The sequence below is a fragment of the Streptomyces sp. NPDC051576 genome, assembly GCF_040681835.1.
GTDB lineage: Bacteria > Actinomycetota > Actinomycetes > Streptomycetales > Streptomycetaceae > Streptomyces.
In genome coordinates this window covers 395,630-451,688 of the sequence record NZ_JBFAZO010000006.1, presented here as the reverse complement: position 1 = coordinate 451,688, position 56,059 = coordinate 395,630, and the positions used below count along the sequence as shown (strand labels likewise).

Annotated in this window: 52 protein-coding genes (2 of these 52 cut by a window edge); 28 read left to right on the top strand and 24 right to left on the bottom strand. The window is 71.1% G+C overall.

Annotated features, from left to right (window positions below; all coding sequences use genetic code 11):
* Positions 1 to 934 carry the 3' portion of an ATP-binding cassette domain-containing protein gene (locus AB0M63_RS22790; RefSeq protein WP_355909399.1) on the top strand. The gene continues 86 nt to the left of window position 1, outside the view, so only the last 934 of its 1,020 coding nucleotides appear in the window; its start codon lies beyond the left edge, outside the window; it ends in the stop codon at positions 932 to 934.
* A complete protein-coding gene (locus AB0M63_RS22785) occupies positions 931 to 1,752 on the top strand; it encodes an ABC transporter permease (RefSeq protein WP_355909396.1) in 822 nt (273 codons plus the stop codon). Before AB0M63_RS22790 ends, AB0M63_RS22785 begins: the two co-directional genes overlap by 4 nt.
* 34 nt (positions 1,753 to 1,786) lie before the next feature.
* Here the strand turns inward: AB0M63_RS22785 and AB0M63_RS22780 are convergent, their stop codons facing one another.
* Entirely contained in the window at positions 1,787 to 5,491 is a 3,705-nt protein-coding gene (locus AB0M63_RS22780) for a BTAD domain-containing putative transcriptional regulator (protein ID WP_366020627.1), read from the bottom strand.
* A gap of 236 nt (positions 5,492 to 5,727) precedes the next feature.
* Here AB0M63_RS22780 and AB0M63_RS22775 point away from each other — a divergent pair, with 236 nt between their 5' ends.
* Positions 5,728 to 6,528 carry a site-2 protease family protein gene (locus AB0M63_RS22775; protein ID WP_366020626.1) on the top strand — a complete coding sequence of 267 codons (801 nt, stop codon included), beginning with the start codon at positions 5,728 to 5,730 and terminating at the stop codon, positions 6,526 to 6,528.
* On the opposite strand, the gene AB0M63_RS22770 is transcribed toward AB0M63_RS22775, so the two are convergent.
* The 3 genes from AB0M63_RS22770 to AB0M63_RS22760 form a co-directional block, all read right to left on the bottom strand.
* Positions 6,518 to 6,688: a hypothetical protein gene (locus tag AB0M63_RS22770; protein ID WP_266768013.1), complete on the bottom strand. Its 171-nt coding sequence runs from the start codon at positions 6,686 to 6,688 to the stop codon at positions 6,518 to 6,520. The two genes, AB0M63_RS22775 and AB0M63_RS22770, sit on opposite strands and share 11 nt — an antisense overlap.
* 70 nt (positions 6,689 to 6,758) lie before the next feature.
* Complete coding sequence (npdG, locus tag AB0M63_RS22765; RefSeq protein ID WP_366020625.1) at positions 6,759 to 7,487, bottom strand: NADPH-dependent F420 reductase; 729 nt, start codon at positions 7,485 to 7,487, stop codon at positions 6,759 to 6,761.
* Between the two features lie 37 nt (positions 7,488 to 7,524).
* The gene (locus AB0M63_RS22760; RefSeq protein WP_366020624.1) at positions 7,525 to 8,607 is read right to left on the bottom strand and encodes a sialidase family protein; all 1,083 of its coding nucleotides are present in this window, start codon (positions 8,605 to 8,607) and stop codon (positions 7,525 to 7,527) included.
* A gap of 123 nt (positions 8,608 to 8,730) precedes the next feature.
* Here AB0M63_RS22760 and AB0M63_RS22755 point away from each other — a divergent pair, with 123 nt between their 5' ends.
* Complete coding sequence (locus tag AB0M63_RS22755) at positions 8,731 to 9,333, top strand: hypothetical protein (RefSeq protein ID WP_366020623.1); 603 nt, start codon at positions 8,731 to 8,733, stop codon at positions 9,331 to 9,333.
* A 55-nt stretch (positions 9,334 to 9,388) separates the two neighbouring features.
* Positions 9,389 to 10,699: an MFS transporter gene (locus tag AB0M63_RS22750; protein ID WP_366020622.1), complete on the top strand. Its 1,311-nt coding sequence runs from the start codon at positions 9,389 to 9,391 to the stop codon at positions 10,697 to 10,699.
* On the opposite strand, the gene AB0M63_RS22745 is transcribed toward AB0M63_RS22750, so the two are convergent.
* Positions 10,700 to 10,933: a hypothetical protein gene (locus tag AB0M63_RS22745; RefSeq protein WP_355909374.1), complete on the bottom strand. Its 234-nt coding sequence runs from the start codon at positions 10,931 to 10,933 to the stop codon at positions 10,700 to 10,702. It abuts the gene before it with no gap.
* A gap of 59 nt (positions 10,934 to 10,992) precedes the next feature.
* Here AB0M63_RS22745 and map point away from each other — a divergent pair, with 59 nt between their 5' ends.
* Positions 10,993 to 11,850 (top strand): type I methionyl aminopeptidase, encoded by an 858-nt coding sequence (gene map, locus AB0M63_RS22740; protein WP_355909371.1) that lies wholly within the window; start codon positions 10,993 to 10,995, stop codon positions 11,848 to 11,850.
* Positions 11,851 to 11,983: 133 nt separating this feature from the next.
* Positions 11,984 to 12,631, top strand: coding sequence for a biliverdin-producing heme oxygenase (locus tag AB0M63_RS22735; protein WP_355909735.1), 648 nt, complete (start codon positions 11,984 to 11,986; stop codon positions 12,629 to 12,631).
* 23 nt (positions 12,632 to 12,654) lie between these two features.
* Here AB0M63_RS22735 and AB0M63_RS22730 read toward each other — a convergent pair whose 3' ends face one another.
* From AB0M63_RS22730 to AB0M63_RS22720, 3 genes are all read right to left on the bottom strand, one after another.
* Positions 12,655 to 13,299, bottom strand: a complete 645-nt coding sequence (locus tag AB0M63_RS22730) for a PhzF family phenazine biosynthesis protein (RefSeq protein WP_366020621.1) — start codon at positions 13,297 to 13,299, stop codon at positions 12,655 to 12,657.
* 65 nt (positions 13,300 to 13,364) lie between these two features.
* On the bottom strand, positions 13,365 to 14,828 hold the full coding sequence (locus AB0M63_RS22725) for an HtaA domain-containing protein (protein WP_366020620.1): 1,464 nt from the start codon (positions 14,826 to 14,828) through the stop codon (positions 13,365 to 13,367).
* Positions 14,829 to 14,898: 70 nt separating this feature from the next.
* A complete protein-coding gene (locus AB0M63_RS22720; protein WP_366020619.1) occupies positions 14,899 to 16,284 on the bottom strand; it encodes an HtaA domain-containing protein in 1,386 nt (461 codons plus the stop codon).
* Between the two features lie 130 nt (positions 16,285 to 16,414).
* Between AB0M63_RS22720 and AB0M63_RS22715 the strand changes: the two genes are divergently transcribed.
* The 7 genes from AB0M63_RS22715 (at position 16,415) to AB0M63_RS22685 (ending at position 23,734) form a co-directional block, all read left to right on the top strand.
* A complete protein-coding gene (locus AB0M63_RS22715; protein WP_366020618.1) occupies positions 16,415 to 17,404 on the top strand; it encodes a hemin ABC transporter substrate-binding protein in 990 nt (329 codons plus the stop codon).
* Complete coding sequence (locus AB0M63_RS22710) at positions 17,401 to 18,486, top strand: iron ABC transporter permease (RefSeq protein ID WP_366020617.1); 1,086 nt, start codon at positions 17,401 to 17,403, stop codon at positions 18,484 to 18,486. The genes AB0M63_RS22715 and AB0M63_RS22710 overlap by 4 nt, the downstream gene beginning before the upstream one ends.
* A gap of 14 nt (positions 18,487 to 18,500) precedes the next feature.
* Positions 18,501 to 19,319, top strand: a complete 819-nt coding sequence (locus AB0M63_RS22705) for a heme ABC transporter ATP-binding protein (protein WP_366020710.1) — start codon at positions 18,501 to 18,503, stop codon at positions 19,317 to 19,319.
* Positions 19,320 to 19,481: 162 nt separating this feature from the next.
* Positions 19,482 to 20,621: an iron uptake system protein EfeO gene (efeO, locus tag AB0M63_RS22700; RefSeq protein ID WP_355909353.1), complete on the top strand. Its 1,140-nt coding sequence runs from the start codon at positions 19,482 to 19,484 to the stop codon at positions 20,619 to 20,621.
* A gap of 31 nt (positions 20,622 to 20,652) precedes the next feature.
* Positions 20,653 to 21,906 (top strand): iron uptake transporter deferrochelatase/peroxidase subunit, encoded by a 1,254-nt coding sequence (gene efeB, locus AB0M63_RS22695; protein WP_355909350.1) that lies wholly within the window; start codon positions 20,653 to 20,655, stop codon positions 21,904 to 21,906.
* A gap of 3 nt (positions 21,907 to 21,909) precedes the next feature.
* Positions 21,910 to 22,782, top strand: coding sequence for an iron uptake transporter permease EfeU (gene efeU / locus AB0M63_RS22690; RefSeq protein WP_355909347.1), 873 nt, complete (start codon positions 21,910 to 21,912; stop codon positions 22,780 to 22,782).
* Entirely contained in the window at positions 22,742 to 23,734 is a 993-nt protein-coding gene (locus AB0M63_RS22685; protein ID WP_355909345.1) for a hypothetical protein, read from the top strand. Before efeU ends, AB0M63_RS22685 begins: the two co-directional genes overlap by 41 nt.
* A gap of 4 nt (positions 23,735 to 23,738) precedes the next feature.
* Here the strand turns inward: AB0M63_RS22685 and AB0M63_RS22680 are convergent, their stop codons facing one another.
* The 4 genes from AB0M63_RS22680 to AB0M63_RS22665 form a co-directional block, all read right to left on the bottom strand.
* A complete protein-coding gene (locus tag AB0M63_RS22680; protein WP_355909342.1) occupies positions 23,739 to 24,473 on the bottom strand; it encodes a bifunctional DNA primase/polymerase in 735 nt (244 codons plus the stop codon).
* A gap of 125 nt (positions 24,474 to 24,598) precedes the next feature.
* Positions 24,599 to 25,585, bottom strand: coding sequence for a small ribosomal subunit Rsm22 family protein (locus AB0M63_RS22675; protein ID WP_366020616.1), 987 nt, complete (start codon positions 25,583 to 25,585; stop codon positions 24,599 to 24,601).
* A gap of 111 nt (positions 25,586 to 25,696) precedes the next feature.
* Positions 25,697 to 26,863, bottom strand: coding sequence for a serine hydrolase domain-containing protein (locus AB0M63_RS22670; protein ID WP_366020615.1), 1,167 nt, complete (start codon positions 26,861 to 26,863; stop codon positions 25,697 to 25,699).
* Positions 26,824 to 28,119: a multidrug effflux MFS transporter gene (locus AB0M63_RS22665; RefSeq protein ID WP_366020614.1), complete on the bottom strand. Its 1,296-nt coding sequence runs from the start codon at positions 28,117 to 28,119 to the stop codon at positions 26,824 to 26,826. Before AB0M63_RS22665 ends, AB0M63_RS22670 begins: the two co-directional genes overlap by 40 nt.
* 105 nt (positions 28,120 to 28,224) lie before the next feature.
* Here AB0M63_RS22665 and AB0M63_RS22660 point away from each other — a divergent pair, with 105 nt between their 5' ends.
* Positions 28,225 to 29,223, top strand: a complete 999-nt coding sequence (locus AB0M63_RS22660) for a Gfo/Idh/MocA family oxidoreductase (RefSeq protein WP_366020613.1) — start codon at positions 28,225 to 28,227, stop codon at positions 29,221 to 29,223.
* A 17-nt stretch (positions 29,224 to 29,240) separates the two neighbouring features.
* On the top strand, positions 29,241 to 29,999 hold the full coding sequence (locus AB0M63_RS22655) for an SDR family oxidoreductase (protein WP_366020612.1): 759 nt from the start codon (positions 29,241 to 29,243) through the stop codon (positions 29,997 to 29,999).
* Between the two features lie 219 nt (positions 30,000 to 30,218).
* On the opposite strand, the gene AB0M63_RS22650 is transcribed toward AB0M63_RS22655, so the two are convergent.
* Complete coding sequence (locus AB0M63_RS22650; RefSeq protein WP_355909325.1) at positions 30,219 to 31,400, bottom strand: D-alanyl-D-alanine carboxypeptidase; 1,182 nt, start codon at positions 31,398 to 31,400, stop codon at positions 30,219 to 30,221.
* A gap of 274 nt (positions 31,401 to 31,674) precedes the next feature.
* Here AB0M63_RS22650 and AB0M63_RS22645 point away from each other — a divergent pair, with 274 nt between their 5' ends.
* Together AB0M63_RS22645 and AB0M63_RS22640 are read left to right on the top strand one after the other, a co-directional pair.
* Positions 31,675 to 33,150: an FtsX-like permease family protein gene (locus AB0M63_RS22645; protein WP_355909324.1), complete on the top strand. Its 1,476-nt coding sequence runs from the start codon at positions 31,675 to 31,677 to the stop codon at positions 33,148 to 33,150.
* Between the two features lie 92 nt (positions 33,151 to 33,242).
* Positions 33,243 to 33,959, top strand: coding sequence for an ABC transporter ATP-binding protein (locus tag AB0M63_RS22640; RefSeq protein WP_355909322.1), 717 nt, complete (start codon positions 33,243 to 33,245; stop codon positions 33,957 to 33,959).
* A gap of 148 nt (positions 33,960 to 34,107) precedes the next feature.
* Here AB0M63_RS22640 and AB0M63_RS22635 read toward each other — a convergent pair whose 3' ends face one another.
* Together AB0M63_RS22635 and AB0M63_RS22630 are read right to left on the bottom strand one after the other, a co-directional pair.
* Complete coding sequence (locus AB0M63_RS22635) at positions 34,108 to 35,100, bottom strand: aldo/keto reductase (protein ID WP_366020611.1); 993 nt, start codon at positions 35,098 to 35,100, stop codon at positions 34,108 to 34,110.
* Between the two features lie 80 nt (positions 35,101 to 35,180).
* On the bottom strand, positions 35,181 to 35,507 hold the full coding sequence (locus tag AB0M63_RS22630) for a nuclear transport factor 2 family protein (protein ID WP_355909318.1): 327 nt from the start codon (positions 35,505 to 35,507) through the stop codon (positions 35,181 to 35,183).
* A gap of 133 nt (positions 35,508 to 35,640) precedes the next feature.
* Between AB0M63_RS22630 and AB0M63_RS22625 the strand changes: the two genes are divergently transcribed.
* From AB0M63_RS22625 to AB0M63_RS22605, 5 genes are all read left to right on the top strand, one after another.
* Positions 35,641 to 36,207: a DoxX family membrane protein gene (locus tag AB0M63_RS22625; RefSeq protein ID WP_366020610.1), complete on the top strand. Its 567-nt coding sequence runs from the start codon at positions 35,641 to 35,643 to the stop codon at positions 36,205 to 36,207.
* A gap of 40 nt (positions 36,208 to 36,247) precedes the next feature.
* Positions 36,248 to 36,640 (top strand): MazG-like family protein, encoded by a 393-nt coding sequence (locus AB0M63_RS22620; protein WP_355909312.1) that lies wholly within the window; start codon positions 36,248 to 36,250, stop codon positions 36,638 to 36,640.
* 37 nt (positions 36,641 to 36,677) lie between these two features.
* Positions 36,678 to 38,102 carry a hypothetical protein gene (locus tag AB0M63_RS22615; RefSeq protein ID WP_366020609.1) on the top strand — a complete coding sequence of 475 codons (1,425 nt, stop codon included), beginning with the start codon at positions 36,678 to 36,680 and terminating at the stop codon, positions 38,100 to 38,102.
* Positions 38,103 to 38,168: 66 nt separating this feature from the next.
* On the top strand, positions 38,169 to 39,098 hold the full coding sequence (locus AB0M63_RS22610) for an NAD(P)-dependent oxidoreductase (protein ID WP_366020709.1): 930 nt from the start codon (positions 38,169 to 38,171) through the stop codon (positions 39,096 to 39,098).
* 166 nt (positions 39,099 to 39,264) lie between these two features.
* On the top strand, positions 39,265 to 39,867 hold the full coding sequence (locus AB0M63_RS22605; protein WP_366020608.1) for a DUF4232 domain-containing protein: 603 nt from the start codon (positions 39,265 to 39,267) through the stop codon (positions 39,865 to 39,867).
* A 16-nt stretch (positions 39,868 to 39,883) separates the two neighbouring features.
* On the opposite strand, the gene AB0M63_RS22600 is transcribed toward AB0M63_RS22605, so the two are convergent.
* The 9 genes from AB0M63_RS22600 to AB0M63_RS22560 all read right to left on the bottom strand — a co-directional run bounded on the left by AB0M63_RS22600 (position 39,884) and on the right by AB0M63_RS22560 (position 50,914).
* Positions 39,884 to 40,501, bottom strand: a complete 618-nt coding sequence (locus AB0M63_RS22600) for an ATP/GTP-binding protein (protein ID WP_355909306.1) — start codon at positions 40,499 to 40,501, stop codon at positions 39,884 to 39,886.
* The gene (locus AB0M63_RS22595; RefSeq protein ID WP_355909303.1) at positions 40,482 to 40,856 is read right to left on the bottom strand and encodes a DUF742 domain-containing protein; all 375 of its coding nucleotides are present in this window, start codon (positions 40,854 to 40,856) and stop codon (positions 40,482 to 40,484) included. Before AB0M63_RS22595 ends, AB0M63_RS22600 begins: the two co-directional genes overlap by 20 nt.
* Positions 40,853 to 41,296, bottom strand: a complete 444-nt coding sequence (locus AB0M63_RS22590) for a roadblock/LC7 domain-containing protein (RefSeq protein ID WP_355909300.1) — start codon at positions 41,294 to 41,296, stop codon at positions 40,853 to 40,855. Before AB0M63_RS22590 ends, AB0M63_RS22595 begins: the two co-directional genes overlap by 4 nt.
* A complete protein-coding gene (locus tag AB0M63_RS22585; protein ID WP_366020607.1) occupies positions 41,293 to 44,460 on the bottom strand; it encodes a nitrate- and nitrite sensing domain-containing protein in 3,168 nt (1,055 codons plus the stop codon). Before AB0M63_RS22585 ends, AB0M63_RS22590 begins: the two co-directional genes overlap by 4 nt.
* Before the next feature lie 593 nt (positions 44,461 to 45,053).
* Positions 45,054 to 46,814, bottom strand: a complete 1,761-nt coding sequence (locus AB0M63_RS22580; RefSeq protein WP_366020606.1) for a helix-turn-helix transcriptional regulator — start codon at positions 46,812 to 46,814, stop codon at positions 45,054 to 45,056.
* 417 nt (positions 46,815 to 47,231) lie between these two features.
* Positions 47,232 to 48,251, bottom strand: coding sequence for a DNA-directed RNA polymerase subunit alpha (locus AB0M63_RS22575; protein ID WP_355909291.1), 1,020 nt, complete (start codon positions 48,249 to 48,251; stop codon positions 47,232 to 47,234).
* Between the two features lie 225 nt (positions 48,252 to 48,476).
* Positions 48,477 to 49,409 carry an LLM class F420-dependent oxidoreductase gene (locus AB0M63_RS22570; protein WP_366020605.1) on the bottom strand — a complete coding sequence of 311 codons (933 nt, stop codon included), beginning with the start codon at positions 49,407 to 49,409 and terminating at the stop codon, positions 48,477 to 48,479.
* A gap of 37 nt (positions 49,410 to 49,446) precedes the next feature.
* Positions 49,447 to 50,190 (bottom strand): SDR family NAD(P)-dependent oxidoreductase, encoded by a 744-nt coding sequence (locus AB0M63_RS22565; RefSeq protein WP_355909285.1) that lies wholly within the window; start codon positions 50,188 to 50,190, stop codon positions 49,447 to 49,449.
* An 88-nt stretch (positions 50,191 to 50,278) separates the two neighbouring features.
* Positions 50,279 to 50,914 carry a nuclear transport factor 2 family protein gene (locus tag AB0M63_RS22560; RefSeq protein WP_366020604.1) on the bottom strand — a complete coding sequence of 212 codons (636 nt, stop codon included), beginning with the start codon at positions 50,912 to 50,914 and terminating at the stop codon, positions 50,279 to 50,281.
* A gap of 218 nt (positions 50,915 to 51,132) precedes the next feature.
* Here AB0M63_RS22560 and AB0M63_RS22555 point away from each other — a divergent pair, with 218 nt between their 5' ends.
* From AB0M63_RS22555 to AB0M63_RS22535, 5 genes are all read left to right on the top strand, one after another.
* On the top strand, positions 51,133 to 51,762 hold the full coding sequence (locus tag AB0M63_RS22555; RefSeq protein WP_355909279.1) for a TetR family transcriptional regulator: 630 nt from the start codon (positions 51,133 to 51,135) through the stop codon (positions 51,760 to 51,762).
* Between the two features lie 72 nt (positions 51,763 to 51,834).
* Positions 51,835 to 52,506 carry a response regulator transcription factor gene (locus tag AB0M63_RS22550; protein ID WP_355909276.1) on the top strand — a complete coding sequence of 224 codons (672 nt, stop codon included), beginning with the start codon at positions 51,835 to 51,837 and terminating at the stop codon, positions 52,504 to 52,506.
* Complete coding sequence (locus AB0M63_RS22545; RefSeq protein ID WP_366020603.1) at positions 52,503 to 53,837, top strand: HAMP domain-containing sensor histidine kinase; 1,335 nt, start codon at positions 52,503 to 52,505, stop codon at positions 53,835 to 53,837. The genes AB0M63_RS22550 and AB0M63_RS22545 overlap by 4 nt, the downstream gene beginning before the upstream one ends.
* Positions 53,834 to 55,753, top strand: a complete 1,920-nt coding sequence (locus AB0M63_RS22540) for a glycoside hydrolase family 9 protein (protein WP_366020602.1) — start codon at positions 53,834 to 53,836, stop codon at positions 55,751 to 55,753. Before AB0M63_RS22545 ends, AB0M63_RS22540 begins: the two co-directional genes overlap by 4 nt.
* A gap of 80 nt (positions 55,754 to 55,833) precedes the next feature.
* On the top strand, positions 55,834 to 56,059 hold the 5' portion of the coding sequence (locus AB0M63_RS22535) for a hypothetical protein (protein WP_355909267.1). It continues 110 nt past the right edge of the window; only the first 226 of its 336 coding nucleotides appear in the window; its start codon is at positions 55,834 to 55,836; the stop codon falls past the right edge of the window.

Sequence of the window (56,059 nt, the reverse complement as noted above, 5' to 3'; positions counted from 1 at the left end):
CGGCGTCGACCTGGACGTCCGGGAGGGCACCGTGATGGGTGTGCTCGGACCGAACGGTGCCGGCAAGACCACCCTCGTACGCATCCTGTCCACGCTGCTCGCCCCGACCGCCGGCGAGGCCACCGTCGCCGGCTACGACGTCCTGCGCCAGCCCCGCCAACTGCGCCGGGTGATAGGCCTCACCGGCCAGTACGCCTCCGTGGACGAGAAGCTCCCCGGCTGGGAGAACCTCTACATGATCGGGCGGCTGCTCGACCTCTCCCGCAAGGACTCCCGCGCCCGCGCCGACGAACTGCTGGAGCGGTTCTCGCTGACGGAGGCCGCCAAGCGGCCCGCGAGCACCTACTCCGGCGGTATGCGGCGCCGGCTCGACCTGGCCGCCTCGATGATCGGGCACCCGCAGGTGCTCTTCCTCGACGAGCCGACCACCGGCCTCGACCCGCGCACCCGCATGGAGGTGTGGGACGAGGTGAAGTCCATGGTCGGCGGAGGCGTGACCGTGCTGCTCACCACCCAGTACATGGAGGAGGCCGAGGCGCTCGCCTCGGAGCTGACCGTCGTGGACCACGGCAAGGTCATCGCGAACGGCGGGATCGACGAGCTGAAGGCGAAGGTCGGCGGCCGCGCGCTGCGCATCCGCCCGGCCGACCCGCTCCAACTACGGCCGTTGGCACAGGAGTTGGACGAGCTGGGCATCACCGGCCTGGCCACCACCACCGTCGACGTGGAGAGCGGCACGGTCCTGGTGCCGATCCTCAGCGACGAGCAACTGACCGCCGTGGTCGGCGCGGTGAGCGCGCGCGGCCTCACCATCGCCTCCATCACCACCGAACTGCCCAGCCTGGACGAGGTGTTCCTGTCCCTCACCGGCCACCGCGCCAGTGCCCCGCAGGACACCGTGCCCACCCAAGACCGCGAGGAGGTCGCCGTATGAGCGCCGTCACCGTGAATTCCGCCGGCGTCGCGGCGGATCCCCGTATCCCGCTGCGCAACCATCTGCGTCACACCGGCGCCCTGATCCGCCGCAACCTGCTGTGGATCCGCCAGGACCCGGAGTCGATGTTCGACGCCATCCTGTTCCCGGTCATCTTCACGCTGCTGTTCGTGTACGTCTTCGGCGGCTCGATCGGGCAGTCGCTCGGCGGCGGACAGCAGGCCTACGTGCAGTACGTGGTGCCCGGACTGCTGGCCATGATGGGCATGAACATGGCGCAGGGGGTGGGCACCGGCTTCAACACCGACTTCCACTCCGGGGTCATGGACCGGTTCCGGTCGCTGCCCATCGGACGCGGCTCGGTGCTGGTCGCCAAGATCGTGGTCGAGATCATGCGGATGCTGGTCGCCTGCGCCATCCTGATGGTCGTCGGTGTCCTCGTCGGCTTCGACATCCACCACTGGGGCGGCATGTTCGCCGCGGTCGGGCTGTCCGCGCTGTTCGGCTCGGCCCTGATGTGGGTGTTCCTCACCCTCGGCGTGACCATGAAGAGCGCGCAGTCCGTGCAGGCCATGGGCTTCCTGGTGCTGATGCCGCTCCAGTTCGGCTCGTCGATCTTCGCGCCGACGGGGTCGATGCCGGGCTGGCTGCAGAACTTCACCGACTACAACCCGCTGTCCGGGCTCGCGGACGCGGCCCGCGGGCTGATGGTGGGCGGCCCGATCGCCCACGGCGTGTGGCTGACCCTCGCCTGGACGGTGGGGCTCACCGCGGTGATGGCCCCGATCGCCATCCACAAGTTCCGCACCAAGGCCTGAACCGGCCGCCCGGCTCACCGGGTTCGCGTCGGCGTCACACCAGGGCGGCGGCCTCCTTCAGGGAGAGGCCGCCGCTTTCGGCGTACTCGGCCGCGCACGCCTCGTAGGCCGTGTCGCCGAGCGCGCCGCGCGCGTGCGCCTCGGCCTGGCGGTCGACCTCGCGTTCCATGGACGTCGCGACATGACCGGGCGGCACCAGCGCCCGCGCCGCGACGACGAGCTGGACGCCGTCGCGGGCCCGGGCGCCGCCGTCGGTGCTGGCGAGGGCGATCGCGGCGATCTTCAGATACAGCGGGCTCATGTGCGGGGCGATGGCCTCGGACAGCGGGTCGCCCGCCTGTTCCAGCGCCCGCCGGGCCTTGTCCAGCGACTCCTCGTACTCGCCTTCGAGTGCCGCCACCCACGCCTCCGCGCCGTAGATGAACGCGTCGAAGACGGCGAAGTGGGAGATCGCGAACTGCTCGCGCAGCAGCCGCAGTTGCTCGCGCGCCTCGGGGAGGCGGCCGGTCAGCGCGAAGTGGCCGGAGAGGAACATACGGGCGGCGGGCATCGCCTCGTTGGCCGTGCCGTGGGTGGATTTGAGCACCTCGGTCAGCATGCGCTCGCCGCGCTCGGGCTCGCCGCCCTCGATGAGCGCGCTGCCCAGCCGGGCGCCGAGCACGGCCACCTGCCCGTGGGCGCCGATCAGCTCGGCGTGTTCGATCGCGGCCTCGTAGTCGAGGGCGGCGCGCCGGTAGTCGCCGGTGCGCTCCAGGGCCTCGCCGCGGGCGGAGAGCGCCTCGGCGACACCCCAGACGTCGCCGAGGCGGCGGAAGATCTCCAGCGACTCGTCGGCGTCCCGGGCCGCGTCGCCCGCCCAGTCGCTGCGGTTGGCGAGCAGGTTGGCGCGCATCTGGAGGGTGGAGGCCAGCTCCCACTCCATGCCGGGGGTGGAGCGGCAGGTGTGGACGTCGGCGTCGAGGATCGCGGGCAGCCGCTCCACGTTGCCGCTCAGCATCACCGCGAAGAACCAGAAAAGGCCGGGTGTACGACAGGTCTGCGGCAGGCCCGGTTCGTAGACCTCGGCGATCAGGCGCAGCTTCTCCTTCGCCTCCGGTGACTCCCAGGCCTCCAACTCCGTGTCCATCCACGACAGATGGGTGAGGTGGACACCGCGCCGGGCCTCGGCGAGGAGTTCCCCGGAGAGCGGGGGCGGGACGTCGGTGCAACGCTGCCAGACCGGGGCGGCGCGCTGAAGTGGGGCGGCGAAGGGGTCGGGGCTCAGGGCCATGACCTCGACGCACCAGTTGCGGGCCTCGATGCGGATGTCCCGCATCTGCCAGTACCAGACCAGGGACAGCACAAGGCAGATGGCCTCCTGCTCGTCGCGTTCGGCGACGGCGTGCCGCAGGGCGGTGCGGATGTTCTCGTACTCGCGCTCCAGCCGTCCCACGGCGGCGAGTTGGCCGGGGCCGCGCAGCAACGCGTCGGTGGTGCGGGCGAGTTCGCGGTAGTACGTCAGATGGGCACGCTCGGCCCGCGGTCGCCGGCCGGCCTCGTCGAGCCGTTCGCCCGCGTACTCGGCGACGGTCTCCAGGAGCCGGTAGCGCATCTCCCCGTCGCCCGAAGGGGCGGCCACGACAAGGGACTTGTCTACGAGGGAGCCGAGTGCCTCGAACGCGGCCGGCCCGCACACGGCCTCGGCGGCGGCGAGCTCGCAGCCGCCGGCGAACACGGACAGGGTGCGCAGCACGTCCCGTTCCTCCTCGTCGAGCAGGTCCCAGGACCAGTCGACGACGGCCCGCAGGGTCTGCTGGCGGGGCAGCAGCGTGCGGCTGCCGGAGGTGAGGAGACGGAAGCGGTCGTCGAGCCGGTCGGCTATCTGACGCGGCGTCAACATCCTTAGCCGGGCGGCCGCCAGCTCGATGGCGAGGGGCAGTCCGTCGAGCCGACGGCAGATCTCGGCACAGGCCTCGGGATCGTCCTCCACCGTGAACCCGGGCCGGGCGGCGGCTCCCCGGTCGGCGAGCAGCCGCAGCGCGACGGGGTCGGGCAGCGGCTCCACCGGGCGCAGCAACTCCCCCGGTACGCCCAGGGGTTCACGGCTGGTGGCGAGCACGGTCAGCTCGGGGCAGCGCTCCAGCAGCGCCTCCACCAGCCGGGCGGCGGCACCGACGACATGCTCGCAGTTGTCGAGGACGATCAGCATCCGGCGCCTGCCGCAGTGTTCGGCCAGCCGCTCCACGGGGTCGTCGTGCCGATCACCGCCGGCGGCCCGGATCGCCTCGGCACCGGCGCCGTACATCACGGTCTCGCGCGCCCCCACGGCGGTGAGCACGGCCTCCGGTACGGCGTCCGGGTCGTCCACCGGGGCGAGTTCGGCCAGCCACACCCCGTCCCGCGCCACGTCCCGCACCCCTTCGGCGGCCTCCTGCGACAGCCGCGTCTTCCCGGCCCCACCGGGCCCGAGCAGCGTCACGAGCCGGGCCGAGGCGAGGTCACCCCGAATGACGTCGATGTCGGCCTCCCGGCCGACGAAGGAGGTGAGGCGGGCTCGGAGGTTGCCGGGGGGTGAGGTGGGGTGGTTGGTGGGGAGGGGGGCGAGGGTGCCGGCGTCGGTGCGGGGGCGGGCCGGAGCGGTGTCGGTGCCGGACCAGGCTTGAGCGGCATCGGTGCCGGGCGAGGCCTGAGCGGCGTCGCCGCCGGACCTGAGGTGACCGCTGGTCGCGCGGTCGTCACCGGGTCCGCCGGAGCCCTGGCGACCGGGCACTCCGCCGGGGCTATCGTGACCGCCCGATTCATCGGAGCCGTCATGGCCGCGCCATCCGCCGGAATCCTCGCGACCGCCCGGCCCGCCCGGGCCCTGCAAGCTGCCCCGTCCGCCGGAGCCCTCTCGGCCACCCGGCCCGCCGGAACCCTCGTAACCACTCCGCCCACCGGAACTCTCATAGCCGCTGGGCCCGCCGGGGCCCCGGTAGCCGCCCCGCGCACCCCGGCCCGCACCGCCAGCGGCCCCGCCATAGCCATCCTCCCCAGGACTCAACAACTCCCCATGCAACGCCCGCAGCTCAGGCCCCGGGTCAGACCCCAGGCGGTCTGCCAACAGCTGGCGTACGTCCTCGTACGCGGCCAGGGCCTCCGCTGTGCGGCCGGTGGCGCGGAGGGCCTGGAGGCGTAGGGACTGGAGGGGTTCGTCGAGGGGGTGGGTGTCGCAGAGGGCGGTCAGTTCGGGAAGGGCGGTGTCCGCTTCGCCGAGGGCCAGGGCCGCCGTCAAGCGGGCGCGGCGGGCGTCCAGGTGGCGGGTCTCCCAGCGGGCCGCCTCCGCCGTACGGTCGGGGAGGTCGGCGAGGGCCGGGCCGGCCCAGAGGATCAGCGCGTCGTCCAGGGCCTCCGCCGCCTTCGCGGGGTTGCCGTCGGCCAGCGCCCGCAGCCCCTCGCCGGTGAGCCGCTCGAAACGGTGCAGGTCGATGTCGTCGGGGGCGGCGGCGAGCCGGTACCCGCTCTCCGCCGAGGTGATCGCGTCGGCGCCGAGCACCCGGCGCAACCTGCCCACCAGCGCCTGGAGCGCACCCGTCGCGTCCGCGGGCGGGTCACCGGCCCACACCTCGTCCACCAGGAGGCTCGCGGGCACGGCCTTGCCGGGCCGCAGGGCGAGCACCGTGAGCAGGGCACGCAGCCGCGCCCCGCCGACCGGGACGGGGGTGCCGTCGGGGCGCAGTACCTGGGTGGTGCCGAGAATGCGATAGCGCACGGGGTCCATTGTCTCTGGTGGCGTGGGAAGCGGTCACGGGGTGGGGGCGGCGTGGCGCCGGGCACGGCCTACGAGGGCCGCCGCCCCCGAGGGATGCCAGGGTCGTAGAACGCGTGCCAGAGTCCCATGTCCAGTCCCATGTCCCCACCTTCCCCGGAACCGACAGCGGACCGCGAGACGTTTTCCTCCTGTGCCCGGTACCGTCGGGCTTCGCGTCCACCGACCCCAGCAGGGAGCCCGCCCCCATGACCGCCACCACCACCCGCCCGAGCGACCGGCGGATCAGTCCCGTGTTCGTCGGGATCCTGGCCGTCACGGCGGTGACCGGCTGGGCCACCTGGACCGGGTTCGCCGAGCAGCCGGGCGTCGCCGTGTTCCTGTTCGTGACGGCGGCCTGGATCGTCTCCCTGTGCCTGCACGAGTACGCGCACGCGCGCACCGCACTGCACAGCGGTGACATCTCGGTCGGCTCGAAGGGCTATCTCACCCTCAACCCGCTGAAGTACACGCACGCGCTGCTCAGCATCGTGCTCCCCGTGATCTTCGTCATCATGGGCGGGATCGGTCTGCCCGGCGGCGCCGTCTTCATCGAGCGGGGCCGCATCCACGGCCGGTGGAAGCACAGCCTGATCTCGGCGGCGGGCCCGCTGACGAACGTGCTGTTCGCGGCGGTCTGCACGGCCGCGTTCTGGCTGCACGCCCTGGACGGGGTGCCGGTCGGCTTCCAGTACGCGCTGGCCTTCCTGGCCCTGCTCCAGGTGACCGCGGCGATCCTGAACTTCCTGCCGGTGCCGGGCCTCGACGGCTACGGCGTGATCGAGCCCTGGCTGTCGTACAACATCAAGCGCCAGGTGGAGCCGTTCGCGCCGTTCGGCCTGCTGTTCGTGTTCGCGCTGCTGTGGCTGGGGCCGGTCAACGCGCACTTCTTCGACGCGATCCACGCGATCCTGCGCGGCCTCGGCATCAGCGAGGACCAGACCTACTGCGGCCAGAACCTGTACCGCTTCTGGCAGGGCACCGACGACTACTGCTCGGTCAGCCCGTGACGGACCGGCCCCGCTTGAGGTAGTACCAGCACATGTTGGACGAGAGCCCCGCGAGCAGTACCCACACGATCCCGATCCAACTGCCCTGCACGAAGGAGACGACCGCGGCGGCCACGGCCAGCAGGCAGACGACGAGGGCGTAGAGGGCGAGGCGGGGCATGGGGTCGGCTCCTGTCGGGGGACATCGGGGGGACACGGGTAGGTGCTGCCCACCAGTGTCCCCCACGCGCTCACACGTCCGTGACGCGCAGCCCGGCGTGTGCCTTGTAGCGGCGGTTGACCGAGATCAGGTTCGCGACCAGGGACTCCACCTGGTGGGCGTTGCGCAGCCGGCCCGCGAAGACGCCCCGCATGCCGGGGATGCGGCCGGCCAGCGCCTGCACGATCTCGACATCCGCCCGCTCCTCGCCGAGGACCATGACGTCGGTGTCGATCTCGGCGATCTCCGCGTCCATGAGCAGCACCGCCGACAGGTGGTGGAAGGCGGCGGCGACCCGTGAGTCCGGCAGCAGGGCGGCGGCCTGTTCGGCGGCGCTGCCCTCCTCCGGCTTCAGGGCGTAGGCGCCCTTCTTGTCGAAACCGAGCGGGTTGACGCAGTCGACGACGAGCTTCCCGGCCAGTTCCTCGCGCAGCGACTCCAGGGTCTTGCCGTGGCCGTCCCAGGGCACGGCGACGATCACGATGTCGCTGCGGCGCGCGGTCTCGGCGTTGTCGGCGCCCTCGACACCGTGACCGAGTTCGTCGGCGGCGGCCTGTGCGCGCTCGGCGGCGCGGGAGCCGATGATCACCTTCTGGCCGGCCTTGGCGAGCCGGTAGGCGAGTCCCTTGCCCTGCGGCCCGGTCCCGCCGAGCACGCCGACGACGAGTCCGGAGACGTCGGGGAGGTCCCACGGGTCCTTGGCGGGAGCCTTCGCAGCGGCCGGCGCGGGGCTCTGTGCAGCACTGTCGGTAGAGGTCATGGGCCGACTTTACGTCCGGCTCGGCGCCCGGATCGGCTCAGGTGAGGTCCGTCACGGGCACCCGGCGAAACGTGATCATTTCGTACGGTCCGAAGTCCCCTGTCTCGTAGAGGAGTCCGACCGTGTCGTCGTCGATCCGGACGAGGTCGGAGTAGGCGGCGGGCAGACCGTCGACCGTGAACACCGGGCGCCAGGTGGTGCCGTCGTCGGTGGAGGCGCGGATCGTCATCAGGGCACGGGAGGCGGGGTCCGCGGGACCGGAGTACAAGAGGACGTCCGGGTCGCGGAGTTGGAGGACGCTTGCCTCGCAGACGGGGGCGGCGAGCCCGGCCTGCGGACGGAAGGGCTTGACGAGCGACTTCCCGCCGTCCTGCGAGTACGCGTCGGCTCGGTTGCCGGGAGACGTGGAGTCGTTGCGGGTGTTGAAGTAGACCCGCCCGTCGGGGAGTTCGGCGGCGGTGGTCTCGTTGCAGTTGATGTAGCCGTCGGGGTTCTCGTCGACGTAGCCGAGGTACCAGGTCTCGCCGCGGTCGTCGCTGAGCAGGCAGTGGCCGCTGTTGTACCTGGCCTCGTTGCCGACGTCGGTGCCGGTGGGCGGGACGGTGTGGTTGGCGGCGACGACCACGCGGCCGGTGCTCAACTGGATCGCGTGCCCCGGAGTGGTGGCGTACCAACGCCAGTCGGGCTTCTTCACCTGCTCGGTGATCTCCTTCGAACTCGACCAGGTGACACCGTCGTCGTCGCTGTACCGCACCCAGATCCGCCGCCCGTCCGCCGCCGACACCTTGCCGCGCAGGATGTCGTCCTCGGTGACGGTGCCGACCGCGCGGACGTAGACGAGCAGGATGCGGCCGGTGTCGAGGACGACGGGGGCGGGGTTGCCCGCGAGGTGGTCGCCGTTGGTGGCGGCGGTGGTGAGCGGGCCCCAGGTGCGGCCGCCGTCCGTGGAACGACGTAGCACGATGTCGATGTTGCCGTGGTCGCTCGCGGAGTCAACCCGGCCCTCGCAGAACGCGAGGACGGTACCGGCGGAGGTCACCACCACCGCCGGGATGCGGTAACTCGCGTAGCCCCCCTGCCCGGCGCTGAAGGGAACGGTGACTTCCGCGGTGTCTGTCATGAGTTGACTCCGTGTGCGACGTGTGCGACGTGTGGGACCGATGAGCCCGCACCATCCCCAAGTCGGGCGAATTCGCGGTGAACTCCACGTCACGAGTGGCTGGTTGCGGCAGGATGCGCGGACATGGACGCCGTACGGGTCGCGCTGCTGCGTGAAGTGCTCGCCGGGACCGAGTGGTTGGGGGCCACGCGACGGTTCGCGGGGGTGTTGCGTGGCTCGGTCGTGTCGCACGGCGGCGGCCTGCTCCTGGTGGGCACACCCGCGTACGAGCCGTGGCATCTCGCGGCCCACCTGGTCGACGAGGCCGCCTGGTCCGGCACACCGGAACTCTCCCCGACTCTCGTACGGCACGACGCCCGCCCCTCCGACCCGGCCCACCTGGCCGTCGGCCTCGGCCGGATCGAGGCGGCCCGACGCGGCGAGACGCTGCTGCTCGTCTCCCCCGAGACCCCCGGCGACCCGCTCCTGGAACGGGTCCACGACGCCCGCCGGGCCGGCGCCACGGTCCTCTCCCTCGGTTCCGAGAATCCCGAACTGACGTCCCTGGCCCACGAATCACTCCCCGTACCGGAGGCCACGGACCTCGACCTGGACACCGTGCAGCACCTGGTGAGCGCGGCGGCAGGAGAGAACGTGCTGCCCGCGACGCGAGGGCGGCGACGCTTCCGGGACCGTCTGTCACGCCTGACGGAACAGCTCACGGCACCACCGCCGGCCCGCTGGTAGGGCATGGCGGAAATCCGGTTGCCAGGGGTGTGTCCGGCGCCGACCATTGCCCCTCGTGACCGACAGCCCCGCTCCCTCCACCGGGCTCCGTGCCCTGCTCCCCGATCTCGCCCCCTGGCATGCGTCCGCCGACTTCCGCAGGCTCTGGGTCGCGGGGCTGGTGTCGAACTTCGGGAGTTTTCTGACGTTCGTAGCGCTGCCGGTGCAGATCAAGGAACTCACCGGATCCGCGGCGGCGGTGGGCGCGATCGGGGCCGTGGAACTCGTGCCGTTGATCGTGTTCGGGCTCTATGGCGGTGCGCTCGCCGACGCGTGGGACAAGCGGAAGCTGATCGTGTGGACGGAGGTCGGGCTGGGGGTGCTGTGCGGGGCGCTGCTGCTCAACTCGCTGCTGCCCGAGCCCGCCGTCTGGCCGCTGTATGTGATCGCCGCCCTGACCTCGGTGCTCGGTTCGATCCAGCGGCCCGCGCTGGACTCGCTGTGGCCGCGGATCGTGGCCCACGAGCACATGACGGCCGCGTCCGCGCTCAACTCCCTGCGCTGGACGGTCGGCGGGGTCACCGGACCGGCCGTGGCGGGCGTGGTGGTGGCGTTCGCGGGGCTGCCCTACGCGTTCGCGGCGGACACGGTGACGTACGTCGTGTCCGTCGTCCTGATCTTCCGTATCGCCGCCTCGCCCGGCGCGCACGAGGCGGGCAGGCCCTCGCTGCGCTCGATCGCGGAGGGCGCCCGGTACGCGTGGAGCCGCAAGGAACTCCTCGGGACGTACGCGATCGACCTCGCGGCGATGTTCCTCGCGATGCCGCTGGCGGTGCTGCCGTTCCTCGCGGACGACCTGCACGCCAAGTGGTCGCTGGGGCTGATGTACTCGACCGTTCCGGCCGGGGCGCTGCTGGTGAGTGTGACCAGCGGCTGGACCTCGCGGATCCACCGGCACGGGCGGATGGTGGTGCTGTCGGCCGCGCTGTGGGGCGCGGCGATCGCCTGCGCCGGCGCGGTGGGCAACGTCTGGCTGGTGCTGCTGTTCCTGACCCTCGCGGGCGGCTGCGACATGGTCAGCGGTATCTTCCGCGCGTCCATGTGGAACCAGACGATCCCGGACGAGCTGCGCGGCCGGCTCGCCGGGATCGAGCTGCTGTCCTACTCGGTGGGCCCGCAGTTGGGGCAGGTCCGGTCGGGCGGGATGGCCGCGTGGACCGGGGTGCGGACGTCGGTGTGGGCGGGCGGGCTGATGTGCGTGGGCGCGGTGGGGCTGCTGGCCGTGGGCCTGCCGAAGCTGATGTCGTACGACGCGCGGACCGACGAGCACGCCGTACGACTGAAGGCACAGCGCGAGGCGACCGCCGGGGCTGCGGCCGGTGCGTGATCAGCTGTCGTCGTCGGCGCTCCCCTTCGTGGCGTCGTGCCACTTGGGGTCGTTCTCCCACTCCAGGTTGCGCTCGCGGGCCGTCTCCATCGCGTGTTCGGCCTCCGCGCGGGTGGCGTACGGCCCGAACCGGTCCTTGGCGGGGCACTCCGGCCCCTCCTCGACCTTCTTGTGTTCGAGGCAGTAGTACCACTCGCCGGGCTTTCCGGCCGTGCGCTTCTTGAACAGGGCCATGGACGGCTCCTTTCACCACGATCAATGTTCCCTCATGACCGCTGGTTAGACTCGCTGGCATGTCTGGCCAGTCGCTGCTCGTACCAGGGGAGCTCTCCCCCATCCGTTCCGTGCCCGGGAACATCCGGCGTCCCGAGTACGTCGGCAAGCCCGCGCCGACCCCGTACACCGGGCCGGAGGTGCAGACCCCCGAGACGATCGAGGCGATGCGCGTCGCCGGGCGGATCGCCGCGCGGGCGATGGCGGAGGCCGCGAAGATCATCTCGCCGGGTGTGACCACGGACGAGATCGACAAGGTCGCGCACGAGTACATGTGCGACCACGGCGCCTATCCGTCCACGCTCGGCTACCGCGGTTTCCCCAAGTCCCTGTGCACCTCGCTCAACGAGGTGATCTGCCACGGCATCCCGGACTCCACGGTGCTGCGCGACGGCGACATCATCAACCTCGACGTGACGGCGTACATCGGCGGGGTGCACGGCGACAACAACGCGACGTACCTGGTCGGTGACGTCGACGAGGAGTCCCGACTGCTGGTGGAGCGTACCCGCGAGTCCCTGGACCGGGCGATCAAGGCGGTCCGCCCCGGCCGTCAGATCAACATCATCGGCCGGGTCATCGAGTCGTACGCCAAGCGCTTCGGTTACGGCGTGGTCCGGGACTTCACCGGCCACGGCATCAACTCGTCCTTCCACTCCGGCCTGATCGTCCCGCACTACGACAGCCCGCACGCGACGACGGTCATCCAGCCCGGGATGACGTTCACCATCGAGCCGATGCTGACGCTGGGGACGTACGAGTACGACATGTGGGACGACGGGTGGACGGTCGTCACGAAGGACCGGAAGCGGACGGCGCAGTTCGAGCACACGTTGGTGGTGACGGAGACGGGGGCGGAGGTTCTCACCCTGCCGTAAGGATCACGACGGCTCGTAAGGATCACGGCGGCTCGCTCCCTCGGGGAGCGGGCCGTTTTTCTTGTACGCTTTTACCGACAGGACGTCGGTAAACCTGTTGACTTAGGTAAGCCTTACCTTAGAGGATATGTCCATGGACTCCTTCTCGACAGTCATCCGCACCGCGTCCCACGAACAGCACGTGGAGGCGGAGACCTCCACCTTCATGAGCGACCTGCTCGGCGGCCGACTGGGCGTGGACGCGTACGCCCGCTACACCGAGCAACTGTGGTTCGTCTACGAGGCGTTGGAGACCGGTGCCGAGCGGCTGGCGGGGGATGCGGTGGCCGGGCCGTTCATTCGGCCGGAGCTGTTCCGACTGCCCGCGCTGGAGCGGGACCTGGCGCATCTGCGGGGTGCGGACTGGCGCTCCGGCCTGACCGCGCTGCCGGCCACCCGCGCCTACGCGGACCGGGTACGCGAGTGCGCGGAATCCTGGCCGGCCGGCTACATCGCCCACCACTACACGCGCTACCTCGGCGACCTCTCCGGCGGCCAGATCATCCGCGACAAGGCGGAGCGGACGTGGGGGTTCGTGCGGAAGGGGGACGGGGTGCGGTTCTACGTCTTCGAGGAGATCGGCAATCCGGCGGCCTTCAAGCGGGGGTACCGGGAACTGCTGGACGGGATCCGGGCCGACGATCTGGAGAGGCAGCGGGTGGTGGCGGAGTGCAAGCGGGCGTTCGCGCTCAACACCGGGGTGTTTCGGGGGTTGGGGGAGGAGTTTCCGCTGAGCGCGTGACGCTCCCCCGGTTCCTGGCGTTCCTAGCGTTCCAGAAACACCCTTCCCCCCACCTCCACCCAACCCCCCGGCTGCGGAGCCGTGAGTATCTGGGAGCCCGCGCCCTGGGTGATGTTGAGGGCACGGCCTAGCTGGTCGGTGAGGAGGAGGGCTGCCGCGCCTGTCGCCTCGTCTTCCGCGATGCCGTCGTCGCGGCCGGGGAAGGCGCGGGCGCGGATGCGGCCGGCGGCCTCGTCCTCCCAGGCCCAGGCGTAGATCCACTCGCCGGGTGGGGGTACGGGCAGGGCGTCGACCTCGGCCGCCGTGCCGTACTGGCGGAGGGTGCGGGGCGGAGCCCATTCCGGGAGGGCCTCGATCCAGCTGAACTCGCCGTCGAGGCGGGCGCCCACGATGCCGGCGGGGGTGACCAGTTCGGGGACGTCCAGGAGCCAGGCGGTGCCTACGCAGGGGTAGCCGGCGAAGGGCAGGCGCAGGGTGGGGGTGTAGATGTCGATGACTCCGCGCTCGGGGTCGTCGACGAACACCGTTTCGCTGAAGCCGAGTTTCCCGGCGAACACCTGTCGCTCGTCCGGGTCCGGCATGACGGAACCCTCGCGGACGACGCCCAGTTCGTTGCCGTATCCACCGCTGGGGCCGCAGAAGACACGCAGTACGTCGTAGTCAGTCACGAGGGCATTCAAGCATCGCTCGCACGTCCGGCTCACCCCGAGCCGGGGTGAGCCGGGTCGGCGGACTACGCCTCCGTACGCCGCCTGCGCACCGCGAACACCACGCCCGCGCCCGCCGCCACGGTCACCGCCGCCGCCGTGCCCAGGGCCGCGACCGGGACGTCGGAGCCCGTCGAGGCGAGGGAGCCGGTCGCGTCGCCGCCCGTTGTGGAGCCGGTGACGCCGCCCGAAGTCGAGCCTGTCGTACCGGAGTTGTCGGAGGTGCCGCCCGTGTCGGTCGAGGAGTCGTCCGAGGGGAGGGTGGCGTCGTCGGTCAGGGCCACCGACAGGTCGAGCGGGTCGAGTGCGGCGCCGGTCTCGTAGAAGCCGCCGAAGGCCTTCGCGCCGGCCGCCGTGAGGGTGGTGGTGACGTCGTCGAGGGTGATGACGTCGTTCTTGGCGGTGAGGTCGGTCGAGGCGGACTTCAGGTCGGCCAGGACGACGTCCTCGGACTTCTCGCCCAGGCTTGTCACGTCCGCCGTCAGCTCGCCGGAGCCGCCGTCGAGGGTCGCCTTCAGGTCGGTGAAGGTGAGGTCGAGGCCGTAAGTGCCGTTGTCCTCATGGCCCTTGAAGTTCACCGCGCCCTCGAAGGCGGCGGAGAGGGTGTCGGCGTCCGTGTCGTAGTCGCCGGTCGCGCCGGTGAAGGTGAAGACGCCGTTGCCGGTGGCCTGGATCGCGCCGTCAGATGTGGTGATTTTGCCGTTCGCGACGCTGCCTACGACGTAGGAGCGGAAGGACTCCTTCACGCCCCAGGTGAGGGTGCCGTCGGCTATGTCGCCCTCGGTGGCGGGCTCGGTCGCGGTGTCCGCAGGGCTGGAGGTGGGTGTTGCACTCGGGGTCGCGGTCGCCGTGGGCGTGGGGGTGGGTGTGGCGGACGGGGTTGTCGTCTGTGTCGGTGTGGGGGTGGGGCTCGGAGTCGTCGTCGATGGCGGCTTGACCGCCGACAACGGGTCGCCTGCCGCGTTCGCGTACGAGTCGCTGCCGAGGAACGTGCCCGCCGCCGCGGTGAGCGTGGTGGCCAGGTTCGTCAGGTCCGAGCTGGTGGGTGCGGCGACCGTCGCGAGCGTCACGTCCTGCTGCTTGGTGCCGCCGTCCGCGACGAGGTCGGCGGTGAGGGTGCCCGCGGCGCTGTCGTACTGGAAGTCCGACATCTCCCGCACGAAGCCGTGCAGCGTCGACTTGGCGGTGAGGGTGCCCTTGAAGGTGAGGTGCAGGGTGTGATCGGTGCTGTCGTAGGTGCCCGCGCCCTCGGTGAAGGTGAAGGCGCCGTTGCCGGCGGCCTGCTTGGCGCCGTCGGTGGCGGTGAAGGAGCCCAGCGCGACCCCGGTCACGTACGAGCGGTAGGACTGCTTGATGCCCCACGTCAACTCGTAGCCGCTGAGCGGGACTTCGGCCGCCGACGCGGTGGTCGTGGCGAGCGCGGTGGCGCCGAGCGCGGCGGTCGCGACGGCCGCTGCGAGGGCGAAGGAAAGACGAGGTCTGACGGGCATGGCCGTGGTTCTCCTTGCGTTCGAGTGGGAAGTCCGCCAACTCGCGGACCGATTGGAGGAGGTGAGGGTGCTACTGCTCCGCCGAGCCCCGGCGCCTGCGGACCACGAGCACCGACACCGCGGCCACCACCAGCAGCGCACCGGCCGCGAGGCCGATCGGCAGGGCGGGTGAACTGCCGTTGTCGTGAGTGGAGTTGTCGGCTACCGGGTCTGCCGACACCACGGGGTGGGCCGACTCCGGTGTCGCGCTCGCCTTGGGTGTGGTGCCCAGGTCGGGCAGCACGGGCAGTCGCGCGTCGTCGGTGAGGGCTACGGCCAGTGACACCGGGTCCATGGCGGTGCCCGCCTGGTACATCCCGCCGAAGGCCTTGGCACCCTGCGCGGTGAGCTTCGCGGGCGCCTCGGTCAGCTTCGCGAGGCCCTTGACCGCCTTGAGGTTCTTGGCGGTGAAGGTGACCAGGGGGATCTTGTTGCCGGTGAAGTCCGGGCCGGTTACGTCTGCGTAGAGCGTGCCCTTGCCGTCGTCCACGGTCGCTCGGACGCCGCTGAGCATCAGGTCCAGGCCCTCGGCGCCGGTGAAGCGCACCGCGCCCTTGAACGAGGCCGTCAACTGCCCGCTCCTGTACGTCCCTCGGCCGTCCGGGAAGCAGAAGAGGGCGCCGCCGTCCTCGGCCCCCGACGACAGGGTCCACCTGCCCTTCGCGATGTCCCCGGTGACGTACTCCCGGAAGGTGCGGCGCACACCCCAGTCAACGGCGCCGTCCGTGATCGTGCCGCTCGAAGTCGCCTTGCCTGCCGGGGACTTGGTGGGCGTGGGCGATGCCGTCTTCGTGGCCGCCGCCTCCACGTCCGCCGAGAGGCTCACCGGGTCCAGTACCGTGCCGGCCGTGTAGTAGCCGGCGAAGGACTTCGCACCCTGTGCGGTGAGCGTGGCGGGCAGGTCGTTGAGGACGACCGCCGTGCCGCCGCCCTTCATGTCGATGCCGCCCAAGGAGAGGGTGGCGAAGGGCACCTGCGAGGACGTGGTGACCGTACCCGTGCCCTTCGCCTTGCTGGTGACGTCCAGGTAGAGGGTGCCGCCGGAGCCCGAGACGCGGACCGTGGGGCGGCTCAGGGTGAGGTCGAGTTCGTAGCCGCCGTCGGTCTTCCTGTGGCCGACGAAGTGCACCCCGCCCGCGAAGGACGCCCTGAACGCGCCCGTCGAGCCGTCGTACGAACCCGCCGCCGAGGGGAAGCGGAACTGGCTGCTGCCCACCGTGGCGGCGCCGCCCGTGAGGGAGTAACTCCCGTTCGCGATGGGCCCGGTGACATAGCTCTGGAACGAGGACTTGATGCCCCAGTCGAGCCGGCCGCCCTGCACCGTACGGCTCTCCGCATGGGCGTGGGCCGCCGGGAGCAGGGCGCCCAGGACGGCCGCGCACCACACGGTGACCAGGGCTTTCAGGCGCGCGGGCATGGGTGGGTCCTCCGGTGACGACTGCCGGTAGCGAACAAAGGTAAGGCTAACCTAAGCTTTCCTCACCTGAAGCGACAGTGCGCAGAAACAACCCAGCGGCAGAGACAATCCAGAGAGACGGACGGGACCCGTGCCACGCTTTCGCACACGACTGGCGGGGGCACTGTTGACCGTGCTCGCGCTCACCCTCACCGGATGCGGTGGCACCGCCGCCTCATCGCAGACCACCGCCGCGGCCAACCGCGTGGAGCCGCTGACCGACACTCCTGAGCCCCGACTCCCGGTCACCGTCAGCTCCGCCGACGGCAAGAAGGTCACCGTCAGCCGGGCGCGGCGCATCGTGCCGCTCTCCGGCAGCCTCAGCGAGATCGTGTTCACGCTCGGGCTCGGCGACCGGGTCGTGGCCCGGGACATCACCGCCACCTTCCAACAGGCCGCGAAACTCCCGCTGGTGACCCGCAACCACGACGTCTCCGCGGAGAGCGTGCTCTCCCTCAAGCCCGATCTCGTCCTCGCCGAGAAAACCACCGGACCGTCCGAGGCCATGGGCCAGATCCGGGCCGCCGGTGTCCCCGTCCTGGTCGTCGACCCCGCGCAGGGCCTCACCGACGTCGGCCCGCGCATCCAGGCGGTGGCCGACGCGCTCGGCGTACCGGCCGCCGGGAAGGAGCTGACCAAGCGGTCGGAGGACCGGATCGCCGCCGTACGCAAGGCGATTCCCGACCACAGGGAAAGGCCGCGGGTCGCGTTCCTGTATCTGCGCGGGTCCGCCTCCGTGTATCTCATCGGCGGCAGGGGCTCGGGCGCGACCTCGCTCCTGGAGGCGGCCGGGGCGGTCGACGCGGGTGCCGAGTCGGGGCTGAAGCAGGACTTCACCGCCATCACCACCGAGGCGCTCGCGCAGGCCGCGCCCGACGTGATTCTCGTCATGACCAAGGGACTTGAGTCGGTCGGCGGGATCGACGGGCTGGTGAAGATCCCCGGTGTCGCCCAGACCCCGGCCGGGATGAACCGGCGGGTCGTGTCCATCGAGGACGGGGTGCTGCTCAACTACGGGCCGCGCACCGACCAGGTGCTCAAGTCGCTGGTGGACCAGTTGTACGGGGGCGGGAGCGAATGACCGTACTGGAGAAGGGAGTTGATGCCGGTCCCACATCAACTCCCCCGCGCAGGAAACGCGGTGCGGCCTGGATGCTCTCCCTCGGGCTGGTCGTGGCGCTGCTCGTGCTCGTGCCGGTGGCGGCCGGGCTGGGCGCGTATCCGATTCCGACGGGTGACGTGCTGTCGTCGGTGCAGCACCGGCTGGGGCTCGGTGGCGGCGCGTTGGACCGCGTACCGGAGTCGGTGCTGTGGAACGTGCGCTTTCCGCGGATCGTGCTCGCGCTGCTCGTCGGGGCCTCGCTGGGCTGCGCTGGAGCCCTGATGCAGGGCGTGTTCGGGAATCCGCTCGCGGAGCCCGGGGTCATCGGGGTCTCCTCGGGGGCGGCGGTGGGCGCGGTCGCGGTGATCGCGTTCGGGCTCGACTTCCTGGGGGCGTGGACGGTGTCGGCGGTGGCGTTCGTGTCGGGGCTCGCGGCCGTGCTGCTGGTCTACGCGATGTCGCGGTCCGGCGGCCGTACGGAGGTCGTGACGCTGATCCTCACCGGGATCGCGCTGAACGCGTTCGCAGGGGCGCTGATCGGGCTGTTCCTGTTCTTCGCGGACACCGCGGCCGTCAACCAGATCACCTTCTGGCAGCTCGGCTCGCTCTCGCAGGCGACCTGGCCGAAGGTCCTCGCGATCCTCCCGTGCGCGGTGCTCGGCCTGGCCGTCGCGCCGCTGCACGCCGGCCGTCTGGATCTGCTGGCGCTCGGCGAACGCCCCGCGCGACATCTGGGAGTCGACGTCGAACGGCTCCGTGTCGTCCTGGTCCTGGTCATCGCGCTGCTCACGGCGGCGGCGGTCAGCGTCTCCGGGATCATCGGCTTCGTCGGGCTGGTCGTACCGCATCTGCTGCGCATGGCGGCGGGCCCCGGGCATCGTTTCCTGATCCCGGCGAGCGCACTGCTGGGCGCGCTGGTGCTGCTGGCGGCGGACCTGACGGCCCGCACGGTCGCGGCCCCGGCGGAGCTCCCGCTCGGCGTCCTGACAGCGCTGCTCGGCAGTCCGTTCTTCTTCTGGCTGCTGCGCAGGACGCGGCGCAGGCAAGGGGGTTGGGCATGAACCACAGCCTGCTCATGAGTCTCCTCCGCCCTCGCCCCGTACCGCCGACTCCCGCCGAACCGGGCGACGTTCTCGCCGAGGCCGAGGACCTCCAGGTCCGGCTCGGGCAGCGCACCGTCCTGCACGGTGTCTCCGTGCCCGTCCGGGCCGGTGAGGTGCTCGCTCTCGTCGGGCCCAACGGGGCGGGGAAGTCAACCCTGTTGGGGGCGCTCGCGGCGGATCTTCCGGCCGTCTCCGGAGTCGTACGCATTCATGGCAGGCCCGCCACGGAGTGGTCCGCTGCCGAACTCGCCCTGCGCCGGGCGGTACTTCCCCAATCGGCCACGCTCTCCTTCCCGTTCACGGTCGAGGAGGTCGTACGGATGGGGCGGGCACCGCACGCCACCACCCCCGCCGAGGACGACCTGGCCGTGGCCGAGGCGATGGCGCGGGCGGAGGTCACCGCTTTCGCGCTACGGCCGTTCTCGGCGCTCAGTGGTGGCGAGCGGGCCCGGGTGGCGCTCGCGCGGGTGCTCGCCCAGCGTGCGCCGCTGCTGCTGCTCGACGAGCCGACGGCCGCGCTCGATCTGCGGCATCAGGAACTGGTGCTGCGGCTGTGCCGGGAAAGGGCGCACGCGGGGGACGCGGTGGTAGTGGTGCTGCACGATCTCGCGCTGGCCGCCGCCTACGCGCACCGGGTCGCGATCCTGCGCGCCGGTCGTGTCGCGGCCGACGGCCCGCCGGGGGACGTCTTCACCGAGGAGTTGCTCTCGGACGTCTACGACCAGCCGGTCGAGGTGTTCGCACATCCGCGGACGGGGGCGGCCGTCGTGGCTCCACGACGCCCCGCTTGACCTTCCCTTGACCTTTCCTTGGCATTCATTTTTCGCCGGCGAGATCAAGCCGTGTCTGTGATTTTTCTGTGGGCAGTGAATACCGGACCGGGCGGGTATGACTGAGGTAAGCCTCAGGTAAGTTAGGCCAGCCTCACCAACATTCTCCCGCTTGGAGCCTGCATGCGCGCCGTCCGACTTCCCGTCGTCACCGCTGTCGCCGCCGCGGCCGCCCTGACCGCCGTCACGGCGTGCACCGCGAAGAGCGACGCCAAGGACGGTGACGCGATCCAGGTGACCGCGGCCGACTCCAAGTGCACGACCTCGGCCACGTCGATACCGGCCGGCCAGGTCACGCTGAAGATCGAGAACACCGGCTCGAAGGCGACCGAGGTCGAGATCCTCTTCCCGGACGACCGGATCGTCTCCGAGAAGGAGAACATCGGGCCGGGCACCAAGTACACGCTGACCGCCGAGGTGAAGGCCGGCTCGTACGAGATCGCCTGCCGTCCCGGTATGAAGGGCCACGGTGTACGGCAGAAGCTCACCGTCACCGGTTCCGGCACGGTCGCCAAGCGCAACCCGACGCTCGACAAGGCCGTCGCCGACTATCGCGAGTACGCGCAGGAGCAGGCCGACGCGACGATCCCGAAGGTGGAGACGTTCGTCAACGCCATCAAGGCCGGCGACCTCACCGCCGCCAAGAACGCCTACGCGCCCTCCCGCGTCGGCTGGGAGCGCACCGAGCCGATCGCCGAGTCGTTCGGGGACATCGACCCCAAGACCGACACCCGCGCCGACGGCCTGGAAGCGGGACAGAAGTGGACCGGCTGGCACCGCCTGGAAAAGTCCCTGTGGGCGGACAAGAAGATCACGGCGACCGACAAGTCCCTCGCCGACGAGCTGCTCACCGACCTGAAGGACTGGCAGAAGCGGGTCGGCAAGGCCGAGATCACCCCGACCTCGATGGCCAACGGCGCCAAGGAACTCCTCGACGAGGTCGCCACCGGCAAGGTCACCGGCGAGGAGGACCGCTACTCGCACACCGACCTGAGCGACTTCAAGGCCAACGTCGACGGCGCGCAGAAGGCGTACGAGCTGCTGAAGCCGGTCGCGCGGAAGAACGACGCGGCGCTGACCACCGAACTGGACAAGCAGTTCACCGCGTTGAACACGCTGCTCGACACCTACCGTTCGACCTCGACCTCGGACGGCTTCGTGTCGTACGACAAGGTCACCAAGGCGCAGCAGAAGGAGCTGTCGGACGCGGTCAACGCGCTCGCGGAGCCGCTGTCCAAGCTCGCCGCCGCCGTGGTCAAGTAAGGGGCGGGACATGGCAGGTAAAGGGCAGGACATGGGTGAGAAATCCGATCCGTCGCGTCGCGCGCTGATCGGCTGGGGCGGTGCCGGGCTCGCGCTCGGGGCCGTCGCGGCCGGTGGCGCGGTGGCGATGACCGACGCGGGCGACGATGTCGACCCGGCCGCCGCCGACACCGGTGCCGCGGTCGCCTTCCACGGCGCGAACCAGGCGGGCATCGCCACGCCGGTGCAGGACCGGCTGCATTTCGCCGCGTTCGACGTGAAGACCGACGACCGCGCCGAGTTCGTGCAGTTGCTGAAGGACTGGACGGCCGCCGCCCGGCGGATGACCGGCGGGCACGCGGTCGGCGAGGGTGCCTACGGCGGGCTCGCCGAGGCGCCGCCGGACGACACCGGGGAGGCGCTGGGGCTGAAACCGTCGCGGCTGACCCTCACCATCGGCTTCGGGCCGTCGTTCTTCGACAGGTTCGACCTGAAGGACCGTCGTCCCGACGCCCTCGTCGACCTTCCTCAGTTCCCCGGCGAGAACTTCGACAAGTCCCGTACGGGCGGCGACCTCTGTGTGCAGGCCTGCGCGGACGATCCGCAGGTCGCCGTGCACGCGATCCGCAACCTGGCGCGGATCGGCTTCGGCAAGGTCGCGATCCGCTGGTCTCAACTCGGCTTCGGGAAGACGTCGTCCACGACTCCCGGTGCCCAAACCCCCCGCAATCTCATGGGGTTCAAGGACGGCACCCGCAATATCGCCGGCACCGAGACGGACCGGCTGAAAAAGTTCGTGTGGGTGGGCGAGGGCGACGGGACCAGCAACTCGGCCTGGATGACCGGGGGTTCGTATCTCGTCGCCCGGCGCATCAGGATGAACATCGAGACCTGGGACCGGACCTCGCTCCAGGAGCAGGAGGACGTCTTCGGCCGGGACAAGGGCGAGGGCGCGGCGGTCGGCAAGGCGAAGGAGCACGACCCGCCGTTCCTGAAGGCGATGAAGCCCGACGCGCATGTGCGGCTCGCGCACCCCGACTCCAACGCCGGGGTCACGATCCTGCGCCGGGGCTATTCGTTCACGGACGGCACCGACGGGCTCGGCCGGCTCGACGCGGGCCTGTTCTTCCTGGCCTACCAGCGCGACGTACGCAAGGGATTCATCCCGCTGCAGCGGAAGCTGTCGGCGTCCGACGCGCTCAACGAGTACATCCAGCACGTGGGTTCGGCGGTCTTCGCCGTCCCGCCGGGCGTCCGTGACAAGGACGACTGGTGGGGCAGCACGCTGTTCTCCAAGGAGGCGTAACGCGTGTTCTCCAACTACCTGATCGGTCTGCGCGAGGGGCTGGAGGCCAGCCTCGTCGTCTGCATCCTGATCGCCTATCTGGTCAAGACGGACCGGCGGGACGCCCTGAAGCCGATCTGGATCGGCATCGGCGTCGCGGTGCTCATCGCGATGGGCTTCGGCTGCGCGCTCGAATTCGGCTCCCAGGAGCTGACGTTCCAGGCGCAGGAGGCGCTCGGCGGTTCGCTGTCGATCGTCGCCGTCGGGCTGGTGACGTGGATGGTGTTCTGGATGCGGCGCACCGCCCGGCATCTGAAGACCGAACTGCACGGCAAGCTGGACGCGGCCCTCGCGATGGGCACGGGTGCGCTGGTCGCCACCGCGTTCCTCGCCGTCGGCCGCGAGGGCCTGGAGACCGCCCTGTTCGTGTGGGCGTCGGTGCACGCGGCGAGCGACGGCACCCCGCGTCCGCTGGTCGGCGTCGCCCTGGGCCTGGCCACGGCGGTCCTGCTGGGCTGGCTGTTCTACCGGGGCGCCCTGAAGATCAACCTCGCCAAGTTCTTCACCTGGACCGGCGCGATGCTGGTCGTCGTAGCGGCCGGTGTGCTGGCCTACGGCTTCCACGACCTCCAGGAGGCGGACTGGGTCCCGGGGTTGACGAACCTGGCGTTCGACATCAGCGGCACCATCCCGCCGGACAGTTGGTACGGCACCCTCCTGAAGGGCGTCTTCAACTTCCAGCCGGACCCGACGGTCCTGCAGATCACGGTGTGGCTGCTGTACCTGATCCCGACGCTCGCCCTGTTCTTCGCCCCGGTAGGGTTCGCCTCCGGGAAGGGGAAGGTGAAGACACCTGATGAGCAGGGATCGCGGCCCTCGAAGGCTCCGCAGGCTTGACCGGCGCGTACTGATAGCGGCCTCGGTGACCGCTTTGTCGCTGACGGCGAGCGGTTGTGTGGTGGTGCACGGCGAGCGCGAGGTGCTCCCCGCGACCACCCGCGCCGAGGCCGCCAAGGCGCTCCGGCAGTTCACTACCGCGTACAACGCGGCGGACAAGGCGTACGACAGTTCCCTGGACGCCGCTCATGTCACCGGCGCGCTCGGTGACATCGACGCGGCGCGACTGAAGGCGGGGCACACCAACTCCCCGGCCGGGAACGCGAGTTACTCCCCGCTGGAGCTGTCGGACGCGAAGTTCACCATCCCGAAGAAGGCCGGCTGGCCGCGCTGGTTCGTCGCCGACACCGCCGCCAACAAGGGCGGCGGCGCCCGCTGGATCCTGGTGTTCACCCGCGACGACCTGGCCGAGCCCTGGCAGGCGGCGTATCTGACGCTGCTGGCACCCGACGCCGTACCGAAGTTCAAGACCGACAAGGACGGCTGGGCCGAGGCCGTGCCCGCGAACTCGGCCGAACTGGCCGTCGCTCCGGGCCGGTTGAGCCAGCGCTATGCGGCGTATCTGAAGAACGGCGGGACGGACTTCGCGGACGGCACGCACACCAGCGCGTGGCGCGCGGACCGGGCGAAGAGCGCCTCCAAGCCCGGCCTGGCCACTCAGTACCTCGACGAACCGCTGACGAGCGGCGACTACGCCCCTCTCGCGCTGCGCACCGCGGACGGCGGGGCGCTGGTGTTCTTCACCACGCGCTACTTCCAGAAGGAGACCGCGGCGGCGGGCACGTCGGTGCCGGCCCAGAGCAAGGACGTACAGGCCCTGACGACGGGCGAGGTCCAGCAGTCCCTCACCCTCCAACTGGTCTCCAACGAAGTGGCGTTGGACCCGAAGCGGGGCGGCAAGGTGTCGGTGCTGGGGCGGATCGAGGGGCTTACCTCGGCGCAGGGAGGCTAGGCCGCTAGCGACCGAGGGGCCAGGACGCGTTGGTGTGGTCGGGCTGCTGGCCGGCGTACCGGGCGCAGGCGTCCGTGAGGGTTTCGAGCAGGGTCAGCGGGTCGGGCAGGGGATGCTCGGGGCCGCGTACCCAGTGCACCGACTGGTTGTCGCCGGGCAGCCGGGCGGGGGGTACGAGGACGTAGGACCCGCGGCAGTGCCAGCGCAGCCCGGGGTGCTCGTCCATCGTCTCGGGGTGGCAGTCCAGCTCGCAGGGCCACCACTCGTCCTCGTCCTCGGGGGTGCCGCGGGTGAGGGTGAAGAAGAGGAGCCGGCCGTCGTCGCTCTCGGCGACAGGGCCGATCTCGACACCGGCGGCGAGCAGCCGCTCCAGCGCCTCGCGGCCCGCTTCGAGGGGTACGTCCAGGACGTCGTTGACCATGCCGGTCGCGGTGATGAAGTTGGCCTGCGGCTGATGGCGGGCCCAGCGCTCGATCTGCGCCTGGTCGGTGGTGGACTGCGTCTGCCAGGCGAACGACACCGGGTGCCGGGCCGGGGTGGGGCAGCCCACCCGGTCGCACGAACACCGGTAGCCCGGGGCCGGGTGCGCGGCGGGCGCGAGCGGCAGTCCCGCTCCGGCGGCGGCGAGCAGCAGCGCCTCACGCCCGCTGCCGTCGGCGGCCTCCTGCGGGCGGCGTCCGCGCAGCCACGAGGAGAGTTTGCCCTGCCGACCGCTCCGGCCACCGAACGTCGCGCTCATCTATCTCCTCGCCCCGCTGTTGTCACCTTGCTGCTCTTGTCCCGCTGTTCCCGCCCGGTTGTTGTGCGGAGAACTACCCCTATGGTCCCACCATCCCGCATCCCGGGAGGCAGGACCCCATATCGTCACGATTTGTCCGGCCAGGCGTCTCCCCAGTCCGTGTCCCGGGCCGCCTTGTAGAGGTCGCCGTGACGTTTGGTGACCGTCGTACGGCGAAGCTGCTCGTCCCTCTCGCAGAGGTCGAGGAGCACCTGTCCCTTACGGATCTGCGGACGCCGTACGACCCGGGCGGCGGCCGGTGTCACGGGGAAGCGGGCGGCGGCCACATAGCTGAACTTCTCGTCCTCGTACGGCAGCGAGCCGCCTTTGACCCGGCGGTGCAGGGAGGAGCGGCTGACCCGCGCCGAGAAGTGGCACCAGTCCTCGCCGGGGACGATCGGGCAGGCCGCGCTGTGCGGGCAGGGGGCGGCGATGTGGAAGCCTGCGGCGATCAGTCGGTCGCGGGCCTCGATGACGCGGGCGTAGCCGTCGGGGGTGCCTGCCTCGACGATCACCACGGCCTGAGCGGCGCTCGCGGCGGCGTCGACGAGGGCGGTCCGGTCGGGGGCGGTGAGTTCGTTGAGGACGTAGGAGACGGTGATGAGGTCGGTGGGGTCGAGGGTGAGCGCCGATCCGATCCTCGCGCGTCGCCAACCGGCGTTCCGCAGGGCCGGGTTGGCGGTCGCCAGCTCCTTGCCGAGGGTGAGGGCGGGTTCGGCCCAGTCGAGTACCGTCACCGGGCGGTCGCCGGGCCAGGTGGCGGTCACGGCCCAGGTCGCGGAGCCGGTGCCGCCGCCGATGTCGACGTGGCCCTGCGGGGTCCACTCGGGTACGGCGTCCGCGAACGCCTCCAGCGCGAAGTGGACGGCCTCGAAGGTGGCCGGCATCCGGTATGCGGCGTAGGCGACGACGTCCGCGCGGTCCCTGAGGATCGGGGCGTCGGTCGGGGTGGCGCCCCGGTAGCTGCCGATCAGGCGTTCCACGGCTCCGGTGGCCTGCCTGGGCGGGAGGCCGTCGAGGAGCCTGGCGAGGGCGGTACGGAGGGTTTCGGCCGGGGGTACGGGGTCGTTCACCCGCCGATTCTAAGTGGGCCGGTACCTAGGTGGGCGTCCCTGGGGGCTCCGCCCCCAGACCCCCGAACCTATGCCCGCCCACCACCCGACTCGGGCATCGAAGAGTGGACGTCAAAAACCCCGTACCGCCCGCGCCAACCTCGTCCCCGCCGCCGCCCGAGGCCCACTGTCCGACCCCCGTCGCCGCGGATGCACCGTGTTCGCCAGCAGCACCAGGAACGTGTCCGTCGCCGGGTCCAGGACCAGCGACGTGCCCGTGAAACCGGTATGGCCCACCGCGCCCCGCCCCGCCAACTCCCCCATGAACCAGGCCTGGTCGACCCCGAAGCCCAGGCCGGGCGGGGTCAGCAGGAGTTCCACGTAGTCGGCGCCGAGGATGCGGGCGGGGCCGTAGGAGCCGCCTGCCAGGAGGGTGCGGGAGAAGACGGCGAGGTCGCGGGCGGTGGAGAACAGGCCCGCGTGGCCGGCCACCCCGCCGAGGACCCAGGCGTTCTCGTCGTGGACGACGCCACGGAGCATGCCCCGGTCCACCTTGGCCCACGGGCGCCGCTGGTCCTCCGTGGCCGCCGCGCCGGGGCACGGGCCGAAGTCGGTGGAGGTCATGCCCAGCGGGCGGGTGATCCCGTCGTGGATCAGGACGTCGAGGGTGCGTCCGCTGACGCGTTCCAGGACGTACTGGAGAAGGAGCAGGTTGAGGTCCGAGTAGAGGTAGGTGCCGGGCTCCTCCAGCGGGGCCTCTGTGCGCAGCATCGACAGGCGTTCGGTGTCGTCGGCACAGTCGTACAGCGGGAGTTCGGGGCGCAGGCCCGAGGTGTGGGTGAGGAGCTGGCGGACGGTGATGCCGTGCCGGGCGGCGGCGCCGAAGTCCGGCAGGTAGGCGCCGACGCGGGCGTCGATGCCGAGGGTGCCGCGCTCGATCTGCTGCATGGCGGCGACCGAGGTGAAGAGCTTGGTGAGGGAGGCCAGGTCGAAGGGGGTGTCGACGGTGGCCGGGACACGGGAGGCGGTCGGCAGTTCGACGCCGGTGTCGGCCTCGGGGTCGTAGGCGGAGTAGCGAACGGCCCAGCCCGCCGCCTCCTCCACGGCGATCACCGGGCCGCGGCCGGCGACCACGGCGGTGCCCGGCGCCCAGGGCCGGTCGCCGGTGGTGAGGTCGTGGACCTCCCGGACCAGGTGGCCGAGTTCCTCGGGGTCGAGGCCGGCCCGTTCCGGGGTGTCGATGCGCAGTCTCGGGGCGCTCAGCTCCCCACTCCCTCCACAGTCGTACGTGTGTTCCAAGAACGGTTCCAAGGACGGCACATTCCCATGAAGCAGGCCGCCGCCACCAGTGCGGCCACCAGTTGGACGACGGCCATCGGGACGGCGGTGTGCTCGCCGGCGATGCCGACGAGCGGGGAGGCTATCGCGCCGATGAGGAAGGAGGAGGTGCCGAGCAGCGCGGAGGCGGAGCCGGCGGAGTGCCGGGTGCGCATGAGGGCGAGGGTCTGGGCGTTGGGGAGGGCCACGCCCATCGCGGACATCAGGACGAAGAGGGCGGTGGCCACGGGGGCCAGGCCCACCTCGCCGAAGGCGCCCGTCGCCATCAGGAGCAGGGCCGTGGCCGCCACGACCACCACCGCCAGGCCCGCGCCCAGGACCTTGTCCATGGAGACCCTGCCGACCAGCAGCTTTCCGTTGATCTGGCCCACCACGACCAGCCCGACCGAGTTGACGCCGAACAGCAGGCTGAAGGTCTGCGGGGAGGCGCCGTAGATCTCCTGGACGACGAAGGGGGAGGCGGAGATGTAGGCGAACAGGGCGGCGAAGGCGAAGCCGCCCGTGAGCATGTAGCCGGTGAAGGGGAGGTCCGCGAGGAGGGTGCGCATGGCGCGCAGGGCCTCGGTGGTGCCGCCCGCGTGGCGGTCGGCGGGCGCGAGGGTTTCGGGGAGGCGGGTCCAGACCAGGGTGGTGAGCACGATGCCCACGCCGGTGAGGACCACGAACACGCCCCGCCAGTCGGTCACGCGGAGGATCTGGCCGCCGACGAGCGGCGCGACGATGGGGGCGGCCCCGGAGACCAGCATGAGGGTGGAGAAGAAGCGGGCCATGGCGACGCCGTCGTACAGGTCGCGTACGACGGCCCGGGCGATCACTATCCCGGCCGCGCCCGCGAGTCCCTGCACCAGCCGGAAGGCGACCAGCGACTCCACGTTCGGTGCGAGCGCGCACAGGGCGGTCGCCAGGATGTAGACGACGAGGCCGGTCAGCAGGGGGCGTCTGCGGCCCCACTTGTCGCTCATCGGGCCGACCACCAACTGCCCCAGCGCCATGCCGGCGAGGCAGGCGGTGAGCGTGAGCTGGACGGTCGCGGCGGGGGCGTGCAGGGAGTGGGTGACCTCCGGGAGCGAGGGGAGGTACATGTCCATCGACAGCGGGGGCGTCGCGGTGAGGCCGCCGAGGACGAGGACGGTGAGGAGACCGGCGCGGCGGGTCGCCTTGGACGACGGTACGACGGACCCCGGCACGCTCGGCGCCTGCGCCCCCTGCTCGGGCATGTGCCCCTCCCTCTCCGAAGTCTCCGGACTCTCCGGGTGATCCGCCACCTATGCTCTCAGCTCGTACAGGGTGCCGATGGTCTGGTGAGCGAGGGTGGGGCCGCAATGACGGAAGAGAGCGTGCGCTGGGGAATCCTGGCGACCGGTGGGATCGCGGCGGCGTTCACGGCGGCACTGGTCGATCTGCCGGACGCCGAGGTGGCCGCGGTCGCCTCGCGGTCGGAGGGGTCGGCGAAGGCGTTCGCGGAGCGGTTCGGGATCGAGCGGGCCTACGGCGGCTGGGACGCGCTGGCGCACGACGAGGACATCGATGTCGTCTACGTCGCCACCCCGCACTCGGCGCACCGCGCGGCGGCCGGTCTCTGTCTGGAGGCCGGACGGAACGTGCTCGTCGAGAAGGCCTTCACCCTGAACTCCCGCGAGGCCGTGGAGCTGGTCGCGCTGGCGGGCGAGCGCGGCGGCTTCCTGATGGAGGCCATGTGGATGTACTGCAATCCGCTGATCCGGCGTCTCAAGGCCCTCGTCGACGACGGCGCGATCGGTGAAGTCCGCACGGTCCAGGCCGACTTCGGGCTCGCGGGTCCCTTCCCGCCCGCGCACCGGCTGCGGGACCCGGCGCAGGGCGGCGGCGCGCTGCTGGACCTCGGGGTGTACCCGGTGTCGTTCGCGCACCTGCTGCTCGGTGAGCCCTCCGACATCAAGGCGTCGGCCGTGCTCTCCCCCGAGGGCGCCGATCTCCAGACCGCGGCCCTGTTCTCCTGGGAGAGCGGCGCGCTGGCCGCGCTGCACTGCTCGATCTCCGGCGGTACCGGGACGTCGGCGTCGGTGACCGGTGCGCTGGGCCGGATCGACATCCCGGACGGCTTCTTCCACCCCGAGCGGTTCGTGCTGCACCGGGACGGCCGCGACCCCGAGGAGTTCGTCCTCGACCCGGCCGACGGACCGCGCAACACGCTGCGGCACGAGGCGGCCGAGGTGATGCGGGCGCTGCGGGCCGGTGAGCGGGAGTCGCCGCTGGTGCCGCTGGACGGCACCCTCGCGGTGATGCGGACGCTGGACGCGGTGCGGGAGCGGATCGGGGTGCGGTATCCGCACGAGGGCTGACTCGTAGGCTGCGGCCCATGAACACAGAGGAATCGAAGATCGCCGTGGTGACCGGCGCGGGCTCCGGCATCGGCCGCGCGGTCGCCGTGGAACTGCTGCGCGGGGGCTGGTCGGTGGCGCTGGCCGGCCGCCGCACCGGGACGCTGGAGGAGACGGCCGCGCTGGTGCCCGGGGGCGCCTCACTCGTCGTAGGGACGGATGTGGCGCGGCCCGAGGACGTGGCCGCGTTGTTCGCGGCGACGGTGGAGCGGTTCGACCGGGTGGACTTCCTGTTCAACAACGCCGGGACCTTCGGGCCCGGTGGGGTGCCGGTCGAGGAGTTGCCGTACGACGCGTGGCGGCATGTGGTGGACACCAACCTCAACGGGGCGTTCCTGTGCGCGCAGGCGGCGTACCGGCAGATGAAGGAGCAGGAGCCGCAGGGCGGGCGGATCATCAACAACGGGTCGATCTCCGCGCACACGCCCCGGCCGCACTCGGTGGCCTACACGGCGACCAAGCACGCGCTGACCGGGCTCACCAAGTCGCTGTCCCTGGACGGGCGGCCGTACTCGATCGCGGTCGGGCAGATCGACATCGGGAACGCGGCGACGGACATGACCCGGCGGATGGAGACCGGGGCGTTGCAGGCCAACGGGGTGGTAGCCCCGGAACCGGTGATGGATGTCGCGGATGTGGCGCGCACGGTCCGGCACATGGCGGAGCTGCCGCTCGCGGCAAACGTGCAGTTCGCGACGGTGCTGGCGACCGCGATGCCGTACGTGGGCCGTGGCTAAGTCGATTTGCACAAGCGGAATTTGACCGTCCACACCATTGCGCCTGCTTGCTGACTTATGCTCAACTCTTCTCCACCAAAGCTTCACAGTTGGAGCACGAAGCTTCCGCAGACCATTCCCGAGGGGGGAGGCGGCAGCCGTTCCACTGCCCGGGTGGGGGTGGACCTCGCGTGGGACCGCGGGGTTTCGCACCGGGCGGTGGAACGGCTGTCGCACAGCTCAACTCCCCTGCTTCTCCTCGCCCTCGGCCGCGCTCGCCGCCGCGGCCCGCCGCCTGCGCAGCGCGAACGCGCCGCCCGCGAGCACCGCGACCGTCCCCGCCGCTCCTTCCAGCAGCCGCCAGGGCGAGGGCCCGCCCGACGACGAGGCCGCCGCGCCGGTGGCTCCCGGCGCCCCCTTGGCGCCCGTCCCGGACGGCGTCGGGCTCGCGCTCGCCCCGCCCTCGCTCAGCGGATCGACCAGCGTGCCCACGGCCGGCGCCGAACTCCCCTTGCCGAAGCCCCAGTCGAGCAGCGCGGCGGTCTCCTTGTAGACCTCGTTGCCGCCATTGGCCGGGTGCATCACGGTGACCAGGAGGGTGCGGCCGTCGCGGGTGGCGGCGCCGGTGAAGGTGTTGCCGGCGTGGCTGGTGTAGCCGTTCTTCACGCCGATCATGCCCCGGTACGTGCCCAGTCCGTACGCCCCGGTGAGCAGGCGGTCGGTGTTCTGGATCTGGAAGGTCTTCTTGCCGCCGGCCGGGAAGTTCGCGGTGCGGGTGGAGCAGTAGGCGCTGAAGTCCTCGTCGTGCAGCCCGTGCCGCGCGAACAGGGTGAGGTCGTACGCCGACGAGACCTGCCCCGGGTGGTCGAAGCCGTCCGGGCTCACCACATGGGTGTCCAGGGCCTGGAGGTCCTTCGCCTTGGCCTGCATCTCGGCGACCGTCTTCGCGATCCCGCCGTTCATGTGGGCCAGCACATGCACGGCGTCGTTGCCGGAGCGCAGGAAGACGCCCTGCCACAACTGGTGGACGGTGTACAGGATTCCGGGCTTGACGCCGACGAGGCTGGAGCCCGAGGGGACGTCGGCCAGGTCGGCGTCGGTCGCCCGGTACGTCCGGGTCGGCTCGAACTTCCCCAGCACGGTGTCGGCGAACAGCATCTTCAGCGTGGACGCGGGCGCGAGGCGCTGATGCGCGCGGTACGAGGCGAGCACCTCGCCCGTCCGGTGGTCGGCGACGAGCCAGGAACGGGCGGTGAGCTTCTTGGGCAGACCGGCGGCGCTGCCCACCTGGATCCCGTCGCGGGCCAGACGCTCACCGCCTATCGCCGTCGCCGCGGACGCGGGAGAGGCCGCCGCAACGGGCAGGACTGCGGCGGTCAGGCCGAGAGCGGCACGCCGGGTGAGCCGAGAGGAATCGCGCATCCCGGGACCGTACAAAATCGGGCCGGGACGGTGCACGGCGGGGTCGGTCACCGGCTGCCGAAAAGGTGACCGAGAACCCATTTCAGCAGGCTATTGAACAGGGGTTTCCTGGCAGGAAGCCCTCCACAGCTTAGGAATGAGCTGTCTGACGAAATTCTGATTTCGGACGTTTTTTTCTCAGCTCCGGCACATCCTTTACTCAGGTCGACTCAAAGGTTCCTCCATAGCTTGTGGCCGCGCCCACAGCGGGCGCCAAGAACCTTTGGGGAATGGGATGTTTGGCATCTATCTCAAGCGCGAGCTGGGCCGGCGCAAGAAGGCGGCCCTGGTCATCGCGATGGGTCTGGCGCTCGGTATCGCGCTGGTCATCACCGTCAACTCGGTGTCGGCCGGCATGAATCAGGCTCAGGACAAGGTCCTCAAGTCTCTGTACGGTCTCGGCACCGACATGACCGTGACCAAGGCGCAGTCGGCCCCCAAGGCCGGCAGCTCGCAGGGTCCCAGCTTCAAGTTCGGCGCCACATCGAGCAGCAGCAGCTCGCAGAGCTCGGACCGGGTGAACACGCAGGGCGGTCAGGCCCTCGCGTCCTCCCTGGTCACCAAGGTCGCCGCGCAGAAGGGCGTGTCCAGCGCGGTCGGCGCGCTCACGCTGAACGTCACCAAGGTCGACGGCTCCTTCACGCAGGGCAAGGCGAAGTCCTCCACCACCTCCGGTTCCACCGGTTCCGGGCAGCAGGGCGGTCCCGGCGGCGGCTCCACCGGCTCCACCGGCGCGCCCCAGGTGCAGGGCGGCGGCGCCAACTTCAACGTGAACTCGTACTCGGTCGCGGGCATCGACGTCACCAACCAGGCGCTCGGCCCGCTGTCCACGTCGAAGATCACCACGGGCAAGACGTTCACGACCGCGCAGACCAACGCGAAGGTCGCGGTCGTCAGCAAGTCGTACGCCAAGTCGAAGAAGTACAAGGTCGGTTCGACCTTCTCGATCTCCGGCACCAAGTTCACGGTCATCGGCATCGCGACGCCCAACAGCAGCGAGTCCACGATCGACGTGTACCTGCCGCTGAAGCAGGCGCAGACGCTGGGCGACTCGAAGAACAAGGTCACCACGATCTACGTCAAGGCGACCGACTCCAAGCAGATCTCGACGGTCAAGTCGACGATCCAGAAGAACATCTCGGGTACGACGGTCACCACCTCCGCCGACCTCGCGTCCACCGTCTCCGGCTCGCTGTCCACCGCCTCCAACCTGGCGACCAGCGTCGGCAAGTGGCTGTCCATCGCGGTCCTGATCGCCGCGTTCCTGGTCGCCGCGCTGCTCACCTCGTCCGCCGTGTCGCGCCGGGTGCGTGAGTTCGGCACGCTGAAGGCGCTCGGCTGGCCGAGCCGCAAGGTGACCCGGCAGGTCGTCGGCGAGTCCATGGTCAACGGTCTGATCGGCGGCGCCCTCGGTATCGCCCTCGGCCTCGCGGCGGCCTACGCGGTCACCGCGATCAGCCCCAAGCTGACCGCGCAGCTCGGCTCCACCGGCGGCGGTGGCGGCATGGGCGGCGGCCCCGGCGGCCAGGGCGGACCCGGCCAGCAGGCCACGTCGAACACCCTGCAGATCGCGCTGAACGCCCCGGTCTCGCTGACCACCATCGCCCTCGCGGTGGGCCTGGCCGTCACCGGCGGTCTGATCGCCGGCGCGATGGGCGGCTGGCGCGCCTCCCGGATGCGCCCGGCGGACGCCCTGCGCAGCGTCTCCTAGTCGCTGCCCCCTGATCCGGGGCGCCGCCTCCACTCCCCCCGGGCGGCGGCGCCCCGTCCCTCTTCTTCACAGACGTATCCGACGGAGATCCCATGTACAAGCTCACCGGCGTCACCAAGCGCTACACGCGGGGCAAGGAGACGGTCGAGGCGCTGCGCGGCGTCGACCTCACGATCGAGGACGGCGACCAGCTCGTCATCCAGGGCCCCACCGGCGGCGGCAAGTCGACGCTGCTGCAGATGATCGGCGGCCTGGACCGTCCCTCCGAGGGCAGTGTCGAGCTGGACGGCGTCAACCTCGCCACCATCAGCGAGGCCAAGCTGACCCGGCTGCGGGCCGAGAAGATCGGCATCATCTTCCAGTCCTTCAACCTCATCCCGACGCTCACCGCGCAGGAGAACGTCGAGACGGCCCTGGTCCCGCTCGGCGTCAAGCCGGCCGAACGCCGCGAGCGGGCCGCCGAGGCCCTCACCTCGGTCGGCCTCGGCGACCGCCTCCGCCACGCACCCTCCGAACTCTCCGGCGGCCAGCAGCAGCGCGTCGCGATCGCCCGCGCGCTGGTCAAGAAGCCGAAGGTCCTCCTCGCCGACGAGCCCACCGGCAACCTCGACGAGGGCACCCGCGACGACATCATGGGCCTCCTCGAAGGCCTCTGGCACGAGTACGGCCTGACCTTCATCATGGTCACCCACGACTCGTCGATCGCCCGTCGCGCCCCGCGCCTGGCCACCATCAAGGCCGGCCAGATCACCCTCACCGAACAGAGCAGGGGCGGCCAGTTCGCACAGCAGGGCAACCAGGGGTACTGAGCCCGTACCTGGATTCCAGGGGGGCCGCCCGCCACCCAGCAACCGGTCGATTCGGCCGGCTGCCGGGTGGTGGGCGGCCCTTCGGGGTTGCGGGCGGGGTCTTCTACGGCCACGGGCAGCCGCCCCTTCCCCCCTCCCCCACCCCCCCTTACCTCCCAAGCACCCGCTCCACCTCCGCCAACTGCCCAGCGGTAAGCGGCCCCTTCTCGATCGCTCCCGCGTTCTGTTCCGCCTGGGTGACCGAGCGGAAGCCCGGGATCGGGATGGTGCGGGGACTGCGGGCCCACAGCCAGGCGAGGGCGCCCTGGGCGGGGGTGCGGCCGCCTGAAGTGAGGATCTCGCGCAGGGCGTCCACTCGGGCGGCCCACTCCTCGTCGGCGCCGGCGTTCTGTTTGAAGCCCTGCATCCAGGTGGGCGGTGTGTTGCGGATGTCGCCGGGCTCCAACACCCGTCCCGCGGCCTGCTTTCCGGTGAGGAGGCCCATCGCGAGGGGGCTGCGGTTGATGCTGGCCAGCCCCAACTCCTCGCACACGGCGAACATCTCGGGCGCGTCCTGCAACACGTTCGCCGCGTGCTGCACGGCCGCGCAGTGCTCCCCCTCGGCGAACACGGCGGCGCGGGCGGGGTCGTCCGTGCTCCAGGCGTAGGCCCGGATCAGCCCCTCCCGTACGAACTCCTCGCACTGGTCGCGAAGTTGGGCGGCACGCGACACGTCCGCGTCGGACAGGTGGAGTTGGTACAGGTCGATGTGGTCGGTGCCGAGACGCTGAAGCGACGCGGTCAGGGCGCGGCGGGCGTACTCCGGGGAGTCGTCCGCGCCGGTGAGGGTGCGGGTGTCCTCGTCGAAGACGTTGCCCCACTTGGTGGCGACGACGACATCGTCCCGGCGCTTGCCGAGCGCGCGGCCGAGGACGCGTTCGCTGTGCCCCGCGCCGTAGGTGTCGGCGGTGTCGAAGAAGGTCACCCCCAGGTCCAGGGCGCGCCGGACGGCCCGTACGGACTCCTCGTCGTCGACCTTGCCCCAGCCCAACGGCTGCCCGTCCGCGTCCTGCCACTCACCGCCGATCGCCCAGCAGCCGAAGCCGAGAGCGCTCACGTCGATTCCGGTACGGCCGAGGGTCCTGTGTGTCTGCGTCTCCATGCCTGTGCACGCTAGGAGTTGGAGTGCGCTTCAGGTCAAGGTCCGGAACAGAACTTCTCCGCCCGCGCCGAATCGAACCTCTACGCCTGCCCCGTCTCGAAGCGCGCGATCCTGCCGTCCTCGCCCACCGTGAAACTCCACCGCGTCCGCATCTCGCCCCACGCATCGTTGGAGTAGCGGGCGACCAGGGCCCGCCCGCCGTTCGACTCCCGGTCGACCTCCATGTGGCCGTGCGAGGAGAAGATCTCCCGGTCGATCCACTCGGCGAGGTCACGGTCCAAGCCGTCGTCCGCCATCGTCGCGCCGGGCGCGAGGAGCGCCAGGAAGGCGTCGCGGTCATGGGCGTTGACGGCGCCGACGAAGGCCCGGACGGCCGGATCGCTGAGTTTGGACGTCTGAATCGTCATGCCGGTCAGACTCACACCGTTCCCGGGCCCCCGCCACCCGAACGGCGGCCCGAACGGGCCGGGTGGGTGTCGACGGTGCGACGGTGGGGACTCGGAGGGGAACCTGTTCCTGCTGAGCGTTCCGGGAGTCACCGTGAGCTGTTACGACCGAAGTGATCTGGGCCTGCTGCTGCTCCGGCTGGGTACCGGCGGTGTGCTGGCCGCGCACGGCGCGCAGAAGCTGTTCGGCTGGTTCGGCGGCGGCGGGATCGAGGGCACCGGGGAGGCCATGGAGGCGATGGGCTACTCCCCCGGCAGGCAGAGCGCCGTGATGGCGGGTCTCGCGGAGGCGGGCGGCGGCACGCTCCTCGCGCTCGGTCTGGCGACTCCCGCGGCGGGTGCCGCGGCGGCCGGGGCGATGGTCGGCGCGACCGCCGTACAGGCGCCCAACGGCTTCTTCGTGCAGGGCGGCGGCTACGAGTACACGGCCTCCCTGGCCCTGACCGCGGCCGGCCTCGCGATCACCGGCCCGGGCCGCCTCTCCCTCGACCAGGCGCTCGGCCACGCGGTGAACCGGGGCTGGATGGTCCCGCTGGCGCTCGCGGCGACCGGGGCGGCGACGGCCGTGGTGGTCGGCCTGCGGAACAGGAGGGTGCGGGAGACGTCCAAGGACGGGTGGGAGGACGGGCAGGAGACCCTGTTCGACGAGCAAGGCGCGTGAGGAGGACGGACGCGCGGGGCGGTGATGGCAGGCTGGGTCCATGAGTGATCGGAACGACCGGCCCGCCGACCTCTGGGCCGGCATCGACAGCCTCTGGACCTGGCTGGAGACGACCCAGCCCCTCGACGGCCGGGAGGGCCTGCTCCTGCGCATGCTGAAGCTGTCCGAGGAGGTCGGCGAGGTCGCGGAGGCGGTGATCGGGGCGACCGGCCAGAATCCGCGCAAGGGCGTCACGCACACCTGGGACGACGTGCAGGGCGAACTGTGCGATGTCGTGATCACCGCGCTGGTGGCGCTGCGCACGCTGACCCCGGACACGCGGGAGGTCTTCACCGGCCATCTGGCGAGGGTCATGGAACGCTCCCTCGGGCCGTCCGCCGTTGTTCACTCCCAGGACCTGCCCGCGCCCCGCGATGTTGGTGAGATCCACTGAGCCTTCTCGTCGACACCGAGCCGACGAAGGGGTCCCCGTGCAGGACTACGTTTCCTCCAACGGAACTTTCTCCAACGGAGTTCTCTCCAACGGACGCAGGACGGTCGCCGTGGCGGGCACCTGCCTCGCCCTCGCCGCCCTGGGCCTGAACAGCCAGGCACACGCGGCGAGTTACGGCACACCGACCATCTCCCTCTCGGCCACGTACCTTTCGGGCGCGGTGGGCGGAGTCGGCGATCCGACGGTCCAGGTGACGGTCGCTCAAAGCGGCGCGGACGCGAGCGCGTTGACCGTCGCGGCGAGCAAGAGCAGCAAGACGTCCGTGGCACCGACGAGCGCGGTGACCGTCACCGGCACGGCCGGCACCCGCCAACTCGCCGTCACCGCGGCCGCGCAGGGCTACACCGACCTCACGGTGAAGGTCACGGGCCTGGGCGGCAAGACGGCCACCAAGACCCTCCACTACGCCGCCTCGGCGGCCGTCCAACAGCCCGCCGACACCCGCTACTTCACCGGATCGAGCGACGCCTCCGCCGCCGTCGACGTGGGCGGAGGCTATGTCGTCGTAGCGGATGACGAGTCCAACGTCCTTCGCCTGTACGACCGTTCGGCATCCGGCGCGCCGGTGAGGACCTGGGACTTCAGCGACGACATCGGCGTCGACAAGGAGATCGACATCGAGGGCGCGGCCCGTGTCGGCGACACGATCTACTGGACCGGTTCGCTCGGCAACAACAAGGACGGCGAGTACAAGGCGGCCCGCAACACGGTCTTCACCACCAAGGTGACCGGCACGGGCGCCGACACGACGCTGTCCTACGGCAGTTCGTACGGCAAGCTGCGCGACGACCTGGTGGCCTGGGACAAGGCGAACGGGAACAAGTACGGCTTCGCGGCCGGCACCGCGGACGGCGAGATCCCCAAGGAGATCGACGGGTTCAACGTGGAGGGGCTGGAGTTCGCGCCGGGTTCGACGACCACGGCGTACCTCGGTTTCCGGGCGCCGCTCGCCCCCGCGGTGGCGGGCGGCAAGGCGCTCCTCGTCCCGGTCACCAACATCGACAAGGTGGTCGCGAACGGCACCGCCGCGGCCTTCGGCACGCCGATCGAGCTGGACCTCGGCGGCCTCTCGGTGCGCGACATCCGCAAGAACGCGGCGAACCAGTATCTGATCGTCGCCGGTTCCTGGGCCGCCGACGACAACTCCGACCCGTACGCCCTCTACTCCTGGACCGGGAACGCCGCCGACCAGCCGGTCAAGCTGCGCGATCTGCCGACCACGGACCCGGGCGCCTGGGAGGCGGTCGTGGACGTGCCGGACCTGACGGTCGCGGGCGCCCGCGCCCAGCTGATCACCGACGACGGCGCGGCCGACCTGTACGGCGACGGCACCGAGGCGAAGGACCTCTCGTACCCGGAGTGGCAGAAGTCGCGGTCGACCTGGTTCACGGTCACCGGCTGACGGCGGCGCGCGCCCGGCCGGGCGAGGGGCCGGGCGCGCACCACCTGGCACCCTGGTAGCGACAACATCGTCGAGGACGAAAGCCGAGTCATGACCACCGAGAAGCTCACCGTAAGCGTCCTGGGCACCGGAATCATGGGGGCCGCGATGGCCCGCAACCTCGCCCGCGCCGGACACACCGTCCACGCCTGGAACCGCACCCGCGCCAAGGCCGAACCCCTCACCGCCGACGGCGCGCACGTCACCGACACCGCGGCGGAGGCCGTCCGCGACGCGGACGTGATCCTCACGATGCTCTACGACGGCGACACCGTGCTGGACGTGATGCGCGAGGCCGCCCCCGTCCTGCGCCCCGGCGCCGCGTGGATCCAGTCGACGACCTCGGGCCTCGAATCGGTGGCCGAACTGGCCGCGTTCGCCCAGCGCCACGAGCTCGTCTTCTACGACGCCCCCGTGCTCGGCACCCGCCAGCCCGCGGAGGCCGGCCAACTGACCGTCCTGGCAGCGGGCCCGTCGACCGGCCGCGACACGGTGACCCCGGTCTTCGACGCGGTCGGCGCCCGCACGATGTGGGTGGGCGAGGACGGCGCGGCGGCCACCGCGACCCGTCTGAAGCTGGTGGCCAACAGCTGGGTCCTGGCGGTGACGAACGCGGCGGGCGAAGCCCTGGCCCTGGCCAAGGGCCTGGACGTCGACCCCCAGAACTTCCTCGACCTCATCGCCGGCGGCCCCCTCGACATGGGCTACCTCCAGGCCAAGTCGGCCGCCATCCTCGAAGACCGGCTGACTCCGGCGAGTTTCGCGGTCTCCACCGCCGTGAAGGACGCCCGCCTGATCGTCCAGGCCGGCGCGGCCAACGGAGTCCGCCTCGACGTGGCGGCGGCAGGCGCGGAACGCTTCGCGCGGGCGGCGGCACAGGGGCACGGGGACGAGGACATGGCGGCGGCGTACTTCGCGAGCTTCGAGCCGGGGACGGAGGGGAGGCCGACCGGCTGACCAGTCCAACGTGCGGGTGAGGGGCGGGGGTTGGCGGTCCCGGTCCCGATCCCGTCACAGTAAAGACACAGCAAACGCACAGGAGAAACCGCGCATACGGCCTGCTCTGTCTCCCCCGTCGAAATGCCGGCACGTCCGGTCGCACGAACGGAACTCGGGGGACGTCATGCAGAAGAGCAGCATCCGTAGGGGCGCGGCGGCGGTGGTCGCGTTGTCGGCGGCGGTGTTGGTGGTGACGGGGTGTCAGCCGGGCGATACAGACACAGACACCGGCGCCGGCTCCAGCACCGGGTCTCCCGTTTCCTCGCAGCCCACCGGTACGGCCGTGAAGACCTGTGCCGCGGGCTCCCTGAAGGCGCGTGCCTACCAGGCCGCCGATCGTCCGCAGGGGACCGGGACCGGGGCGGCGGTCGTGCAGTTCACGAACGCCGGCGGCAAGGCGTGTGTTCTGCGGGGGCACCCCACCGTCGCCGGCGCGGCGAACGGTTCCCCGGAGTTGAACGTGCCCCTGGAGGTCACCCCCATCGGCTCCGCCTCCCCCGTGCGGCTCGCCCCCGGCGGCCGGGCGTGGCTGAAGCTGACCTTCGTGCAGGTGCAGGGCGAGGGGGACGGGTACTGCGAGTCCGGTTCGGCGCCGGTTCTCTATCCGACCATGGTGATCGGGCTGCCCGGCGCCGGGGCGCACCAAGTCGCACTGGACGACGGGGAGTTCGCGGAGTGCGACGGCACGCTGACCGCGACGGCGGTGACGGCGACGAAGCCTTCCTGATCGTAGAGCCGTAGGGCTATACCGGTTGGCGGTCGCCGGAGGCCTCCGCCGCCAGGCCCCTCATGACGTGTTCGAGCAGCGCGAGCAGCACCGTCTTCACCGACTCCTTGTCGCGGGCGTCGCACAGCACGAGCGGTATGTCGGGGGCGAGGTCGAGGGCGATACGGATCTCCTCGGGGTCCTCCTCGCAGATGCCGTTGAAGCAGTTGACGCCCACGGCGAAGGGGATGCCGCGGTGCTCGAAGAAGTCGACGGAGGGGAAGCAGTTCTCCAGTCGGCGGGTGTCGGCGAGGACGACCGCGCCGAGCGCGCCGCGGGACAGGTCGTCCCACATGAACCAGAACCGGTCCTGCCCCGGCGCACCGAAGAGGTAGACCACGAGGGCCGAACTCAGCGTGATCCGGCCGAAGTCCATGGCGACCGTCGTCGTGGTCTTCCGCTCCACGCCGGCGAGGTTGTCGATGCCGACGCTGGCCTCGGTGATGAGTTCCTCGGTACGCAGCGGGGTCGTCTCGCTGATCGCGCCGACGAGGGTGGTCTTGCCGACGCCGAAGCCGCCCGCGACCAGGATCTTGGCGGTCGCGGCGTTGGGCGCCACCGTGGTGGCGCGGCGTTCAGATTCTGCGTATGCCATCGATCACTGCCTGGAGGAAACGGGCGTCGGGGGTACCGGCCGCGGCGGGCGGGGAGACGGAGACGAGGTCGTTGTCCAGGAGGTCATCGAGCAACACCCGTATGACCGCGACGGGTTGGTCCAGCCGGGCGGCGACCTCGACGAGTGCCGTGGGCGTACGGCAGAGCGCGAGCAGCCGGTTCTGTTCGGGCTGGAGGCGCTGGTCGCGGGTCGGTGGCCGGACGGTGCTGATCAGGGTGATCAGTTCGATGCCGGTGTGGGCGGTCGGGGTGCGGCCGCCGGTCACCGTGTACGGGCGGACGAGCAGCGCGGGGTCTTCGTCCGCCCAGGGATCTTCCTCGGACCAATGTCTCATTCATGCTCACCCGCGAAGGGCGCGCCGCTGTACTCGGGCTCGGGGAACCGGGGGGCCGCACTGAGGAACTGGCCCACCTGCCGTACCACCATGGTCATTTCGTAGCCGACGTTGCCGACGTCGACCTGCGAGGTGGCGAGCACGGCGAGGCGGGCGCCGCCGCCGGCGGTGGTGACGAAGAGGAAGAGGTCGTCCATCTCGATGACGGTCTGCTGTACGCGTCCGCCGCCGAAGTGCCTACTGGTGCCCAGGGCGAGCGAGTGAACACCCGAGGAAATGGCGGCGAGTTGCTCGGCGTCGTCCTGGGCGAGGCGTTCGGAGGAGCCGACGAGCAGACCGTCCTCCGAGAGCACGATGGCGTGCAGGGTCTCGGGGATCCGCTCGATCAGGTTGTCCAGCAGCCAGGCCAGTCCGCCGTGCGTGGTGTTGGGCGCGGTCATGGGGTGTTCCTTGTCGGACGGGGACGGGTGGGCAACTGGCGCCGTTCGGGCGCGGGGGTTTCTTCTCGTGGCGAGGTCGGCCAGGCAGGCATGGGGACTTCTTCCTGGGCGCGGGCCCGCCGGGTACCGTCCCGCAGCGCGGCCAGCATCGACCGCGCCTGCTCCGGCCGCCGCTCGGACGCGCCGTACTCGCCGCCGTCCTCAACGGCCCGCTCCCGCAACTGCGGCGCGAGATGAGCCTGCCGAACCCGCCGCGGCAACCGCCCGGAACCACCGACCCGGGCCCCGCCGGATGCCCCACCCGGCCGGGACTCCCCCGAAGAGCCCCCCGAGCGGGTCTCCCCGGAGGCTCCGCCCCCACGAAACCCCGAAAACGGCACGGCCCCACGGGGGCCTGCGGAAGCTCCGGCGGCACGGGAGTCCACCGAGGACCCGGCCGCACGGGGGCCTGCGGAGTAACCGACTTCACCGGGCCCCGCAGAGGCACCAACCCCAGCGGGGCCACTCTCGCGTGGATCAACCGCGAATCCGTCCGCACGGGGTACGCCAGTTGGAGGCCCGCCGTCGCGGGAGCCCCCGTAGGACCCGGCCTCGCGGGAACCCGCGGAAGCGCCGGCGACACGGGAGTCCCCGAAAGCCCCACGTTCACGGGAGTCCCCAACCGGTCCGGCCTGGTAAGAACCCCCAGAAACTCCGAGGACACTGGAGTCCGCCGAAGGCCCGGCCGCACGAGGGCCAGTTGAGGCCCCACCGTCGTGGGAGTCCCCGAAGGACACGGCCTCACGGAAACCCGCAGAACCTCCGGCAGCACGGAAGTCCGCCGAAGCCCCAGCCGCACGGGGACCTGATACGGACCCAGCCTCGCGGGGCTCACCGAAAGACCCGGCCCCGCGAGGACCCGCAGAACCTCCGGCAGCACGAGAGTCCACCGAGGACCCGGCAGCAGGGGGACTTACGGAAGCGCCCGCATCACGGGAACCCCCGAAAGACCCGGCCTCCCGGTAACCCGCCTGCACTCCCGCCGTACCGAGGCCTCCGGACGCCCCCGCCGCACGGGAGTCCGCGACCGGTCCGGGCTCGTGGAGCTGTGTGGTGTCGGAGGGGGTCGGTGGGGCGGTGCGGATGCGCATCGGCATGCCGGTGGATGTCATGCCGGTGCGGATGGTCGGGGTCGGGCCCGTGTCCGGGCCGGTGACCGATGCCAGGTGGCGTTCGGCTCGGGTGTCGAACGGGGGTGGGGTGGTGTCGGCGGCCGATTCGGTGAGGGTATGGGGGATGACGACTACGGCCAGCGAGCCGCCGTAGGACGAGGCTTGGAGGCTGGCTGTGATGCCGTGGCGGTGGGCGAGGTGGCCGACGGTGAAGAGACCGAGGCGGGGGTCCTCGCCGAGGGTGGTGAAGCTGAAGTCCTTGGGGTGGTGCAGGAGTTCGTTCGCCGCCGCGTACTCGTCGGGTGAGAGGCCCAGGCCCCGGTCCTCCACCTCGACGGCGTAGCCCTGCGCCACCGGCAGTGCCCGTACGCGTACTTCGGTGTGCGGCGGGGAGAACGTGACGCCGTTCTCGATGAGTTCGGCCATGAGGTGGATCGTGTCGCCGACCGCCGGTCCCAACACCGCTATGGACGGCAGGGGTTCTACGACGACCCGGGTGTAGCCCTCGATCTCCGAGACCGCGCTGCGCAGCAGGTCCGCGAGCGGTACCGCGTGCTTCCAGCGGCGCCGGGGCGCCGCGCCGGACAGCACGGTCAGGCTCTCCGCGTTGCGTCGCATCCGGGTGGCGAGGTGGTCCACCCGGTAGAGCTCGGCGAGGAGTTGGGGGTCCTGCTCCTTGCGTTCCATGGAGTCGATCACCGTGAGCTGACGGTGCACCAGGAGCTGGATCCGGCGCGACATGTTGTGGAACACCAGCCGCGCCCCCTCGCGCAGCGAGGCCTGTTCCAGCGCGACGCTCACGGCGGTCCGCTGGGCGCTGTTGAACGCGTCCGCGACCTTGCCCAACTCGTCGGTGCCGTAGTCGAGTTCGGGCAGGTCGTCGAGTTCGGCGCGTTTGCCCTGGGTGCGCAGCCGGGTGATCAGCTCGGGCAGCCGTTCCTCGGCCAGTTCGAGCGTCTGCGCGCGCAGTCCGAACATCCGGCCGATGAGGGACCGGGTGATGCGCCAGGACAGCAGGGCCACGGCGAGCACGGCCACCAGCGCGAGGGCGCTGCCGAGCAGTGCCTTGACGAGCACCTGGTGGGTCCGGCTGTCGGAGTCCGCGGTGACCTTGCCCAGGAACTGACCCTCCACGGCCTGCACCGCGCCCGACACCCGCCCCGGGGCGGCGGCCCGGGAGGCCGCGACGGCGGGCACGCCGATGGTGCCGTCGTGCGCGGCGGAGGCATTGGCGACGGTCTTCTCGAAGGCCGTCATGGCGGCCCAGTCCGAGCCGCCCGTGACCTTGCCGAGCTCCGCGCCCAGGTCCGTGGGCAGGTAGGGCGCCACCTCGTTGGACAGCACCGAGACCCGGACCGCCTGGGCGGCCGCCAGCGCCGACCGCTCCTGGACGCTCAGCGTCCGGGACGCGGCGACTCCGTCGAGGATCGCCTCCTCCTGGGAGAGCGCCTCCGCCCCGCGCAGGAACGCCAGGGCATGGCCGGCGTCGGCCGCGGTGGCCGCGTCGCCGTTGTCGGCGCTCAGCGTCCCGAAGAGGTTCAGCGCCGACGACACGGCGTCGGAGTAGGCGGCGTAGGCCTGCTGCCGACTGCTCTTCCCGTCGTCGACGGCGGTCCGTTCGGCGGTCAGCGCGGTGATCCGCTTCCGTACGGTGGCCAACTGCGCCCGGTACTGCGCCGATCCGTCACTGCCGGACGCGGAGTCCGCCGCGCGGAATCCGGCGAGTACGGCGTCGGTCCTGCGCCGCTGCGCCGCCAGGGCGGCGGGGCTTCCGTGCGAGGCCAGCATGCCGACCGTGAGCCGCCGTTCCTTCTGGAACTCGCCGAGCGCCGGCAGCAGGGCGTACGTGGTCTTCGCCGACTGCCCTTCCTTGTTGGCGTTGTGCCACTGGTCGAACAGCGCGAACGAGCCACTGACCCACAGCAGGACCATCGCCGCCGCCGGCACCACCGCGAGCGTGATGAGCGAGGCGCGGATACTGCGTCCCCGACCGGCGCCGTTTCCCGTCTGCACGGACGTACCCCGATGTCTGCTCACCTCGCCCACCGGCATCCGGCGGCACGGTGGAGAAGAGGAGCTGCGGTGAGAAACTGCGACACCGGCGATTTCCTTTCCGGGGTGACGCGCGACGCGTCGGAACGGGCCGACAGACACGTCAACACGCCTGCACACACTGGGGAGTTGACGGCGCAGCACGCCAGGAACGCCAAGGACACCCTGCGGATTCACGACGGGCGCCCGAGCCCCCCGCGCAGTTGGTTAGGTATGAAACCGAGCCATCCGACCCGGGTCAAGGGACGCCGCGAACGCGACAGACACACAGGTTTAGGCCACTCAGTACACTATGCGCGTAGACAATTCGATGCCCTCCGCACCGAACTCCCCACCCACGAAGACGTTTTGGCTGACTACCCACGGTGAGGTGCGGGGCAGAGGGTGGTTCGGGTGACGCCTGAGGCACCGCGAGGGTGTCGGGGGCGAGGTGCCCAACCCGGCAGCAGATGTGACCGAGTTCACAGCATGAACACGGTCCATGCACACCAATTCCATCGACTTCCGGGGTCGTTGGGCGGCGCCGGACGACGGCTACGGGCAGCGCCCCGCCCTCACGCCCGCCCCGGTGCCTCCAACAGGGCCAGGCTCTGCCCTCCGAGCCAGGTCATGCCGTAGGTTTCCGCCCCGCGGGCCGCCTCCCGCAGCAGCCGGACGGCGTGCGGCTCGCTGCCCGGGCCGCCCGCGCGGCGCAGCGCGCGGGCCTGGGCCAGGCGGAGGCGGGCGAGTTCGGGCTGGGAGGAGCGGGCCGGGACCGCCGCCTGCCGGAAGTGTTCGAGGGCGGTCTCCGGCTCCCCGGCGGCCAGGGCGAGCAGACCGCGGGCCCGGGCGGTCGGGCCGAGGAGGACGGTGGGCCAGCCGCCCAGGGCGATCTGCTCGCCGTCGTGCGGGGCGAGACGGGCGCGGAGCACGGGCAGCACCTGCGCCAGCTCCGTCTCGAATCCGCCCTCCAGGTCCAGCGCCGCGCAGACCTCCGCCAGCAGGACGAGCGCGGGTACCGCCCAGCCCGACGGCGGGAACCGGTCGACGTCGGCGACACAGCCGAGGAACAGGTCCGCCCCCTCGGCGTACTGCCCTGTCTCGCACAGGGCGAGGGCCAGACCGGCCCGCCAGACCGGGAAGTAGGAGTGCCGCTCGACATCGCCGGCCAGGTCGGAGGTGAACAGCTCGGCCAGCCTGCCCTGTTGCCGCAGCAGCCAGTAGGCCTGGCCGAGGCGGGTCTGGGTCAGGTTGTCGGCGGGCACCGCGTAGTCGGCGCGCAGCAGGTCGATGAACTTGAGGGACTCCACGAAGATCCACTCGGCGGCGGCCTCGAACCGGCCGTGCCACAGGTCGAGCAGGGCGTCCAGGGTGTGCCGCTGCCAGAGGGCGAGGGCGCTGTGGGTGTCCGCGGCGTGCTTGCGGTACTGGTTCGCGGTGGCCAGCGCGCTGAAGATCCTGCCGTTGCGCAGTTGGTCGACGGCGACGGCCATGAGGGCCTCACCGCGGAAGTACGTCGAGTCCTGCCGGGCCGCGGCCTCGCGCAGTCGCTCGGAGAGCGTCAGTGAATCGGGGGCGGTCATGAAGTCGTAGCGCGCCCAGCGGCATTCGGTGAGGACCTCGCAGCGCACCTCGTCGTCGCCGTCCACGGGTAATCGGCGCAGGGTGTCCTCGGCGAGCCGCGCGCCCTCGGCGGGACCCGCGAGGCCCGCAGCCGTGTCCTGGCTCACCGCCAGGGACATCTTCTTCGCGAGGTGGGCTTCGAGCCGCAGCCGCAGCCCCGCCGCCTCGGGGCCTTCGTCGCCCTCCAGCGCGGCCAGACAGCCCTTGAGCGACTGGATCAGCTCACGGTCGACCTGCCCGGGATCGGACCAGCGACGGGCCATCCTGATCACGGCCTCGGCCTGCGCCCGCGGCTCCCCCTCGGCACTGCGGTACGCGGCCGTGTAATGCCGTTCGGCCTCCCGCATCTCGCCCGCGGCATGGCTGAGGTCACCGCGCCGCAGCAGCCGCCGGAACTCGGCGCGATCCTGCGCCTGAGGCGAACGCCCGCTCCGCCCGGGCGACTTGAGCGGCTCGACCGCCCCGCCCCGGACCGCCCTGGGCACCGGGTCCGCGCCGGGCAGCGGTGCCAGCCCGACCAACGCGCCCTTGGCGTCCAGGACTTCGTCGCAGAGCTGGGCCAACTCCAGGGACGCCCTGCGGCGTCCGTTCTCCACGCGGCTCAGGAAGCTGCGGCTGCAGTACACCTTGCCGGCCAGCTCGCTCAGTGACATGCCGGCCGCGATACGGCGCCGCCGTAACTCGGCACCGAATCCGTCGTGCTCGATGGCCATCCCCCCAACAACGCGCCACCCGGCCGGTGTTGCCACATACCCGCTGGCAACACCCGACCCCACCAGACCGCCGCGGTTTCCGGCGAAGCTGTCTGTGCCGGGAGCCTACCGGGCACAGGGACGTGCCCATGGGCGGAACAGGAGCACAGGTCATGCCTTCGGGGGAACCCGTGGGCGCCGACTACGGTCGATATGCCGGAGGCCTACGACCGCGGCACTTCGACCCGTGCTCCGCCCAGGCGCCGAAGAGCTGAATGACGACGGGGGGACGGGGGGTCCACGGTCCGGGGCGCGCGGGGGGCGCTCCGGACCCCGGATCCCGCCGACGGGCCGACCTCAGCAGTGCGGGCGCCCGGTCCACGGCAAGGCCGATGGCTCCGGGCGCCCGCATGACTGCCGACGTGTACTACTCGGTGATCAGTACTGCTCGGTCTCGACGAATCCCGAGTCCGAGTCGTTGGCGGCGAAGGTGTCGACCGCGGCGGTCGGGTCGAATCCGGGCGGGCTGTCCTTCAGGCCCAGACCCAGACCGGCCAGCTTCGCCTTGACCTCGTCGATGGACTTCGCACCGAAGTTGCGGATGTCCATCAGGTCGGCCTCGGAGCGCGCCAGCAGCTCGCCCACGGAGTGGACGCCCTCGCGCTTGAGGCAGTTGTAGGAGCGGACGGTGAGTTCCAGCTCCTCGATCGGCAGCGCCAGGTCGGCGGCAAGGGCGGCGTCCGTGGGGGACGGGCCCATGTCGATGCCCTCGGCGTCGATGTTCAGCTCACGCGCCAGACCGAACAGCTCGACCAGGGTCTTGCCGGCCGACGCCATGGCGTCACGGGGACGCATGGCCTGCTTGGTCTCGACGTCGACGATCAGCTTGTCGAAGTCGGTGCGCTGCTCGACACGGGTCGCCTCGACCTTGTAGGTGACCTTCAGCACGGGCGAGTAGATCGAGTCGACCGGGATGCGGCCGATCTCCTGACCGACCTGCTTGTTCTGTACGGCGGAGACGTAGCCGCGACCGCGCTCGACGGTCAGCTCCATCTCCAGCTTGCCCTTGCCGTTGAGCGTGGCGAGGACGAGATCGGGGTTGTGGACCTCGACACCGGCCGGGGGCGCGATGTCGGCGGCGGTGACCAGACCCGGACCCTGCTTGCGCAGGTACATCACGACCGGCTCGTCCTGCTCACTGCTGACGACGAGCTGCTTGATGTTGAGGATCAGGTCGGTGACGTCCTCCTTGACGCCCGGCACGGTGGTGAACTCGTGCAGGACGCCGTCGATCCGGATGGACGTGACCGCCGCACCCGGGATGGAGGACAGGAGCGTGCGGCGGAGGGAGTTGCCGAGGGTGTAGCCGAAGCCCGGCTCCAGCGGCTCGATCACGAACCGGGAACGGAACTCGTCGACGACCTCTTCGGTCAGAGACGGACGCTGAGCAATGAGCACGGGGTGTTGCCTCTCTTTTTCGGCGCCCGCTATTTGACGCCGTAGACATGAAGAAGGGTACGGCGATTTCGCCTGGAACCTCGCCGGGCAGGCCCGGTATGTAGCGGCAGCCATTGTGCCACCACACGACACAGGGCCCCGACCGGCCCATAGGACCAGGTCAGAGCCCTGTCGGAGAACAGGCGCGGTTCGGCCGACCGGAGAGACGGGGACCGGGCGGGTCGGTCAGAAGCCCGCCGCGCGTGCCGCCGAGTACACCTCGGCGGCGACATCCTTGAGTTCCCGCGCGTCCCGCGTGGCCCAGGAGAGGTCCACCAGGAACTCGTCGAGGCCGATGTCGGCGTACGCCATCAGGTCGCTGACGATCTGCTCGACGTCACCCTGGAAGGGCCGGCGGTCCGGTCCCTCGTACCGCTTGGGGGTGTAGTCCGGGTTCACGCGGACCACCGTCCGCACCGGCAGGGAGCGGCCCCGCTCGGCGGCGAGGTCCTGCAACTGACGCCAGCCCTTGGCCACCTGATCGGGCCCGTCGGCGTACGGCAGCCAGCCGTCGGCGTGGTCGACGAGCCGGCGCATGGCCCGTGGGGAGTTGGCCGGGACCAGGATCGGGATGGACCGGGCCGGCTTCGGTCCGACCACGGCCGACGCGATCCTCGTGACGCGGCCGTGGTCGTAGACCACCGGGTCCGGGCTCCACACCGCGCGGCACACCTCGAACATCTCGTCCATGACCTTGCCGCGCTCCTCGAACGGGCGTATCCCGGCGGCCGCGTACTCGTCGAGGGACCAGCCGCTGCCGAGGCCCGCGACCACCCGGCCGCCGCTCGCCGCGTCCAGCGTGGCCAGCGTCTTGGCCAGTTGGAAGGGGATGTGCAGCGGGGCGACGAGCACGGCGGTGCCCAGTTCGACCCGCTCGGTGGCCGCCGCCGCGAGGGTCAGCGTGACCAGCGGCTCGGCCACGCCCCGGTAGGCCTCGGGCCAGGGCAGGCCCGGGACGCCGTAGAGCGGCTGGGTCGGGGGGTCCGGGAACAGGGCGCGTTCGTAGACCCAGACGCTGTCGTATCCGATGTCCTCGGCGGCGCGTGCCACGTCGGGCACGTCCTTGCCGAGGTTGTACTGCCGGTTCTGCGGAAGTCCGATTCCAAGCCGGGTCGTCATGCCGATGCTTCCTCTGTTGTGGTGGGTCGCGCGGTCGTCAGCGGTTGGACAGGATGCGCAGCAGGTCGGCGTAGTCGCCGCGGGCCTCGGCGAACCGCACGGGTTCGACCGCCTTGACGAGGATCTCGTCCGGTTGCTCACTGCCGCCGAGGATGCTCATGACCTCGTCGAGGAACGCGTCGAGAGGCATGGCGGTCTCCGAGTCCTCCTGTCCCATCAGGGCGGTGCGCACCGCCGGGGGCACCAGTTCCAGGACGTCGACGCGCGTGTCCGCGAGTTGGACGCGCAGGCTCTCGGTGAAGGAGTGGATGGCGGCCTTGGTGGCGTTGTAGGTCGGGGCGATGGGCAGCGGGACGAACGCGAGCCCGGAGGACACCGTCATGATCGTCGCCCGGGGCCGGGTGGCGAGGTGTTCGGTCAGCGCGGCCACGAGGCGGATGGGGCCCAGGAGGTTGGTCGCGACCGTCGCCTCCGCCGTGGCGAGGAAACCGTCGCTGTGCAGGTCCTCGGGCAGCATGATGCCGGCCATCGCCACCAGGACATTGAGGTCGGGAAAGCGTCGCAGCAGGTGCGTGGTGGTGTCCTGGACGGCGGCCGGATCGGTGACGTCGAGCACGACGGACTCGATGCCGGGGTGCTCCGAGACGATCTGTTTCAGTCTGTCCTCCCGGCGGCCCGAGACGATGACCCGGTTGCCTGCCGCGTGCAGCCGCAGCGCGAGTCCGAGGCCGATGCCGGAGGTCGCTCCGGCCACGAAGATGGTGTTGCCCGTGGGGTTCAAGGGGTGCTCCGACCGTGTGGGGTGACCTGGGCCGGCGGGTGACGCGGGGCCGGGGGGCCAGGCGTCACCCGCCGGGCAGCGGCTCGGCTCAGTGCTTGTTGACGGCCGAGGCCCAGTCGAAGTCGACGCCCATGTCGGAGTACATCTTCGAGTAGCCGACGAAGCAGTCGAACGTCGTGACCTTGCCGTTCTTCAGGTACCAGAAGTCGGCGGTCGGGGCGGCGACCTTCTGGCCCTTCCCCTTGACGACGCCACCCGTCGGCGTCGGGAGCTCCCCGTCGAAGGTGCCGTCGATCGACAGCTCGATGCTGATCACGTCGCCGTTCACGGTGATGCGCTTGAGGTCCCGGTGGACGTCGGAGAAGAGGCCCTTCATGTACGGCAGCACGTTGCCGAGCGCCTTACCCCGGTAGGCCTGTCCGGCGACCATGTCGTTGAAGACGCCGTCCTTGGTGAAGCTGTTGACGAAGGTCGGGACGTCGATGTGGGCGCCGTCCGCCACGTAGTAGTCGCGCAGGACGACCGCGAGGTTCTGCCTCTCGTGCTTGGTCAGGTGGCGGTCGGTGAGCGGCAGCTCGGCGAGCTGGCGAGGAGTCAGGTCGGGGACCGTCGTACCGCTGTGGGCGGGGGTCGCGGCCTGTGACGGCATGGCCGCGATGGAAAGACCACCAAGGACGGCTACCGCGGTCGCGGCGGTGATCGACTTCCGGCTGATCAGCTTCATGACGTGTTCCTTCAGGTTGGTTCTCAGGGTCCGAGATCCGTCGCAGCGGTCTCTCGTGCGCCGTTAGTAATTCAAACGCTCGCTTAACTTTATGAACAGCCCCTCAACCTGTCAAGCCACTGTTTGAATTCCCTGCACGGGCAGCCATCACCGCAGGTCAGGCAGTGTCAGTCAGGGACTGTTGACAATGTACTCAAACGTCTGCTTGAGTACATTGCATGACACGCGTGGAGAAGACGGACCTGCGCCGAGAGGCCGGCCAGCGCACCCGGGACGGCCTGCGGACGGCCGCCCTGGAGCTGCTCGCGCAGCGCGGCCAGGAGGGCGTGACGCTCCGCGAGATCACCGATCGCGCGGGGGCCAACGTCGCCGCGGTGAGCTACCACTTCGGATCGCTCAAGGCACTGTGCGAGTCGGCGATCGAGCACGCGCTGGAACAGTATCTGGACGCGCAGATGGAGGCGCTCGACTCCCTCGGCCCCACGCCGACGCTCCAGGAGGTGGCGGCGGCGTTCGCCGGGCCGATGATCCGCGCGCTCGCGGCCGGCGGGCAGGACCTGGCCGTGATGCGCACGGTGGCACGCGTCGGCATCGAACCGCCCCAGGGCTGGGAGCGCCTGACGGGCAAGTTCGACAAGAGCCGCCGCGACGCCATCCGCGTACTGACCCCGCACATCCCCGGAGTCGACGAGCAGGAGCTGATCTTCCGCACCCGCTGCGCGGCCGGCCTGCTGAACTGGCTCGCGCTGGCACCCATCGGCGCGGAGCTGGCGACCATGTCCGCCGAGCAGATCGAGCGGCAGCTCGTCCCGGTGGTGGCGGGGGCGTTCCGCGGAGCTCGCGGGTAGCCATGGACCACCGGCCCGGGTCCGAAGTCGCGTCGTCCGGCCCCGCCACCCGCACCGTCTAAGCTCCGGCGCATGCGCGTATTGGTCTTGGAGGACGATCCCGAACTGGGGCCCGTCGTCGCTGCTCAGCTCCGGGACGCCGGGTTCGCGGTGGACCTCGCGCGGACTCTGGCCGAGGCGGACCTCAAGCTCTCGGTCAATCGCTACGACTGTGTCGTGGCCGACCGTTCGGTGCCGGACGGTGACTCGCTCACGCTGCTCGCCGGGCACCGGCGGGCGGGATCGACGCTGCCCTTTCTGCTGCTGACGGCGTTGGACGCGGTGAGCGACCGGGTCGCCGGGTTCGAGCACGGGGCGGACGACTATCTGGTCAAGCCGTTCGCGTTCGCCGAACTGGTCGTACGGGTAAGGGCGTTGTGCCGCAGGGAGCAGCCCGCGCGGCCGCCGCTGCTGCGGGCCGGTGACCTGGAGGTCGATCTGCCGCGGCGCCGGGTGTCCAGGGCCGGGGTGCTGCTCAGTCTGTCGGCCAAGGAGTTCGCGGTGCTGGAGGTCCTGATGCTCCGCGCCGGCCTGGTGGTGACGCGCACCGAGCTGATCGAGAGCTGCTGGGACGAGGCGAGCGAGCCGATGTCCAATGTCGTGGACGTGCTGATCGGCCAGTTGCGACGGCGGCTCGGGCCGCCCGATCCGATCGCCACGGTGCGTGGCGTCGGCTACCGGCTGGCCGACGAGGCGCGGACGTGATCCGCCGGGACACGGCGTCCGCCCGCTCCCCCGCCGTGGCCCGACTGCGGCGCACCCGCCGGTTGATGACACTCCTGTTCGCCGCGACCACCGCGGCCTGTCTCGTCGTACTCGCCGCCGTCGCCATCCGTATCGATGCCGGATCCCGCCGTTCCGGCCTCGACCACGAGGTCGACAGCCGCGCCACGGGGCTGTCGCGGGCGGTCTGGTTCGACGCGGGGGTGCTGCACCTGGAGCCGCTGCGGGAGGACGAACTCGCCCGGGGCGCCCAGGTGTTGGCCGTTCTCCAAGCGGCACCGGGAAAGCCGCCGACGGTGCGGAACATCGTTCCCTCGCGCTGGGCGCTGCCCGCCGCGGACCGGCTGGACGAGGTCTGGCGGAGTGTCCTGGACGGACAGGAGACCGTCGTTGTCAGCGCCCTTTCCGCGCACGGCGCACGGCTGCGGTGGGCGGCGGCTCCGGTCTGGGACGGCGACCGGATCGGTGCGGCCGTGCTGGTCGGTACGGAGCAGGCGCGCGGCGAGCACGATCACGAGGTCCTCGTGCGCTGGCTGCTGCTCGGCTGCACGGCCCTGGTCTGCTGCGCGGCGGCCGTCGGCCATCTGCTGTCCGGCCGGGCCATGCGTCCCGCGCTGCGTGGGCTGGCGCAGCAGGAGCAGTTCCTCGCCGAGGCGGCGCACGAGCTGCGCACGCCGCTGGCGACCCTGCGGCTCGTGGTCGAGGGGCGCGGTTCCTCCGACGAGGCGCTACGGCTCGTGGACCGGCTGAGCCGGCTGGTCACCGGGCTGCTCGCCAGGGCCCGCATGGAGGCCGGTGCGCAGCGGGCCGAGCTGGTGCCCCTGCGCCTCGACCAGTTGGTGGAGATCACCGTCGAGGAGTTGCCGGACCACGAAAGCGTCAGGGTGGCCACCGAGCCGGTGGTCGTGCTCGGGGACCCGGACCTGCTGGCCCAGGCGGTGCGGAACCTGGTGGAGAACGCCCAGCGCCACGGTGGCCCCGCCGGGTCGCCGGTGGAGGTCACCGTCACCGAAGGTCTCGTCGCGGTCCGTGATCATGGCGCGGGTGTGCCGCCCGCGGACCGGGAGCGGGTCTTCGCCCGGGGTGTCACCGGGGGTTCCGGAGCCGCTTCGGGCACGGGAGGTTCCGGAGCCGCTTCGGGCACGGGGGCGGGACTCGCCATCGTCCGCTGGATCGCCGAGCTGCACCACGGCACCGCCCGTCTCACGGACGCCCCCGGAGGCGGCCTGATCGCCGAACTGCGGCTGCCGACGGCCCAACTCCCGGCGTCCTCATCGTCATCTCATGAAGGCCCCGGCACCGTGGACGCATGAACGCATCGCGCGGCCCCGCACTGCTGGTCACCACCACCGCCGTGAGCCTCGGCGCCGTACTCGCCGCCATGAACCTCTACGGCGCGGCCTCCGACCCGCCCTCCTCCGGCGTGGCCGTCCGGGTCGACCAGGTCGGCTATGCGCGCGGCGAGTCGAAGCAGGCCTACGTCATGGGGTCCTCGGCGGCCCTGAAGGGGGCCCGCTTCAAGGTCGTCGACACCGAGGACAAGGTGGTCACGGCGGGCAGACTCGGTCCCGTCACCGGCCACTGGAACGCCAAGTACCCTTCCGTGCGCACGGTCGACCTCTCCTCACTCAACACCCCCGGCACCTACCGCATCGTCCTCACCGGCACCGCGACCGGCCACTCCCCCGCCTTCCGGGTGGCCGATGCCCGCGAGTTGATGACCCCGCTGGTCCGGGACAACATCCGGTTCCTCCAGGCCCAGCGCGACGGAGCCGACGTGCTTCCCGGCGCCCTGAAGCACGGGCCGTCCCATCTCGCCGACGAGGACGCGACCGTCTACACCGATCCGGACTACGACGAGGAAGGCAACGAACTCCTCGACGAGCGGCTGACGCCGACCGGCGACCAGGTCGACGTCTCCGGCGGCTGGTTCGACGCGGGTGACTTCCTCAAGTTCACCGGCACCACCTCCTACTCGACCGCCGAACTCCTCCTCGCCCAGCGGGACCTGCCGGACATGAAGGAGCTGTCCGCCGAGGCCACGCACGGGTTGGAGTGGCTGGACAAGATGTGGGACGGGGACAGCGAGACGCTCTACACCCAGGTCGGCATCGGCGCGGGCAACGACGCCGTACGGACCGATCACGACGTGTGGCGGCTGCCGGAGGCCGACGACCGGCTCGATGTGTCGCCGGGCGACCCGGACTACACGATCAAGCACCGGCCGGTGTTCCGCGCGAACGACCCGGGCGAGGCGATCACTCCGAGCCTGGCCGGACGGGTGGCCGCGGTCTTCGCCCTCGCCGCGCAGCGGGTCGCCGACACCGACCCGGACGAGGCGCGGAAGTGGCTGGACAAGGCCGCCGCGATCTACGACTTGGCGGACACCGACCCCGATGGACCACTCGTCACCGCGTTCCCCGCCGCCTTCTACCCCGAGGACTCCTGGCAGGACGACCTGGAGTTCGCCGGCGCCGAACTCGCCCTGGCCGCGAGGAAGTTGGGTGACGACCGGGAGGGTGACTGGACAGCCGACTCCGCCCGCTGGGCCCGCGCCTACCTGGACTCCGACGTCAAGGGCACCCTCAATGTCGCGGACGTCAGCGCCCTGGCCCACGTCGACCTGATCACCGCCCTGGACGGCGCCCGGACGGACGGCGTCGGGGCCGCCGACCTGTACCGGGACCTGCGCCGCCAGGTGGAGGACGGTGTCGATCGCGCCGGGCACGATCCGTTCGGCGCCGGCGCGGTCTACGACGACTTCGACGCCGTACCGCACACCTTCGGGCTGGTGGCCACCGCCCGCCTCTACGCCAGGGCAACCGGCGACCACCGCTACGCGGCCTTCGCCGGGCAGCAACGGGGCTGGGCACTCGGCGCCAACCCCTGGGGCACCAGCTTCGTGATCGGCGCGGGCGAGGTCTACCCGCACTGCCCGGAACACCAGTTGGCCAACCTCCGGGGCAGTCACGACGGCAAGGGCGCCATCCTGCGCGGAGCAGTCGTCAACGGCCCCAACGCGGCCTCCAAGCTTGCCGAGTTGAACGGCTTCCCGACCATGAAGAAGTGCACGGCCGCTCCCCCGTCGGGGTCCTGGACCGACTTCGACGGCAAGGGCGCGCGGTATGTGGACGACGTAGGAGCCTGGCAGACCGTGGAGCCCTCGCTGGACTTCACCACGACGGCGCTGCTCGCCTTCACCCTGACCGCACAGGCCGACGGCCGATGACCCGGGGCGCAACAGGCCCTAGCCTCTGAGACTCCTCAAGTCGCTTGGCACGCACGGAACATGAGGGACAGGCTGTCCCCATGAGGGGAATCACGAAACTGAGCGAGAAGAACAACTTCGTGCTGTCCGTCCGGGACTCGGACGTGGTCGCGGCAGCCCTGCGTCAGGCGCTGGCCGGGGCCTCGCCGGAGGACCGCCCCGGCCTCGAACGTGCTGTCGCGCTCGTGGAGTCCACCGCCGGCGCCACCGAGCCCCAACTGCGCGCCCGTTGGGTCCGCTCCCGACTGGCCGCCGTCGGCTTCACCG

Excerpts from the sequence above, each read along its gene's own strand:
- AB0M63_RS22705 (WP_366020710.1), top strand. The coding sequence starts at position 18,501 with ATGAGTCTCCTCCGCCCTCGCCCCGTACCGCCGACTCCCGCCGAACCG.
- AB0M63_RS22655 (WP_366020612.1), top strand. The coding sequence starts at position 29,241 with ATGAACACAGAGGAATCGAAGATCGCCGTGGTGACCGGCGCGGGCTCC.
- AB0M63_RS22650 (WP_355909325.1), bottom strand. The coding sequence starts at position 31,400 with ATGCGCGATTCCTCTCGGCTCACCCGGCGTGCCGCTCTCGGCCTGACC.
- AB0M63_RS22780 (WP_366020627.1), bottom strand. The coding sequence starts at position 5,491 with ATGGACCCCGTGCGCTATCGCATTCTCGGCACCACCCAGGTACTGCGC.
- AB0M63_RS22635 (WP_366020611.1), bottom strand. The coding sequence starts at position 35,100 with ATGGAGACGCAGACACACAGGACCCTCGGCCGTACCGGAATCGACGTG.
- AB0M63_RS22540 (WP_366020602.1), top strand. The coding sequence starts at position 53,834 with ATGAACGCATCGCGCGGCCCCGCACTGCTGGTCACCACCACCGCCGTG.
- AB0M63_RS22745 (WP_355909374.1), bottom strand. The coding sequence starts at position 10,933 with ATGGCCCTGTTCAAGAAGCGCACGGCCGGAAAGCCCGGCGAGTGGTAC.
- AB0M63_RS22725 (WP_366020620.1), bottom strand. The coding sequence starts at position 14,828 with ATGCCCGTCAGACCTCGTCTTTCCTTCGCCCTCGCAGCGGCCGTCGCG.
- AB0M63_RS22645 (WP_355909324.1), top strand. The coding sequence starts at position 31,675 with ATGTTTGGCATCTATCTCAAGCGCGAGCTGGGCCGGCGCAAGAAGGCG.
- AB0M63_RS22665 (WP_366020614.1), bottom strand. The coding sequence starts at position 28,119 with ATGCCCGAGCAGGGGGCGCAGGCGCCGAGCGTGCCGGGGTCCGTCGTA.
- AB0M63_RS22760 (WP_366020624.1), bottom strand. The coding sequence starts at position 8,607 with ATGACAGACACCGCGGAAGTCACCGTTCCCTTCAGCGCCGGGCAGGGG.
- AB0M63_RS22555 (WP_355909279.1), top strand. The coding sequence starts at position 51,133 with ATGACACGCGTGGAGAAGACGGACCTGCGCCGAGAGGCCGGCCAGCGC.
- map (WP_355909371.1), top strand. The coding sequence starts at position 10,993 with ATGTCTGGCCAGTCGCTGCTCGTACCAGGGGAGCTCTCCCCCATCCGT.
- efeO (WP_355909353.1), top strand. The coding sequence starts at position 19,482 with ATGCGCGCCGTCCGACTTCCCGTCGTCACCGCTGTCGCCGCCGCGGCC.
- AB0M63_RS22785 (WP_355909396.1), top strand. The coding sequence starts at position 931 with ATGAGCGCCGTCACCGTGAATTCCGCCGGCGTCGCGGCGGATCCCCGT.
- AB0M63_RS22680 (WP_355909342.1), bottom strand. The coding sequence starts at position 24,473 with ATGAGCGCGACGTTCGGTGGCCGGAGCGGTCGGCAGGGCAAACTCTCC.
- AB0M63_RS22770 (WP_266768013.1), bottom strand. The coding sequence starts at position 6,688 with ATGCCCCGCCTCGCCCTCTACGCCCTCGTCGTCTGCCTGCTGGCCGTG.
- AB0M63_RS22595 (WP_355909303.1), bottom strand. The coding sequence starts at position 40,856 with ATGAGACATTGGTCCGAGGAAGATCCCTGGGCGGACGAAGACCCCGCG.
- AB0M63_RS22630 (WP_355909318.1), bottom strand. The coding sequence starts at position 35,507 with ATGACGATTCAGACGTCCAAACTCAGCGATCCGGCCGTCCGGGCCTTC.
- AB0M63_RS22720 (WP_366020619.1), bottom strand. The coding sequence starts at position 16,284 with ATGCCCGCGCGCCTGAAAGCCCTGGTCACCGTGTGGTGCGCGGCCGTC.
- AB0M63_RS22620 (WP_355909312.1), top strand. The coding sequence starts at position 36,248 with ATGAGTGATCGGAACGACCGGCCCGCCGACCTCTGGGCCGGCATCGAC.
- AB0M63_RS22755 (WP_366020623.1), top strand. The coding sequence starts at position 8,731 with ATGGACGCCGTACGGGTCGCGCTGCTGCGTGAAGTGCTCGCCGGGACC.
- AB0M63_RS22600 (WP_355909306.1), bottom strand. The coding sequence starts at position 40,501 with ATGGCATACGCAGAATCTGAACGCCGCGCCACCACGGTGGCGCCCAAC.
- AB0M63_RS22580 (WP_366020606.1), bottom strand. The coding sequence starts at position 46,814 with ATGGCCATCGAGCACGACGGATTCGGTGCCGAGTTACGGCGGCGCCGT.
- npdG (WP_366020625.1), bottom strand. The coding sequence starts at position 7,487 with ATGACCTCTACCGACAGTGCTGCACAGAGCCCCGCGCCGGCCGCTGCG.
- AB0M63_RS22570 (WP_366020605.1), bottom strand. The coding sequence starts at position 49,409 with ATGACGACCCGGCTTGGAATCGGACTTCCGCAGAACCGGCAGTACAAC.
- AB0M63_RS22550 (WP_355909276.1), top strand. The coding sequence starts at position 51,835 with ATGCGCGTATTGGTCTTGGAGGACGATCCCGAACTGGGGCCCGTCGTC.
- AB0M63_RS22590 (WP_355909300.1), bottom strand. The coding sequence starts at position 41,296 with ATGACCGCGCCCAACACCACGCACGGCGGACTGGCCTGGCTGCTGGAC.
- AB0M63_RS22685 (WP_355909345.1), top strand. The coding sequence starts at position 22,742 with ATGAGCAGGGATCGCGGCCCTCGAAGGCTCCGCAGGCTTGACCGGCGC.
- AB0M63_RS22640 (WP_355909322.1), top strand. The coding sequence starts at position 33,243 with ATGTACAAGCTCACCGGCGTCACCAAGCGCTACACGCGGGGCAAGGAG.
- efeB (WP_355909350.1), top strand. The coding sequence starts at position 20,653 with ATGGGTGAGAAATCCGATCCGTCGCGTCGCGCGCTGATCGGCTGGGGC.
- AB0M63_RS22735 (WP_355909735.1), top strand. The coding sequence starts at position 11,984 with ATGGACTCCTTCTCGACAGTCATCCGCACCGCGTCCCACGAACAGCAC.
- AB0M63_RS22605 (WP_366020608.1), top strand. The coding sequence starts at position 39,265 with ATGCAGAAGAGCAGCATCCGTAGGGGCGCGGCGGCGGTGGTCGCGTTG.
- AB0M63_RS22660 (WP_366020613.1), top strand. The coding sequence starts at position 28,225 with ATGACGGAAGAGAGCGTGCGCTGGGGAATCCTGGCGACCGGTGGGATC.
- AB0M63_RS22560 (WP_366020604.1), bottom strand. The coding sequence starts at position 50,914 with ATGAAGCTGATCAGCCGGAAGTCGATCACCGCCGCGACCGCGGTAGCC.
- AB0M63_RS22710 (WP_366020617.1), top strand. The coding sequence starts at position 17,401 with ATGACCGTACTGGAGAAGGGAGTTGATGCCGGTCCCACATCAACTCCC.
- AB0M63_RS22775 (WP_366020626.1), top strand. The coding sequence starts at position 5,728 with ATGACCGCCACCACCACCCGCCCGAGCGACCGGCGGATCAGTCCCGTG.